Source organism: Corynebacterium silvaticum (genome assembly GCF_002162115.2).
Classification (GTDB): Bacteria; Actinomycetota; Actinomycetes; order Mycobacteriales; family Mycobacteriaceae; genus Corynebacterium; species Corynebacterium silvaticum.
This window is the reverse complement of sequence record NZ_CP021417.2, coordinates 286,761-344,431: the sequence shown is the minus strand read 5'-3', so window position 1 is coordinate 344,431 and position 57,671 is coordinate 286,761. Positions and strand designations below refer to the sequence as shown.

Genomic DNA, 57,671 nt, shown 5'->3' with positions numbered 1-57,671 from the left:
CTATTAAAGAAGCGGGCAAGGAAGCAAACGAAGATATTAAGAGCATCTTCACCAAGTACCGCAAGACCCACAACGAGGCAGTCTTTGACATTTACACGCCTCGTATCCGTGCAGCTCGTTCCGCTCACATCATCACCGGCCTGCCCGACGCATACGGTCGCGGCCGCATCATCGGCGATTATCGTCGTGTAGCACTCTACGGCGTTGATTTCCTCATCGAGGAAAAGAATCGCGCCAAGGACTCGGTGGCAACCGAGCACTTCTCCGAGCACTGGGCACGCTACCGTGAAGAGCACTCCGAGCAGATCAAAGCTCTGAAGAAGCTGAAGATCATGGCAGCTTCCTATGGCTTTGACATCTCTCGCCCGGCCAAGACCGCTCAAGAGGCTGTTCAGTGGACGTACTTTGCTTACCTAGCATCCGTTAAGTCCCAAGATGGTGCCGCAATGTCCATCGGCCGCCTCTCCGCATTCTTGGACATCTACTTTGAGCGCGATCTCGCCGCAGGCCTCATCACTGAGGAAGACGCTCAGGAAATGATCGACGCCCTCGTCATCAAACTGCGCATCGTCCGCTTCTTGCGCACCATCGATTACGATCAGATCTTCTCCGGCGATCCTTACTGGGCAACCTGGTCCGACGCTGGCTTTGCAGAAGACGGCCGTTCGATGGTCACCAAGACCTCCTTCCGCCTGCTGCAGACTCTTCGTAACCTGGGTCCTGCACCAGAGCCAAACATCACCATCTTCTGGGATCCCGAGCTACCCGAGGGCTACAAGGACTTCTGCGCCGCAATCTCCATCGAGACCTCGTCCATTCAGTACGAGTCCGACAAGCAGATTCGCGATCAGTGGGGCGACGACGCCGCCATCGCTTGCTGCGTGTCCCCGATGGCTATCGGCAAGCAGATGCAGTTCTTCGGCGCCCGCGTGAACAGCGCAAAGTCGCTGCTCTACGCTATTAACGGCGGCCGCGACGAGGTCTCCGGCAAGCAGATCACCGAGCCCGGACTGTTCGCTCCCATCGAGGGCGATGGCCCCTTGGACTTCGATGAGGTCTGGGAAAAGTACGAGAACATGCTCGACTGGGTCGTCGGCACCTACGTTGAGGCACTCAACATCATCCACTTCTGCCACGACCGCTACGCCTACGAGTCCATCGAGATGGCGCTGCATGACTCCAACATCATCCGCACCATGGGCTGTGGCATCGCAGGTCTGGCTATCGTCGCCGATTCTCTCTCTGCCATCAAGCACGCAACAGTCACTCCTGTGCGCGATGAGACCGGATTGATCGTTGATTACATCACCGAAGGCGACTTCCCTCGCTACGGTAACGACGACGACCGCGTCGACGACATCGCCGCAACCATCGTCCACACGGTGATGTCCAAGATCAAGGAAATCCCGCTCTACCGCGATGCCATCCCGACCCAGTCGGTGCTCACGATCACCTCAAACGTGGTCTACGGCAAGGCAACCGGCGCGTTCCCATCCGGCCACAAGGCTGGTACTCCGTTCAGCCCTGGTGCAAACCCAGAGAACGGTGCGGATACCCACGGTATGGTCGCTTCCATGCTCTCTGTGGGCAAGCTGGACTACCAGGATGCTCTCGACGGCATCTCCTTGACCAACACCATCACTCCTTCCGGCCTTGGCCGCACAGCTGATGAGCAGGTCAAGAACCTGGTCGGCATCCTCGATGCCGGATTCATCATGGACGAAGACTAAGCCTTCGCTCCATCCCTAACAATTCATTCCCACAAGAAATCGGAGAAACTTATGTCTTCTAAGACCTTTGAAGAGCGCCTCAACGACATGAAGACCCAGCGTGACCAGAACAACGCAAACGCAGGTCTGTACCACGCAAACATCAACGTCCTCGATCAGAAGACCCTTGAGGATGCCATGGAGAACCCTGACAAGTACCCGAACCTCACCGTTCGCGTCTCCGGCTACGCCGTGAACTTTGTCAAGCTCACCCGTGAGCAGCAGCTCGACGTTCTCTCGCGCACCTTCCACCACTCCGCATAAGGAGTAGCGCGCTCAGCGTGCATCTTTAGCTGCCACCGCCTCGAGTTCGCTTGAGACGGTGGCATACTTTTGCCCAGATTTTTGTTGTACTTCAGTGACAGCGACTGGCCTACCAACCACCCTTAGTTTTAGCCCCTCGCAGATCTACCGCCCCGCGTACGTCGCGATCGAAAGGAATCCTCATGGCCGATGGAATTAACTCCACCGTTACGGTCGAACGCTCAGATGACCCGCGTCTTCGCGGCACGGCCGCAGGCATCGGAACAGATCTTGAGCTTGAGGATGTTTCCCATAAGGAGCTGATCGAAGCCCGGCGCACCGGCGACATCGCCCTGGTGCATTCATGGGAGCTAGTCACCGCCGTCGACGGGCCCGGTACTCGCATGACCATGTTCATGGCGGGTTGTCCCCTGCGCTGCTTGTACTGCCATAATCCTGACACTATGCAGATGAAGGCGGGGACGCTCGAACGGGTGGAAGATATCGTTAAGAAGATCAAGCGCTATCGCAGGGTCTTCAAAGCTTCCGGCGGCGGGCTTACTATCTCCGGCGGCGAGCCCCTCTTCCAAATAGCCTTCACCCGCCGAGTGCTCAAAGAGACGCACGACGCAGGAATTCATACCACCATAGATACCTCGGGTTATCTGGGAGCTCGCCTCAGCGACGAAGACTTAACAAACATTGATCTTGTGCTTCTCGACGTCAAAGCAGGCGACGAGGAGACCTACCACCGAGTCACTGGCCGTGAGCTACAACCGACTATTGATTTTGGTAACCGCCTCCATGCAGTGGGCAAGCCCGTGTGGATTCGTTTTGTGCTTGTCCCAGGGCTTACCGACTCCCCGGAAAACATCAATAACGTGGCGGACATCGTTGAGCAGTGGAAAGACAACGTAGAACGAGTTGAGGTGCTTCCCTTCCATAATATGGGCGCAGACAAGTGGCACGAGCTTAACCTTCAGTATGACCTCGAGGACGTCAAGCCTCCGACAGAAGAATCGGTTGCGTTTACCAAGAACGTTTTCCGTTCTCGTGGTCTGCTGGTTCCTTAGCCAACCTCCGGCCCGGCTCCTCGCACAGGAGTCGGGCCTCAGCTTTTCCGTTAGTGGCGATACTGCGAAAAATAGGCGACACTGGAACCCGTGTCTAAAACTATTGGTTCTCGCATTAGTAAACTCATCCTCACAATCATCATTGCTCTTCTGGTTCTCTTGCTGCTGGCCGAATTCGGCTTGCGCTGGACTGTCAGTAAACAACTCAAAGATGCTGTGGGTTCCAATTCCACTGGTCAAGAGGCCAGTATCTCTTTCGGACCAACTCCCCTACTTTTTTCGGCTGTGACTCGCAACGTCCCCCACGTCACTATTGACTCGCCTTCAACGGTCAGCATTAAACACCCTGGCGATGCCAATGTTGTCCCAGAGGTCACCGGCACGCCGCAGTCTTTTATTAACGTTGATTCTTTAAATATTGCCGATCCCGATAACCCGGTTGCAGGTTCGCTCTCGCTTCGCACCACGCTTACCGACGACTACCTCCTGGCGGTACTGCAAAAGAGCATCGCTGAAAATCAGACGCGCCAGCCTGCCCCGGCTGAAGGAACCGGCAACGACCTGGGCGCACTTGCCGGAGCTTTCCTGCAACAGCTTATTCAGGTCACAGGGATCACTTCTAATCCCACAGATGGCACGGTAAAAGTCGATATCACAGGCGGAGCAGCCAACCTCACGCTTAAGCCGGAGGCTATCGACGGCCGCCTGTCCTTCACTGCCACCAATGCGAGCCTCCTCGGCGTTGAGCTGCCCTCCACGGTCTCTGACGCACTGACCAAGGGGCTTCGCGATCAAGCGAGTGCCATGGCAGGAAACCTCATGATTAAAAGCGTTGAGGTGGTAGACCATGGCGTCAAAATCGAGGTTGTCGGAGACAACATCAACCTCAATGAGCTCGGCAAGGAGAAAACCAGCAGTCCGTAGCTCCCGCGCGCTAGAGTCCGGTGACCAAGACTCCGTATGCCCCCGCTGCCTTGTGCACGGGGGCTTCGCTTATATCGCATATAACGTATAGGGGAATTCCATCTGTCTCATGCGCCCCCACGCTATAGGAGACCACGGCGTCCACGCCTATCTTTGCCAGCCACGCATGCGCACGGGCACGTAGCTCATCGTGGAGGATGGTATCGTCGACAAGCACTGCGAGCTGGGCAGGGTGCGGCACGGTCTCACGCGCCACCGCAATCTCGCCGATAAAAGCAGCGCCGGTGGCGTCGAGAAGCGAAGCTGGATCAGGAACATAAATCACCATCGTCGCGCCAGATTGCACCGCGAGCCGAGCCTCAGACGCCTTAATCAGCACGTGATGCTTACCCGTGGGGTATCCCGCCCAAGAGACCACAAGCTGCTCCCTCTGGCCGGCTGGGGCGTCGATTGCGTGCAGGAGTGAGGGCTCCACGCAGATCCCCATCCCCTGTTGCCTAGCGTTTGCCGTAAGTTGCTGCACATCAGTGGCGGTTGCCAGCGGGTCAAGGAGCGTGACCACCACCGTATTATCGCTCGTCATGCCCGTTTACCAGCCGTAATTGCCGTTAAGGATGTTCTTGATCTGAGGGCGAACATCGAACCAATACAATCCGATGATCACCAGACCAACCCAAGAAAGGAACTGGACTTTCAGATAAACCATGAGGGCCGCCAGTACAAGCAGGCCCACCCAGATCCACTTGTTCTGTCGGTCTCCGGCTTCAAAAGCATCGGCTCGCGTCGTAGCGGCTAATCCCGCGCCAACCAGAGCAGCAGCCACCGCGAGGTACACCGCAGCCACAACGATGTAACCGAAAATCAGGAAAACAAAGGTCATGAAGAGAATTCCTTGGATAGATGCATGAGGATGAGCGGTGTCTACAGCGTTTTAGGCCCCGCCTACACCCCAAAGAGTGAATATGAAACAGTGTAGATGGCCAAGCCTGCAAGAGCACCCACCACTGTTCCGTTAAGACGAATGTATTGCAGGTCTTTGCCCACCATCAACTCAATCTTGTCGCTGGCCTCGTCCGCGTCCCAGCGTTCGATGGTCTCTGAAATAATCGACGTCACCTGATCCGCATAATTGTCTGCAAGGAACGCTGCAGTCTTGGTGATGCGAGCGTCGAGATCTGCACGCAACGCATCATCGGCGTGAATTCGGTTTCCCCACTCCAACGCATACTCTTTGATTTTTTGCCGCAACAGGGAATCCGCGTCTTCCGCAGCAAGGATCACGTTCTTAGACACACTAGCCCAGATCGTCGACGCAGCATCCTGCACCGGCGCTGAACCCATCACATCGTGCTTGACGTCTTCCACCTTCTGAATCACAACCGGATCCGTCTGCAGATCATCAGCAAATTTCTCTAGGAAGCGTCTGATCGCCTGACGGGCCTCATGATTCTTATCGCGCTCCACCGCAGCCGTCCACTGAATGAGCTCGCGATACACCCGATCGCCCACCAGCTCATTAACAAACTTTGGTGCCCAGGAAGGCGCGCGCTCCCCCAGGATCTTGAGGACTAAGCTTTCCGACGTCAGCGCCTTCTTATGCAGCCAAGAAACCAGTTGATCCACTATTGGTTCCGTTTGGCCTCCCTGATTGAGCTGCTGCAACAGCCTGCCAAGAGGTGGGCCCCACTCCGGCTCCGCGAGCTTTTCCACGATCGCTTTTCGGATAACAGCCTCTGCGTCCTGAGGATCCAGCGCCTTGACAGCCTTCGCCGTAAAGGCACCGACCTCACGCGACACGGTCTCAGCGTTAGCTGGCTCCGACAACCAGTCGCCGATGCGACTCGCCACATTCGCCTGAGACACTTTCTCTGTGATTTGTTCTGCGTTAAGGAAGTTCTCGCTCACAAACCCGCTCAGTGCCACACCTACTTGATCCTTCTTCCGACGCACAATCGCCGTATGAGGAATCTTGATGCCCAAGGGGTATCGGAACAAGGCAGTCACTGCAAACCAATCGGCCAAGCCACCGACCATTCCGGCCTCAGCAGCAGCCCGAACAAAGCCCACCCATGCAGGGGTGGGGTCAGTCACCGAGGTATACCACTGACAGCTCAAAAAAATCGCTGCAGCAACAAAAAGTAATCCCGTCGCAATAGTCTTGTGCTTCCGTAGCGCACGCCGCTTTTCGGCCTCTGCTTCAGGCGAGGGGCCAGGAACCGCGAGTCCGCGTGGAGCTGCATGTTGTGCCATGTCACTCATTATCCCGTACTCCCCACACCAGTCGGTAGCCAGTTCGCCCAGAGCACGCCAAAGACACCCCAGGTATAGAGGCGAACTGTCTGGGCTACAGCCTCGGAGGATGCTCGCAGCTTAAGTCCGTAAGGCCGGACTTTGCTGGGAGACTACAGTGCATTCCACCCGGCCACTATGTAATTAATGCCGATCAGCGTCGCAGCCAGCGTCATAAGTATCCATAACACTTTCCCCTTTTGTCATTCATAGCCTTGATGCTAATCGTGGACGCACAAAGGCTCCGATTTCCCTTAGGAATATCGGAGCCTTGTGAGTGGAGGTGTCGCGAAACGATTAGTTCATGCGACCGGTTTCAGCGCGATACTGACGGTAGTTGCGACGCCCACGGTGGATCAGAACAAAACCACCGATGAGCAGAACAAAACCTATAACCGCGCCGATGATCACGTAGGTAGCCCAAGCTTCTTGGCTTCCTACAGAAGCAGCACCCAAGCCAAAGATCAGCGCACCGAATCCTGCGAGGGAAACAAGAATGGCACCCATGCCCACCCACGTACTCGTACGCTGTAGCGACGAATGCGGTGCCCAGAGGCTCGCGGGGTCGTAGCCATCGATGTAGTGCATGCGCCCCTCGAAAACTGGGTATCCCGCAGTCTCCTGCGTCGCAGGTGCTGAATGAGACATAATGTGCCTTTCTAAATTTTTCCCTGTGAGTGAGTCAGCTCGTTGCGTTAAACCTTAGCTTAGTCGTCCTTACCGCGGAAGAAAGCGCGGGCCCGCTCCTTGTTAATAGCCGCAACAGCGGACAGCGGAATGTCTGCCGGGCAGACATCGGCGCACTCGCCGTACAACGAGCAGTGACCAAAGTTGGTCTCAAGCTCATCGATCATATTGCGGGCGCGCTTGCCGCGCTCTTCACGGCCCAAAGGCATAAGAGCGAGGTGCACAAGCTTTGCTCCGGTGAACAGGTGTGCTGCGCCGTTGGGGCAAGCAGCCACGCAGGCGCCACAACCGATGCATGCAGCGTGGTCGAGAGCAAGCTCAGCCTTCTCGTGGTTCTGGTAAATGGTGTCTGCATCAGGGGCCGTGCCTGCGTTGATGGAAACGTAGCCACCCTTTTGCATCACGCGGTCAAGAGCCGAGCGGTCAACCGCAAGGTCCTTGATCACCGGGTAAGCAGCAGAACGGAAAGGCTCAATCTTGAGGGTCGAGCCATCTGCTACGTGGTCAAGACGCTGCTGGCAGGAAGGCTTGTTCTTATCCAGGCCATGTGGGCGGCCGTTAACTAGCAGACCACAGGTGCCACAGATGCCTTCACGACAGTCCGAAGCGAAGACGAAAGGCTCTTTGCCTTCCTCAACCAAGCCAGTGTTGACGTGGTCCAGAAGCTCAAGGATCGACATCTGTGCTACGGCGTCGTCGACGTCGATGGACTCGAAATGACCTTCGCTGTTAGGACCGGCCTGACGCCAAATTTCAAGATGGAGTTTCATTACTTGTAGTTCCTTGTCATCAGCGGGATCGATTCGAACGTGAGCGGCTCAGCATGGCGAATGAACTCATTTTCCTGTGCGCCTGGCTCCCATGCGGAAACGAAGCACCAGTTGTCGTCGTCACGCTCAGCTTCACCTTCAGGAGAGAGGTGATCGTCACGGAAGTGCGCACCACAGGACTCGTCGCGGTCGAGTGCGTCAACGCACATGAGCTCGCCGAGGTCGATGTAGTCCGCTACGCGACATGCGTACTCAAGAACCTGGTTCATTTCCTCTGCCTCGCCGGTAATGCGGAGGTTCGCCCAGAATTCCTTACGGAGCTTCCGGATGTTCTCAATACCGGTCTTCAGGTCTTCGATGTTGCGGGCAACGCCACAAGAGAAGTAGAGGATATCGCCTAGCTGGCGGTGGTAGTACTCAGGACCATGAGGGTCGTCGCCCTTGATGTTCATGAGCTTGTCGATACGAGCCTGAGCTCGTGCGACTGCCGTTACTGCCTCAGGAGCATCCTCAGCAAGCTTGGCCTCTCCAAGGTGGTTAGCCAAGTAGTTCGGAATAGTAAACGGCAAGGTGAACCAGCCGTCGACCGAAGCAGAGAGCAAGGAGTTAGCACCCAGACGGTTTGCACCGTGGTAGGTCCAGGAGCACTCACCGGCGGCAAAGAGGCCGTCGATGGAGGTCATCTCGTTGAAGTCCGTCCACAAGCCACCCATGGTGAAGTGGCAGGTCGGTGCAATACGCATCGGAGCCTTGAACGGGTTCTCGCCGATTGCCTCTTCATACATCTGGAAGAGGTTGGAGTAGCGCTCGCGGATCGTGTTCTCACCAAGACGCTCAATTGCATCACGGAAGTCGAGGTATGCGGAGTTGTGCAGAGGCCCAACGCCGAGTCCCTTGTTGATCTGCTGAGAAATAGCACGCGACGCCACGTCGCGAGGCACGAGGTTACCGAATGCCGGGTAACGGCGCTCAAGGAAGTAATCGCGCTCGTCTTCAGGGATCGTGTTGGGGTCGCGATCGTCTTTGGGCTCGATTGGGGACCAGATGCGGCCGTCGTTGCGCAAAGACTCGGACATCAGGATCGTCTTCGACTGCCATTCCGAGTTGACCGGAAGGCCGGTCGGGTGGAACTGAATGAAAGACGGAGAAGCGAGGTAAGCGCCGAGGTCATACGCACGCATCATTGCCGACGCGTTGGAGTTCTTAGCCAGCGTAGACATGTGGTAGACATTGCCGTAACCGCCAGTAGCCAAGATGACTGCGTGGCCCGTGTGAGGGGTGAGCTCACCGGTGATCAGGTTACGAGTGACGATACCGCGGCAGGCTTTCTTGCCGTTTTCCTCGGTGAGGATCAGGTCATGCATGTCTGCATGCGTGAAGATCTCTACCGTGCCGAGACCAATCTGACGCTGCAACGCAGCTGCTCCGGAGAGCTGAAGCTGCTGGCCTGTTTGACCACGCGTGTAGTACGTGCGAGAGACCTGCACACCACCGAAGGAACGGGTAGCCAGGGTTCCGCCGTACTCGCGGGCGAAGGGAGCGCCAATGGCGTTCATGTGATCAATAACGCGTACGGATTCGTATGCCAAGCGCCAACAATCGGACTCGCGACAACGGTAGTCGCCACCCTTCACGGTGTCCTTCACGTGGCGGTAAGCGCCATCGTTATCCACTTTCTTGCCACGAGCGGAGTTCACACCACCCTGCGCAGCAATGGAGTGCGCACGGCGAGGAGCGTCATGGTAGGTGAAAACCTTAACGTTGTAGCCCAGCTCGCCGAGGGCAGCAGCAGCGCCACCACCGGAAAGGCCGGTTCCCACAACAAGAACCGTGAACTTACGACGGTTCAGTGGGGAGACCAGGTTCATGTGGTCTTTTTGGTACTCCCACATGTCCTTGGTGGGAACGCCCTTAGGCTCGTTCGACTCAAGGATGCTGCCCAGTTTCACGCCATCGACGATGGAGGCTGGCTGGGTGAACTCAGGGCGAGTAGCGGTTTCAGAGTTAATGCTCATTGTTATTACCTTTTCGTCCTAGCTGATCCAGCCGCATGCGATAGACAGCGGAATTGCGATGTTGCCAATCATTACGATTGCGGGAACGAGGTAAGCGAGGAAGAGAATGATTGCACGCCAGCGCTTACCGGTGATGCCCAAATCGCTTGCGGCAAGCCAAATGCCGTGCGACAGATGCATGAAGAGTGTCAGCATCGCAATGATGTAGAAGATGGTGACGGGCCAACGGCTAAAGCTTGCCACCATGTTGGCGTAAATCTGACCGTGCTCGAACACCTCGGAGGCGGCTGGTGTGGCACCAACAGTCAGGTCCAAGATGTGGAAGACGATGAAGGCAAGCAAAATGATGCCGGTTACCAACATCGTGCGGGTGGTGAAGGAATTCATGCCCCCCATGAGGTTGGTGCGACGGAACTTACCGCGTGAACGGCTCGAACGGCCGATGAGTGCAAAAGCGCCGTAGATGTGCAAGACGATGCAGAGAAGCAGCGTGATGCGGAACAGCCACAGGAATGCACCGTGCGGGAAGAGCGGGTAAAGAAGGTTGCGCAACCACTCGCCATAGACGTCGATCGGATGCGTACCGTCCTCATAGAACGGCAAGAAAACCTTAAGGTTTCCGACCATGTGGAAGACCACAAAGAAGCAGAAGATCAGGCCAGTGACGGCCATAGTGAGCTTCAGTGCCCAGGTCGGGTACTTTGGCCGCTCACGTAGCGGCTTTTCAGTGATTTTGCCGTGCGCGATTGCGTCACGGTCGATGTTATTTACAGTCATGGCACCTCCAGTGTCGTATTAACTTTACGACCCACCGCCATGGATAAACCACTTACCACAACCTATGGTGACCCCCCTCACACAGCATAAAAATACCCACCTACCCGCAATTTAGGATAGCCTGACTTAAAATATCACCGCTTGAGACTTTCAAAAGGGCACCTCTACCGGCCCTTTCACCCGAGCGCAAGGCGACACCTATGAGATATATCGCATTGGTTTTTTAACTTTTTATCAACACACCCCCACACCTATTCGGCGTCATCCGAAATGCGTACTTTTATCAACCATGAGAGCACCCCTCCAGTACTCATTTAGCAAGGCCAGTGCCACATTACGACCATTGAAATTCCGCAAATTTAAACATAAGCATAGAACCCACAATTTGTTACCCGCGTAAACGCAAGTGTCTGCTGGTATCAAAAACCAACAAATACACCTCCCCGGTGAACTTGCTCACGTATCCTTGAAGTCCATGAGCAAGACATACGTTGGTTCGCGGCTGCGGCAGCTGCGTAAAGAGCGTGGCCTCAGCCAGGCTAATTTAGCCGGCACGCTTGAACTTTCGGCAAGCTATGTCAATCAAATCGAGCACGACGTCAGGCCACTTACTCTTCCCGTGCTCCACCGAATCACCGAAGTCTTTGGCGTCGACTCCACATTCTTTTCTAAAGATGACGACTCGCGACTCCTAGCAGAAGTCCACGACGTCATGCTGGACAAAGAACTCTGCCCTGAAGACATTGACCTACAGGAACTCTCTGACCTGGTAGATCATCATCCCGATATAGCTCGCGCCGTCGTGGAGATGCATCGTCGTTACCGCAATGTCCGCGACAAGCTCTCGGCAGCCACAGATGTCCGCCTGGTCAACAGTCTCGGCGAGACTCAAGCGATCTCGGAAGCCCTATCCATGCCGCACGATGAAGTTCGCGACTTCTTCTATGCACGCCAAAATTATCTCGACGATCTCGACCATTCCGCCGAGGCCATCTCCGCCGAGTTAGGTATCACCACTTTCAACATCCGCGCCAACGAAGCATCTCTTATAGACCGATTGGAATCGCGGCACGGGGTCACCATTAAAGCCGGGATAGACATCGGCAGTACCTTGCACCACTTTGACACGCAGACCAGGGTTCTCACCTTGTCCACCCGTCTTATCACTGGTCAACGCGCTTTCAGACTCGCCACAGAGCTCGCTTTTTTGGAGGCCAACGAGCGTATCGACGCCCTCCTCGCCGATGCCTACTTCACGTCCGTGGAGGCGCGCACCCTAGCACGGCGTGGCATCGCTTCTTATTTTGCGGCTGCCGTCATGCTGCCCTACCGGCTATTTCATTCCGAAGCAGAGCGCTCCGGCTATGACATCGAGTACTTATGCCAGATGTTTGGGGTGGGGTATGAAACGGTATGTCACAGGCTCTCAACATTGCAGCGCCCCAACCTGCGAGGCATCCCCTTCACCTTATGTCCGCGTCGATCGCGCCGGCAATATTTCCAAACGACAGTCGGCCACAGGATTCCACTTCACTCATGCTGGTGGCACCTGCCCGCTGTGGAATGTCTACGAGACCTTCACCAGTCCCGGCACCATCATGCGGCAATTGGCGCAAATGCCCGACGGGCGCAACTATCTCTGGGTCGCCCGAACAGTGCGGCATCACCAGGGACGTTTTGGGGAGACTGGAAAAATGTTTTCCATCGGCTTGGGGTGCGAGGCACGCCACGCAGCACGAACAGTCTATGCCCATGGTCTCGACGTAAAAACCTTTGCCAACGCCGTCCCTATCGGGGCAGGTTGTCGCGTATGCACTCGCGAGGACTGTGCACAACGAGCATTCCCCGCGGTCAATAAACTCATCGCTATCGACGCCCACACGTCCTCCGTGGCGCCATACTGATACAGATTCCATAGCTAAACCCCAGGTCGCAGATCGTTTTCCGCGAACCTGGGGTGATAAGCCACTAGCTTTACAGGTTAATCATGTGTCCCATGATGCCTTCTGCAGCTTCCTTCATTGCTTCAGACAGGGTCGGGTGAGTGTGAACGTTGCGTCCGATTTCCTCAGCCGTCAGGTCAAAGCGCTGAGCCAACGTGAGTTCTGGCAGCAGCTCAGAGACGTTTGCACCCACCATGTGAGCACCGAGGAGTTCCCCGAACTCAGCATCTGCGATGATCTTGACAAAGCCAGCGGACTCGCCGAGGCCCTGTGCCTTGCCGTTAGCAGAGAATGGGAACGTGGCGGACTTGATCTCGCGGCCCGCGAACTTCTCCTTGGCCTGCTCCTCGGTGTATCCGAAGGAAGCTACCTGCGGGTTGCAGAAGGTAGCGCGAGGCATCATCATGTAGTCGCCCAGCTCTTGGGTCTCCGCACCAGCGATGGTCTCGGCTGCCACAACGCCTTGTGCCTCAGCGACATGCGCCAGCTGAAGTTTCGCGGTTACATCGCCGATAGCGTAGATGTGGTCAACGTTTGTACGCATGAAATCGTCGATTTGAATAGCGCCACGGTCGGTAAGCTTTACGCCGGTGTTCTCCAGGCCATAGCCCTCCACGCGTGGTGCAAAACCGATGGATACCATGACGCGCTCCGCCTTGATGGTCTCCGACTTGGATCCATCCTTGGACTCCACGTCCACCTCTACACCATTGCCGTTATCACGGATGGCAGTAGTCTTGTGGCCGGTGAGGAGCTTCACGCCAAGCTTCTTGTACTGCTTAGCGATCTCCTTGGAAACATCTGCGTCCTCGTTAGGAAGCACGCGATCCATGAATTCTACGATGGTGATCTCTACACCGTAGTTGGCAAGAACGTACGCAAATTCCATACCGATGGCGCCTGCACCAACGATGACCATGGATTTAGGTGCTTCTTCCTTGAGGATCTGCTCCTCAAAGGAAACAATGTTGCCACCGATCTCTACGCCTGGCAGAGAACGAACGACGGATCCTGTCGCAATGATGCAGTCGTCAAATGTAACGGTCTTTCCTGCGTCTTTGCCCTCGGAGATTTCAATCGTTTTAGTGTCTTTGAAGCTACCGAGTCCGTCGATCTCAGTGATCTTGTTCTTCTTCATCAAATAGTGAACGCCCTTGACGATTCCCGAAGAAACCTTGCGGGAACGCTTGTGCGCGACACCGAAGTCAAAAGAAACATCACCGGAGATGCCAAAGGTCTTTGCCTCATGGTTAAAGATGTGCGCGACCTCAGCGTTCTTGAGCAAAGCTTTGGACGGGATACATCCAACGTTGAGGCAGACACCTCCCCAGTACTGCTTTTCAACCACGGCGACTTTCTTGCCGAGCTGGGCTGCACGGATGGCGGCGACATAGCCACCGGGGCCAGCGCCGAGTACTACAACGTCATAATGTTCAGTCACAAGTCTCTAGAATACGTGTCTCTATCCAAAATGTCGTGTAGTAGCTCACCTTTGCCCAATTGAACTCACTCCAGCGAATAAAAAAACCACATTTACCCGGCCACAATGACCCGATTCCCCTACCCAAAAATGTGAGCCTTCAAGCTTTCGCCTCCCCCGCGTTACCCCATCCGCACAAGAGTTGAGCAAGCAAAAGCAACTGCCTCACAGACAGAAAATAACGCAAGCCCCGGACGTTGCCACACAGTTCCCGGCTTGCGTTATTGCACGTGATTACGCGTGAGTTTTTTATTAAAGCAGCCCGATCAGGTGCCAGAAGTTGCTCAAACCCGCAGAGCCTGCCTGAACAGTGGCGCCGACAGCCTCATTGATAAAGGCCTGGATAGAGCCGAGTGGATTGCTGAAAAAAGCAGCGATCTTTTCCATAAAAGTTACATCCTTTTCGCTTGAAAAAGTCTGGAAGAACAAAAGTGACAATCAGAGTGTAAGCCTAAACGCCCGTTTCCGTCGCCTTCGAATGATTCAAAATAACATGAAGCAGCCCTACCTAGAGCAACCTTCTGACTAATATGACATATAATGAAACCTTGCTCAACGCTTAGAAAAATCTCACAAAATGTTGTGAGCGTCACGCATTTTTGCGCAAAAAACTGGTTTTATTTGGGGCTGGCTACTACCCCACACCATAGGAACCTGTTAACGTTCTACGTGAAGAAAACGATGTAAATGTTGACGCCAGCAGGCTTTCGGGCAATGGCGAGCGTCGAAAAGCATGTCCTTCCATTTGCCCACTAACTGGATAGAAAACAAGGAAGAAAAAGCAGTATGAAGTTCCTTCGGTCGATCGCGGCCTTCTCGGTTGCTACTGCAGCTACTGTTAGCCTTCTCGGCACAGCTGTCGCACCTACTGCCGGCGCAGCTGAAAAGACTCCCGCACAGATCAGCAACGGCACCGCTCTAGCAGACGTGCACTTTGGTGCAACGCCGGACATTAGCCCGGTATGGCGCGAGAAGCTCGACAACGATCGTGTGGTTGAGGCATGGGCGCACTCCCCATCCATGAATCGCAACATCCCGATGGTGGTCCTCAAAGCTTCGAGCCCCAACCGCCCAACTGTTTATCTCCTTAACGGTGGCGACGGTGGAGAAGGCCGCGCTAACTGGGTCATGCAGACCGACGCGATGAACTTCTACAAGGAGAAGGACGTCAACGTTGTCGTTCCTATGGCAGGTAAATTCTCCTACTACACCGACTGGGTATCAGAGAACGCTGCCCTAGGCGGCAAGCAAAAGTGGGAGACCTTCCTTACCAAGGAGCTTCCAGGACCGATGGAGTCCATGCTTAAGGCAAACAACAAGCGCGCTATCGTCGGCATGTCCATGTCCGCCACCAGCTCGCTGCTCCTCGCCGCGCATGCAAAGGGCTTCTACGACGCAGTAAGTTCTTTCTCTGGCTGCGCAGCCACCTCCACTCCTATGGCTTATCAGTTCCTGCGCCTGACGCTGCAGCGCGGCCAGGCAACCCCTGAGCAGATGTGGGGCCCCATGGGTTCTGACTACAACCGCTACAACGACGCAGTTGTCATGGCTGAGGACCTCCGCGGCACGGAGATCTACGTATCCAACGCCAGCGGCATTGCAGGTGGCCACGACACCTTGGCTAACCCTCGTTACGCTGGCCTGGACCCGGCAATCGCTTCCACTGGTCTTACCGCGGTAGTGGTAGAGGGTGGCCTCATCGAAGCTGGAACCAACATGTGCACCAACGACCTCAAGGTCCGCTTGAAGTCCTTGAACATCCCAGCCGACTTCAACATGCGCAACACAGGCACCCACTCCTGGAGCTACTGGCAGGATGACCTCCGCGCTTCTTGGCCGACATTCGAGCGCGCTTTTAACAAGTAAACCTGAGCTCTTCTTTCCCAGTTACACCGCCCGCCAGCGATCTTCCGCCGGCGGGCGGTCCCTTTAATGAGTAATCTCAGAGGCAATGACTACTACATCTTCCCCACGGCCAGAGCACCGTGAATTAGCTGATCTGCCCTTTGATGCTGCGTTGCTTGAAACCATCGACGCCCCGGAAGCACTTGACTGGGCCAAACGCTGGTCTGACTCCACGGAATCGGCACTTGATTTTTCCGTTCTCCAGCAGAGGATGCGCACTGCGCTGAACGTCGACACCAAAATTCCTTATGTGATTCGTCGTGGTGAATACCTCTATAACTTCTGGCAAGACGCAGATCACCCCAGGGGCCTTTGGCGTAGAACTACGCTAGACGCGTTTCTCTCAGGAGCAGACGAATGGCACATCCTGGTAGACGTGGACAAGCTTGCACATGAGGAAAAGGAAAGCTGGGTGTGGAAGGGCGCCCATGTTCGCCCCCATCACTTTGACCGAGCGCTTATCCAGCTGTCCCGAGGTGGCGCTGATGCCGTAGAAATTCGCGAGTTCGATTTATGCGCTAACTCCTTTGTCACCGATGACCCCTTTTATATTTCAGAGGCCAAGACACTCGTCAGTTGGGTGGATAGAGATACTCTCCTTATAGGGACAGATCTAGGCCCAGAAACGCTGACTGATTCTGGATACCCGGCGCGAGCCTATGTGTGGCAGCGCGGCACTCCCATACACTCTGCCCAAGAATTTTTTGCTGGTAAGACCAGCGATCTGGCAGTTTCAGCGTGGGCAGATTCTACGCCCGGTTTTGAACGAAAATTTGTCCGCCGATCCCTGGATTTCTACCGTTCGCGCACCTTTATCGAACGCGACAACGCGTTGCAAATAGTAGAGGTGCCCGAGGACTGCGAGCTCACGTTTCATCGGCAATGGATGTTTGTCTTTCCACGAGAAGATTATGCTGGGGTGCCCGCTGGCGGGGTCGGTGCCATTGATTTTCAGCGTTTCTTAGATGGGAGCCGAGACTTCCATACGGTGTTCACTCCTACCCCTACGACGAGTATCCAGGATATTTCTTTTACCAAGACCCGGATTATCTTGACGGTACTGGATAACGTTAGCTCCACGTTAGAGGTGTTAAGGCTCGATTCTCTAGAGTCCGAGCACGCGGACATTCAGTTGCCGCCCCTCACCACCGCACGAGTCGTTTCTACCTGTGATGATAGCGACGAGGCGTGGTTGGGTGCTTCCTCTTTCACGCAGCCCGATACGTTATTCCGCGTCAACGTGAGCGAGTCTCTTATTCCTGGTGAAGTCCGGCATGCCCCGGCGCTTTTCGACGCACACGGTATGGAAACTCGCCAACACTGGGCCACCTCTGCAGATGGGACAAAGATCCCGTATTTTATCGTCGGCGATTTCTCCCGTGGTCCTCGTCCCACGCTGGTAGGCGGTTATGGTGGATTTGAGGTCTCGTTGGTTCCTGGCTATTCAGCCACGCGGGGTTTGGGTTGGCTGGAGCAAGGCAACTTTTATGTTCAGCCTAATCTGCGTGGTGGTGGCGAGTTCGGTCCCACGTGGCACGAAAGCGTTATCAGGAAGAACAGACCTCTTATCTACCAAGATCATCAGGCTGTGCTTAACGACGTCGTCTCCCGCGGGTATGCCTCCTCCGTCTTCGTGCGGGGTGGCTCCAATGGTGGTTTGCTCACGTCTGTAGCTCTCACTTCTTATCCTGAACTGATTCAAGGTGCCGTTGTCCAGGTCCCACTGCCTGACATGTTGCGGTACCACGAATGGTCTGCCGGGGCATCGTGGATTGCTGAATATGGCGACCCCTCGGATCCCCAAGAACGCGAAGTCTTGGCGAGTTACTCCCCGCTGCACAACATCCGCGAGCATTCGGAAGTTTCCTATCCGCCAACGCTGGTTACCACTTCCACGAGAGACGATCGCGTCCACCCCGCACACGCCCGGTTATTCGCCGCCGCGCTCGCCGATTGTGGACAGCCGGTTGATTACTACGGAAACGTTGAGGGTGGGCACGCGGGAGCTGCCGATAACGGCCAAGTTGCGTTCATGGAAGCCCTGATTTTCACGTGGTTGCAGAACCGTGCAGCCACTGCATCTGATGGCTGCACAATCTCCACTGAGGGAGGTTCTCATCATGTCTAGGCCACGATTGCGTTCTACGCCTGTCCCGGGGACTCGGGATTCTTATACCGGAGTGGATTTTAACCTTGGATTCCACGTCCGTTGCTATGAACTCATCATGGATTATGCGGTGGGCCCCAATCGGCTGGCGGCAGAGGCGACCTTATACATGGACAACTACCTGCCGCTTTCGCATCTGACTCTTGACTTCGCCGACAGCCTCCGGGCCACGTCAGTGAATATCACGGTAGCTGGCGGCGTGCACACGGATGTGAAGCGATTCCGGCAGTCGGGCAATAAGCTGCGTGTCTCTTTTACTGAGCCGATCCCCGTGGATGCGGAGTTCGCGCTCAGCGTGCGTTACTCCGGAAACCCGCATCCTATCCGTACTTTGTGGGGTCTCATCGGCTGGGAGGAACTCAGCAATGGCTCACTTGTGGCTAGCCAGCCGTGCGGTTCGCGTTCCTGGTTGCCTTGCGACGACACCCCTGATGAGAAAGCAGTCTTTGACATCACGTTCACCTGCGATTCCGATTATTCTGTCATCGCCAACGGCGGACTCATAAGTAAAAACACAAGCGGAGCCCGCACTACCTGGCATTATCGCTCTGAGCATCCACTTGCCACGTATTTATCCACCATCCAGGTCGGCCAATATCGGGAAGAATCTCTCAATCAGAGCCCTCCGCTCACCACGGTGCCGGTTAAGGGTTTTGTTCCCTCCCATATGGTCTCCGGCTTCCGTCATGATTTTGCGCAGCAGGAAAAGATGCTCGCCATATTCAGTGAGCTTTTTGGCCGTTATCCCTTTGATTCCTATTCAGTAGTGATCACGGAAGATGAGTTGGAGATTCCGTTGGAGGCGCAGGGGTTGTCTATCTTCGGAGCAAACCATGCGCGCGGCCACAACCAGTGGGAACGCCTCGTCGCCCATGAGCTCTCGCATCAATGGTTTGGCAATTCTCTTGGTCTTGCTCAGTGGAACGATATCTGGTTGAACGAGGGTTTTGCGTGTTATGCGGAATGGCTGTGGTTTGAGTATTCCGGCCGTGGGCCACGTGCTCACGAGTCTGCGTGCTTCCATTATGATCAGCTCGCCGCACTGCCTCAGGATGTACTTCTTGCAGATCCCGGTCCAAAGGAGATGTTTGACGACCGCATTTATAAGCGCGGAGCTCTCACCGTCCATGCCCTGCGCTGTGAGCTTGGCGACGCCGCCTTCTTCCGCACCGTCCAACGCTATGTCGCGGCAGGCCGCCATTCGGTGGTAGAGCCGCATGACCTGCGCCGCGAAGTCCTCAAGGAAGCCTCCAACCCACAGCGCTGTGAAGAGCTCTGGACCAACTGGCTCTATCGGACGGAACTGCCAAAGTTCCCCAACCCATAAAACGCCCCGTAAGGTGTGATTCCGTGAGAAAGAATTTGCTTGTTACCGGCGGCGTCGGCTTTATCGGTTCTAATTTTGTTCGCTGCACCCTTGAAACCCGCGACGATTATCGCGTGAGGGTGCTCGACAAGCTCACCTACGCGGGGAATAGCGCCAACCTCGACGGCTGCGACGCGGAGCTGGTTGAGGGCGATATTTGCGATGCGACGCTCGTCGATAAGCTTATGCGCGACACAGATGTCGTGGTGCATTTTGCGGCGGAGTCCCACAACGACAACTCCCTTGAAGACCCTTCTCCGTTTATTCACACCAACGTAGTGGGCACGTTCACGCTGTTGGAAGCTACTCGACGCCACCACGTGCACTTTCATCACGTTTCCACCGATGAGGTCTTCGGTGATCTTGAGCTTGACGACCCAAACCGCTTCACCGAGCACACCCCCTACAATCCTTCCTCCCCTTATTCCGCGACCAAGGCCGGTTCTGACCACCTGGTTCGGGCATGGGTGCGGTCTTTTAACATCTCCGCCACGTTGTCTAATTGCTCAAACAACTACGGCCCGTATCAGCACATCGAAAAGTTCATCCCGCGGCAGATCACCAATATCCTGAGTGGGATTCCACCCAAGCTCTACGGAACCGGGGAACAAGTGCGGGACTGGATCCACGTAGATGACCACAACGATGCTATCCATGCGATTCTCGACCGCGGACGCATCGGAGAAACCTATATCATCGGCGCTGACAACGATCATGTGAATAATAAGCACGTCATCGAATTGATCTGCGAGCTCATGGGCGCAGATTCTTATGAACACGTCGCCGACCGCCCCGGCCATGACATGCGCTATGCCATGGATTCCACCAAGCTGCGCACAGAACTGGGCTGGCAGCCCCGCTTCACGGACACTGCGACCGGTATGCGCGAGGGATTGGCTCATACGATTCAGTGGTATCGCGACAACGAGCACTGGTGGCGACCGCTCAAAGAGACAGTAGAAAACAACTACGCCAAGCGGGGACAGTAGACGATGAAGATAGAAACCTGCTCTATTCAGGGCATGATGGTCATCCATCTCGATCTGCATGAGGACTCCCGCGGCTGGTTCAAAGAAAATTGGCAAGAGTCCAAACTCGCAGACTTAGGATTCTCCGGTTTCCGACCAGTACAAAACAATATTTCTTTCAACGCGGAAGTCGGCGTAACCCGAGGGCTGCACGCAGAGCCTTGGGATAAATACGTCTCCGTAGCAACTGGTTCGGTCTTTGGGGCCTGGTGTGACTTACGCGAAGGTTCCGCGACATTTGGCGCCACGTTTACCTTGACTATTACTCCCGAGATAGCTGTCTTTGTTCCGCGAGGGGTTGCCAACGGGTTCCAAGCCCTTGAATCCACTGCATATACCTATTTGGTCAACGACCACTGGTCGCCAGATGCTCACTATTCTTTTGTGAATCTCGCTGATCCCGCATTGAATATTTCTTGGCCGATCCCCCTCGATCACGCAACGCTCTCTGACAAAGACATGGCGCACCCTCCGCTGACCGAAGCTACACCCGTCCCTCCCAAGAAAATGCTTATTACCGGCGGGAACGGACAACTTGGACAAGCCTTAAAAAAGGTTTTTCCCCATGCCGAGGTCTGTTCTCGCGCCGAGTTAGACATCACCTCAGACATCACAGAGGCGCGTCGTTGGGCGGACTACAGCGTGATCATCAACGCCGCCGCCTATACAGCCGTCGATACCGCCGAAACTGATTCGGCCGCCGCGTGGCGTACAAACGCGGAAGCACCCGCACGCCTTGCTGCAATTGCGGCTCGTTATGGGATCACGTTGGTGCATATATCCAGCGACTACGTCTTCGATGGCACCTGCCCTATCCACGACGAGCACGAACCCTTCAGCCCACTGAGCGTTTATGGCCAGTCAAAAGCCGCAGGCGATACTGCGGTAAGCGTTGCCCCACAGCATTACGTAGTGCGCACCAGCTGGGTAGTGGGAGAAGGGAAAAACTTTGTGTCCACGATGGCTTCCCTTGCTGCACGTGGGGTTTCTCCGCAGGTGGTGGACGATCAGCTAGGCCGACTCACCTTCACCGATGATTTAGCTGCGGGTATTCAGTTCTTGCTCGATAATCACGCGCCCTATGGGGTGTATAACCTGAGCAATTCTGGTGAGGTTGTTTCTTGGGCGCAGGTGGCGCAGCGGGTGTTTGAGCTGGCGGGTCGTTCTGCTTCCGACGTGCAGCCGCTCAGTACAGCCGAATATTTTGCGGACACGGTAACCGCCGCCCCGCGCCCCCAGTACTCAGCCTTGGACTTGAGTAAAATCACTAAGCTCGGGTTTTCCCCACGTGATTGGCAAGATGTGCTCGCTCACTACTACGCGCGCTACTGCTCACAGTACTGCGCCACATCGGATGCAAAGGAGATCTAGGCTGTGAAGGGAATCATCTTGGCGGGCGGGTCGGGAACCCGGCTGCACCCCATAACGCTCGGCATTTCCAAGCAGCTTATGCCGATCTATGACAAGCCCATGGTCTACTATCCGCTGACCACGCTCATCCAGGCGGGTATCTCTGAAATCTTGGTGATCACCACCCCTGAAGACCAGCAAGCCTTTCAGCGTCTCCTAGGCACTGGCGAGCAATGGGGTATTTCCTTGTCTTACGCGGTGCAGCCATCCCCCGATGGACTTGCGCAAGCATTAGTGATCGGCCGTGACTTCATTGGCAACGACGACGTGGCGCTCGTCCTCGGCGATAATATCTTTGACGGCAGCGACCTCGACGCCTCGCTTCAACGTTGCTACACCCCAGGTAAAGCCACCGTTTTTGCCTACGAGGTCTCCGATCCGCAACGCTACGGCGTGGTTAACTTTGATGCTCGCGGAATGGCCACCGCGATCGAAGAAAAACCAGCCCACCCGACATCCAACTTTGCCATAGTCGGCCTCTATTTTTATCCTCACGACGCTGCCACAATCGCAGAAAACCTTATCCCCAGCGAGCGCGGCGAACTAGAAATCACTGCGCTGAACAGCGCCTACCTGGAGCAAGATAGGCTGCGTGTCCACAAACTAAAACGCGGAAGTGTGTGGCTGGATACCGGCACAATCGACTCTATGAGTGAGGCCTCTTCCTATGTTGAGGTCCTACAAAAACGCACCGGCTCCATCATCGGTTCCCCCGAGGTTGCCGCGTGGCGAGCAGGTTTTATCAACGATTCCCAGCTACGCGCGTTGGGCCACTCCCAACTGAAGCCTGGCTACGGCAGGTATCTGCTGCGTGCCTTAGGCGAAGGCTGGTGACCGACAGCGGGGGTTGAGTATCCCCGCTGGTCACAACCCATAAAACACATAAAGCACGGAGGTGCTCCCCACATTGTCGCGGAGAGCACCTCCGTGCTTTTAATCTCTTAAGGAAACTGTTTCGGGTCTAGCTGTTGGCGAGGATCTCGCTGATACGCTCATGACCTCGGGCGTTGATATGAAGCGGCATGTTGCCTTTGCCAGTGGTGAAATCAATAACACCGGAGAAGTAGCGGTCTGCATCAGGTGCGCACATCCCATTGTTGCGGGTATGCGGTTTGAGATCTAGGAATTCCACGCCGGTTGCGCGAGCAAGATCTATGTTCATCCCCTGTGCGAGATTCTCCCAGCGCTCCATTGCCCCAGCCGGCACTGGAAGGGTGATATTAGGAATAATGTGCAGAGGGCAGATACGACTACCAATAACCATGGTCGGATAACCGACAATCTGGATACGCGCATGTGGGGCGGCTGCGCGGATGCGATCAATTTGCGGGCGCATAGCCGCGACAAAACGCTCACGCGTTGTTCCCTCGGATTCGCTTCCGTTGAAGTAGGTGTCGTTGAATCCATGAGTGATCACCACTCGTGCGGTAGCAGCATTCAAAGCGCCGCTGTTAAGCGCTGAATCTACTTCTACGTTGAAAGGCCCACCGGCAAAGGAACCCGTGGAAACAGACTGAACACCGGGACATGAGAAATTGCGTACAGGAAGCCCCAAGCGACGCCCGGCTTGTTCGGCGTAGCTGTCGGGGGAACGTCGACAGTTCCTCGATGAGGTGAAACGATCTGCTAGCAACTGCGTCGCCGGGGAGTCCGCGATAATGGAGTCTCCGAGGACAACCATGTTGCGCTCAGCTGCGAGTGCTTGAGGAGCCGCGGTGAGGGAAGCCAGAATCGCCGCTGAGGTAAGTGCGGTAACGAGTTTACGAAGCATATTCTTCCTAACAGAGACTTAGTTTTGCTAAGGCAAATATTCAGGTATTAAGTTACAGATGCTACTGATGTGGCTAACGTTTTGGTAGTTCTTAACGATATTCATTAATAGATCTTCAGAATCCATAACTAAACCAACGTTCTCTTTTGACCATCGGTAAATAAACCTTTTTTATTACAATCTGCTCTTCTACAAGGAGTTTCCTTACAATGAAAGCACGACTTGGAGTTCCTTCCACGCTCAAAGCAATGGTTCAGCTTGCCCCAACGCTTATCTCTTCAGGGATTCTCAGCGTAGAGGGCAATCCCTCCGCTCTCTTCTCCATTCCACAGCTTCTTGCCCGTTATAGATTTACGACTGCGCGCGAAGTTGAACAGGCATACCGCATTTGTCCGCACCGCATAGCGCTTATCGACGACGACGGCACCCTGACCTTCACCCAGCTACGCAACGATTCGCTTACCCTCGCCCGACACTTCGCGTCCCTCGGCCTCGACGACCTCAGGATCGGCGTCATGGCGCGCAACGGCCGAGCGTCCATTTATCCGCTTACGGCTAAAGGCTACGTGGGGGCGTCGATCTACCTCCTCAACATCGGGTCTTCCCCCGAGCAGCTAGCCGGATGCATCAAACGCGATGGTATCAACGTCCTGGTTATCGACGAGGAATTCGTCGACCGCCTCCCCGCCGATCTCACCGGTCTACACGTCATTGTCGGATACCGCGAAGAAACCCCCGCCCAACGCACCGCAGACCTGATCACCCTGGACGATATTGTAAAAAAGCCATGGGAAACCGCGGGCGTTTCTTTGCCCATCTTCCCCAAACACGGCAGCATCGTGCTTATGTCCTCCGGCACCACAGGAATTCCTAAAGGTGTCATGCGCAAAGAGCTCACGGCCCCCACGGTGCTCGAAAGCGTGCTCGCTCAAGTTCCATGGCGCGCGAACATGACAATTCAGCTCACCGGTTCCATCTTCCACACATGGGGATGGGCCTGCCTCAACATTGCATTCGCGCTGCGTTGCACGGTTATCACCCGCCGCGTATTCAATCCCCAAGAGGCGCTTGCCGACGTCCAAAAGCATCAGATCGACGGGATGATTTCCTCCCCCATCTTCCTTAAACAATTCTTTGCGGTCGAAGGCCAAGAAAACTACGACTGCTCTAGCCTCAAATTCATTTTCTCCTCCGGCCACTCGCTCTCTCCATGGCTTGTCGACGCCGTCCACGAGCGCTTTGGCAAAATCCTGTGCAATCTCTACGGCAGCACCGAGATCTCTGCTGCCGCTATCGCAAGCATGGAAGAGATCGCAAAGAATCCTGCTGTGGCCGGAAAAATCTGCAAAGGCACCCAGCTGGTCATCCTCGATGACAATGACAACCCCGTAGGCCCCGGGGTTCCCGGTCGCATCTTCTGCCACAACAACATGTCACTCACCGGATACACCGACCCCACCATCCCCATCCCCCGCGTCGGAGACCTCATCCAAATCGGCGACCGCGGTTACATCGATGAGAACAACTACCTCTTTGTGCTCGGGCGTGCCGACGACATGATCATCGTCGGAGGAGAAAATGTCTATCCTCGCTCCGTCGAAGAAGTCCTCGAACCCATGCCAGGCATTGCCGATCTCTATGCGAGCGGCGTGGAAGACGACGACATGTTTGAGCGCATTGCCGTATGGATCGTTCGCGAAGATTCTCCCGAAGGCTCCGCCCTTAGCGAAGACTCGATTCGTGACTGGGTAAAAAACAACCTCGCAGAACACTCCATCCCTCGCGACGTCCACTTTGTGGACTCCCTCCCACGCAATGCCACGGGCAAAGTAATCCCCCGCATGCTCAAGCCCTAAAAAGAGCACAGTGCTCGGCTGTCACAGCTTTTCGCTGTACGCGGCTGAGCACTAGTGTGCGGCGTACGTCGAGAAGCCCAACCCTTTATGCATAGGAAACACCCTGTTCTAGTAAAGTTTTCCTCATGCCCTCGTCCCGCTCGCAACGTTCCTTGCCGCACAACAAAAAGACATATTCCACTGCATCCATAGTGGCCGGTGTTCTTCATGCCATTTCCTGGATCGCTCTTATCCTGGTGTGCATCTTTGCATTCAAAAATGGCCACTTCTCAGAGCATCTCATCGGGCTTAGCTTCATTGCCGTCGCCGCCACCGGAATCTGGGTGGCGATCTGCGGGGTTAACCGCCGACGGGACAACTAAATCTTCGACTAACGATCGCTTTTGTCGTTTTTGAGAACGCTAAAAAATCTCTCCTGCGGTTTTGTATCTGAGACACCCGCTACCGTTCTCAAAAACGACATTTTTGAGTTAGCCCCGCTATCGCGTGAGCTAGATGTTCGGGTTTTGTTCAGGACGAACTGCGGTAGCTTTCTGTGTTTTACCGGTGATAACCAACAGGGCTATGCACATACACAGCAAGAAACCCCAGCTAGAAACTATCTTCTAGCTGGGGTTTTATTGAACCTCCTGCGAGAATCGAACTCGCGACCTTTTCATTGCATAATAAAGTGATTCCTCCACCAGCAGGGTGACAGACCATTGACACACGTCTCCCGACATCCAAAAGAACGCCTTCACAGGTATCGCCTGCATATTTCCAGCGCACCCACATGCCTTTGCACGCTGCCAGTTCCTCAGACGTGAGGGTGGAGAGATTCACCGGGGTCACTTCCCTCGCGTCTTTCAACTTCTTCGCTGCTTCCCTAAACTGCACGGCGAGTTTGTCCAAGCGCTTTTCCACGTCCGTGAATCTCCTTAGATCCTCGCGGGAAATGAAGATCTCTGTCTCCTTGTAGATTCACAAGCTCTTCAAGATTTTCTCTGCTTCCTGAATTCTTGTGCTCATGTTTACTGTTTCCTTTGTCTCCCCGGCGCGCTTAGGTAGCTGAGGGTAGTTTTATGGTGGCTTCATGAATATTTGTTATGCCTGCTAGATCCATCAGTTTTATGGCAGTACCAAGTTTCACGTCGTGGCCTCGACGCATTCTACCGATGGTGCCGAGGGAAAATCCTGCTTTTACTGCGCTTGCCTCGTCTGAGCTGAGTCAAATTTTTCTCGGATCAGATCAAGCACTTTTGGCCTGATTCGGTATTCCATACTTAACCTCCGTGTGCATTTTGCATTCTTATCCCATTAAGCACATACAGCGCATAATGCACAACTCATTTTGCGAAATATAATAAAATTGCACGTTGAAAACCTTTCGCATACTGCACACGAGTAACACGTTGTGCATAATGGGATATATGAGGAATCACACTGATTGGTACCGTTCAATAGTTGGAACGGACACGGAGAAGGCCGCAGCAGAGAAAGCCCGCATAACAACTAGCACTCTGAATCGTCAGCTCGCCAAAGGTATCCTGTCAGAAGGCAATGTGATCGCCATAGCCCGTGGATACGGCAAAAATCCTGTTGATGCCCTCCTTCGTGTTGGGTATCTGACAGATGCCGAGGTACGAGGAAAAGATGATGAACTCGCAGCGAGACTCACAGACCAAGAGCTAATCCATGAACTTGCAATGCGTATCAATAGTGAAGAAGCAGCATGGGAAGAAACCTTTCCCACTCGATAGGCAACGAGCTCGCAGCTCGTAGAAAAGCCAACACCCATAGTTCCTCCCCTGATTCACCCCCGTGTGTCAGAACCATTAGCGATGATGAAGCAGCCGCGGCAATCCGCGAAGCCCACTAACTCCGTAAAGCAGCGCACCCCGCATCGGAAGAATTAGTTGAACCTGATTCGCCTTAGGAGACGCGAAAATTGGACCTCGAAGCATTCATCGAAAGCCTTGGTGTGAGCATTCTCGACACTCATGACCTTCCCTCAGGCATCGATGGCATGTATCTCCACCACCGGAAAATAATCCTTATCCGTTCCGGTCCTTGCACATGGAGCCACCGCTCCACACTTGCTCAGCTTGGATATGCTTGGTATGGCGACGCGCAGCACGGAGACCCAAGGCTTGAGCGGCGAGCTGACCAATTCGCCGCTCAAATCCTCATCACCCCCGATAATTACCGGCTCGCCGAAAGCGCACATAACGGCTGCTTAGGGGCAATAGCATATGAGCTAGGAGTGACCCCTCGGATTCTTGATGTTTGGAAACGCCTCTACCAACAAGGGCGAATCCAACCCGAGAGTTGCCTTTCACCCGCTTAAAGGAGAGCATGTTGAAGTATTACGACTTACTTTCGTCGCAACGCCCCACCGTTGCAGCTGTAGGCGTGTTTGCTTATAAAGATACGCTTCGAAGGTTGCCATCTGGAGTTCAGTATTTTGAGCTCGTTCCTGAGCCAGACAACCCCCATACGACGATCATGCAATCAGTATTAGAAGCCGCGGCAACGTCGTGGGGTACATCCCACGGGAACGGACCTCAACCTATTGGCCAATTATTGCCAGGATCACCGCATCCGGCATGATGGCTCGCGTTAAAGGCAAACTACACAAAAACGGTAATTACTTTGATATTTCCGTCTATCTTCTTAGCGGCGATAAGGCATTAACTACGGAATCTGGGCTAGTCACCAAATCGCATTCCTATACCGTACCGCCCGCCTATGGACATACAGGAGATAGCACCTTAAAAACTCCATCCGCGAAGTTCAACCACGTAAAACCTGTCGCGCTTACAGAACAAGAAAAGGCCGAAGAATCCGCCCGCAGACGACGGGAGTGGGAGGAATCGTATGCACAAAGTGGAAAGAAATCTCATTCGAGCAATCTCACACTGCTACTAGTTATTGCAGGTGTTGTTCTCTTAGTAATCATACTTATGTAAAAACCATGCAAAACCCTCCGCCTACGAGCCGCCAAGCACAACAAGTAAAGGGTTTGCCCTCACAGTCCCGAAGACAAGGACAAAAGTCATGAACAGCAACATTATTTCTATGGAACAGCACCGCTCCCGAAAAGAAGTGCCTATTTATTTGCAGGTGCCTGGGGAAATTGCGGATACTGGGACAAGGCTTTCCAGCTCGTGCAAGTGACGGAAATGTTTACTGGTGCAAGCGGCTTATTAATGATCATGGGCGGGAATCAACGATCAATGAGGTCGTTGCTAGTGAGATTGGCAAACGTATTGGTGCGTGTGTTCGTGAATGGGCGGGAATCCATGTTCCGGATACGTTTGTTGGATACCGTGTTGGAGATAGTACTCGCAGGTATTCTCTAGATGGCACGCCATTGTTCGGTTCCCTTGATCTCGAAGGGGCGGTTCTTGAGACTGAGCCGGCGGCTATTCATCATGTTCTCGATGACAGCAATCACAATGAGATTCCTAAGCTCATTGCGCTATGGGCGCTGTGCAATGTTCAGGAGGATCTTCAGTTTCTCTACGAGACTAATAATGACTACGAGATCTGGTCTATCGACCATGGCTTTTGGTTCGATTCTCTTCCGTTCCCTTGGCAGCTAAGCCCCGTAGAGCAACTAGCTGGTCGTATTCAGGTTCCACGACTTACAGCGCGCATACCAGCAGAATCTTGGGACAAGGCTATCGCGGCAATCGATAAACTAGATAATTCTCTTATTGATGAAATCTGCGGAAAACTACCCGAGGAGTGAGAGGTCACTCGTGCTGAAATAGCTACACTCGTTAACTACACTATCGGAAGAATAGACTATGCCCGTGACATACTGAATTCTCATAAACAGGTAGCAGGAAGGAGATGACATGCGCTTTGATGTCTGGACTATCCGCGTAGTTCCCCGCCCTTTGAGCGTGACCTCAATTGGTGTCGGCGTAATCGTCTACGATCCGCTCACTGCACGATTCAAAACTCACTTCTGTAATGTGAAATCTGTTTTCAACGCTCACGACAACGTAGGAGCCATCGAGCGTTCACTAAAGGTCCTCATGCAGGAAGTGGAAGATCACGTCGTTGCACAGCCCTCGTTGGAAATCAGTGAATCATTTCACCTGCCGAACCGTCTTTCCTTGCTCAACCAGCACTGGAATAACCTCATACGAGTCGATCGAGCCCGAGTTATAGCCGCTGATAATCTCGACCATGCTACGGAATTAGCGTTCGAAGTGTTCATTGGAGTCGAACCTGTCCGAGAAAGCCGCACCACGGTTTCACAAATCAGGAAAAGGATCCGAACCGCATACACCAATGACCCGGTACTGTCGGAAATCACAAAAATTGATCCACGCGTAGAAACCTCTGCTTATTCCTTTGGTCTCAACGTTGCTGTCCTCAATAACGAAGAAGTTTACGAGCTTAACCAAGCCTTCAATATCACTGATCAGCAATCCTTCGAGCGTGCCGAAGCCTGGGAACTCAAAGTTGCTCGTTTAAGGGAAAAAGGAGGCCATCTGCTATTCAATGAAGAAGCCGTGAGCATCAACGAGAATGTCGATGTTGTTGCAGTCCTTCGGAATAGCCCCCAGAACAAGAACAAAGAACAATTCCGTGTACTTACGCAACGCAAAGAAGCCGACATCGAGTCCCATGCCGACTTCTTACACAGGAGAATTGCATAACCTCGTAAATCGCCCCAGTTCTATCGAACGGGGGGTTTGTTCGGAATTTCCGAAAAGTAAAACAATTCCCTTCCACGGTCATCTTGGCGGAGGACGTGAAAGGGAGCCAACTCAGGTGAACTCTTCTCTATATGAGACGAGTCCGCCCTGACAAGGAAGAAGTGTACCTCATGGCATACGTCCGTGATCTCTGGATGAAGAAAAACCCAGATCAAACCTCACGTATTAAAAAGGTGCGATCAGCACGATGAGGCAAGGGGAAACGCTGGCAAGCCGTCTGGGTTGAAAATGGCGATGAAACAACCAGATCTTTTTATAACAAAGACGCAGCGGAGCTCCATGCTGCCCGCGCAGAAGTCGGACAAGCTGACGGCACCTGGATCACTAAAGATAAACTCGAGATCACTCTGGAAGATATGTGAGATGTATGGATAGCATCAAAAGAGGGACGCGCATCCAGCACGAAAGCTGGCTATGAGACAGCCTGGAAGCACATCAAATCCGTTTTGGCAGCGTCCCTTGTTGGAAAATTGAACGAGTTAAAGTCGCGGCGTGGATCCCAATTGTCACAACGTAAAGTGGCAAAGATAAAGAACCTCGTATCATTGGATCAGGATCGCAGCGCAAAATCGGCATCGTTATTAGAGCTCTCCTTGATCAAGCAGAAGATTTAGAAATTATTGGAAAAACAAGATCCGGTCTAATGACATACCCCACCAAGGCAAAGCAGAGCATCGTTATCTCACGGTCCGTGAGATAGACTGTCTTCTAGCAGCTGCACGTGCTATGCCCGAAGTCTCGCTCATGATTAACGTTTTGTTTTCCACAGGGCTTCGTCCGGGGGAATCAAAAGGCCTCCTCAAAGTAAAGGACTTCGATCTACTACGCGGTCGCCTATATATCCGTCGAGATGTCGATGATCTTGGGTGCCCAGATGAAACCAAGACCAGGAACCATCGAGATGTACCCATTGGTGGTGATCTTCTCTTTGACCTTGAAGACGCTGCCGAGAATAAGGACCCCAACGACTGGCTGCTCGCTGACGAAATAGGTCATGTATGGACCTCGACAAAATGGCGGCGACGTTAGCATACCGTTTGCAACAATGCACATATCTCGAAATTAAAGACATACGAGCTTAGACATACAGCGGCTTCCCTTGCCATCGCCGCTGACGCTGATGTGAAAACCGTCCAGCTAATGTTGGGACACGCTAGCGCAGCAATGACCTTAGATGTTTAGCTCACCTCTGGGAAACTGGTCTTGGCTATGTGCCCGGCGCGATGAGCACCCATATGCAGCGTGAACGGGAAAGGCTGGCAGAGAGAGCGTAGACGTAGTGAGCGTGGGCTTCGGGCCGTTTAATCTGTTCGGGTTTTGTTCAGGACGAGAAGCAATCACCTGCAACAATACGCAACACGCTATTGAAGACTTACAAGCAAAACCCCAGCTAGAAACTATCTTCTAGCTGGGGTTTTATTGAGCCGCCTGCGAGAATCGAACTCGCGACCTTTTCATTACGAGTGAAGCGCTCTACCGACTGAGCTAAGGCGGCTGGGCTTAACGCAACAGCGTCATGTCCGCGGATAAGCTTACAACATAGCGGTCAAAACTTTAAAACGAGGTGCGTAGGTGCCACAAAATCGCTTTACATTGCCAACCTAACCAATGATCCGCGCCCCCAGGCATTGCAAGGGGCACAGATCATATCGTTTCTAACCACGCAATTCCTCTAAAACATTCTCAATATAGCCCTCCTCCAAAACGTACCCCTTTTCCGTCGGATTCAGCACACCCTCCGCAACTCGAATATTCCACCACGCTTCAACAGCTGCAGGGGTGTAAATAAAACCGTACTTTTGCGTAGGCATTTTAAACGACCCACTAAGAAGATTCCCCAGAAAGATCTCCTGTTCATTCCTATTTACATTGACATACGTCACAGAATCCGGCTGCGGCTGAACATGCTGCGCTATCCAGTACAAGACATCAAAAAAGCGCCTCCCCTCCACAGAGTTATACAAGATTGCGGGGTTCATATCGTTGGCAACCGGCTCTGCTGCTTTGCGTAGGAATCGTTCAATATCAGGAGTCGGCGTAGCACGGATTGCATGCTGCAAGGTTTCTGACAATGCCCCATGCTGAATACCTTTAATCCCCATACCGTACTGATCAGAGCTATCAGTACTACTTTCATACGGGTCAGGACCAAGCTTTTCCAGAAAATCAGTCACAGAATCTGCGACAAGAGTCATTTGTCCATCTGGATCAGTATCACAATGAAGAATAGCCCCTACAGGAAAACCTTCCACACCATAATTGATGACAAAGCACTGATGCATACCATCCTTAGTATCTGCTAAGAGCAGGACTTCGTCTGATATTTCCCACTCCTGCATAAGGAACATCGCATAGTCAACTAAATCAATATTCGTTCCATTGCGAGTTGCCCCATTGCCATAGATAGTTTCCACACCAATGTCTAGTTCTTCTCCGGAGGCCAGGGTGATACCAGTAATGAAGCTGCAATCAGTTTTTAACGTGCCAACTCCAGTTTTCTGGAGTAACTGTTTGTAGTCCTCGGGTAACGTCTTGCCAAGAGCTGCTTCGATTTCTGATAGCCGCTTTGCACTGGCACGTTTTCCTTTTTGGGCAAAAATCCGTGTGAGCTTAGCCATTGTTGTGTCCTTAGGTTGCTAACGTTTTACTCCCCAGTGCCTACCCTCAAGCCCCTCTACTTAGCGGGCTCCGCAGGCCAGACGAATGCGTCCGATCATTGCATCGAAAGCTACTTCTGGGCGAACGTTGTGGTTAATGTGCTCCCTGCATAGATTTATCGCGTCGACGCAGGCAACCAGCCCTTCAGTGCTTACCTGTTGCGCTAATTCCTCTGCCAGGCCGACCATATCTGGATGCGTCCGAGCTACGTCTGCGCGCGAGCTAACCATGATGGCGTCACGGTATAGCCCTGCTAGGTCGACAAGGGACAGATCCAGGCTATCGCGAATTGCTCGCGTCCTCCGCTTTTTCTGCCGTTCCTCTAGTTCACGCACAGAAGCCTCATACCCCCGCAAAGCCTTATGCACGCCTTTGCCACGGGCTCCCATTCCCAGTGAGTTACGTAGCTTATCCAGCTCTGCGTCGTTTTCTTGTGATAATTGTTCCTCCACTTGTTTTGTCACGGTTTTCACGATTCCGGTCACTGCTTGGAATGCCTGGTCACCATGAAAAACAAGTTCAGCCATGTTCAGTATGCTTGCGCGACGGCGCTGTGCCTCAACATCGCGGGCCAGCCACCGTGCCCGTCCGATGTGCCCGCCAGAGGAGGCCGCTGCCAGCTGCGCGTCTTGTTCTGTGATTGAGCCGTCGCGAGTAAGCACCGCCACCACTTGTTCCGTGGTGGGCTGCGGTACATACACGTGGCGACTTCTAGACAGCAGCGTCGGGATAATGTCTGTGGGATCCGTCGAGGGGGCGCACAGCATAATCACGGTGTGCACGGGGGGCTCTTCTACCGTTTTAAGTAGGGCGTTGGCGGCTCCGTCGGTAAGCCTGTCTGCATTATCCAGTATCACCACACGCCATCGCCCTACCGTCGGGCGCTTTGCGGCTGGTTCGACGACTTCCGCGCGCATCGTCTCAACGGAGATAGATAGCTCACGGGGAACGATGTGGACTACGTCAGCATGCGCATTAGCAATCACCGAACGACACTGAGGGCACCGGCCGCAACCGGCCACATGGGGGTCCTCGCATTCCAGTGCCGCCGCGAAGGCTACTGCAGCCACTGAACGCCCCGACCCAGGGGGGCCTGTGAACAGCCACGCGTGGGTCATTGCGCTGCTGTCCTCATGCGTTCGCGCCGCATACGCCGCAGCTCGGAGGGCTGGTGCAATGTGCTCGCTCACGCCCATATGCGAGAAGATGTCGTTGGTGCTCATCACTAACAAGAGTATCGCTAGTTTTGTATGACCGTTAAAGTAGTGGCATGACCAAAATGTGGCGCGCCTTTAAATGGCTCTTTGGCACATCGTGGCCGCTATACGCCACCACTGTCCTCGGCTCTAATGTGCTGGGGGCAGTTGGCGTCATGCTGTTTTTGCGATACCTCGTCCCCATGCCGGAGTTTGCGGCTTTTACCAAGGGAACCAGCTATCTTCCCACCTTAGGGATTAGCTACTTGGTGGTCGCGGTTGCTTTTGGCATCGTGGTGACGTTCAGGTTGTTTCGCCCTGTCTTGGATTGGCAGCGCCACCCAGATACTCACGACCCCAACATGGTGCGCAACCTCGTCATGCGCATCCCTTTTTATCAGTCAGCTCTGTGTGCTTTGGTGTGGCTTATCGGCATCGTGATTCTGGCGGTGGCTTCCGCACAGACTTCGCCGCGCTTAGCTCTGGCTATTGTCGTCGCCACTACGTTGAGCGGGTCTGTTGTCATTGTGTTGACGTATCTTGAAGCCGAGCGCCTCGTACGTCCTGTGGCAGCCACTGCCCTAGCCCGCAGGTTTGAGGAATCGACCCTTGAGCCTCCCATTGCTTCTCGTCTACGACTCACCTGGCTGTTGACGTCGGCGGTCCCCATCTTCGGCGTGATCCTTACGATCGTGGGCTACCATGAGGGTTTCTTTGGCCATAACATCCGCGACATTATCCCGGCTGTTCTCACGCTCTCGCTTGTTTCACTTGTCACGGGGTTCCTGGGCACGACCTTATCCATTATGAGTGTTGTAGACCCCATCCTGGAGCTGCAGGGGGCCATTAACAGGGTGCGCCGGGGAGAAAGCGACGTCCAGGTGGACATCTACGATGGTTCCGAGCTGGGCGTACTGCAGGCGGGTTTCAACGAGATGATGCGTGGGCTAAAAGAGCGCCAACGTGTCCGCGATATTTTTGGCCGTTATGTGGGCGCTGAGGTCGCGCGTCGGGCACTCGAAGAAAAACCTCAGTTGGGCGGCGAGGACAGAGAAGTCGCTGTGATCTTTGTCGATGTCATTGGCTCCACTACCTTCGCTGTCAATCATGGCCCAGAAGAGGTTGTGGCAGAGCTGAACAAGTTTTTCGAGCATGTAGTCGGCGTGGTTCACCGAAATAAGGGCATCATCAACAAATTCCAGGGCGATGCCGCCCTTGCGGTTTTCGGTGCACCTATTACGCTTTCCGACGCCACCGGGCATGCACTCGCCGCCGCGCGTGAACTGCGGCAAGAGCTCAGCGGGCTACGGTTGGAAGCCGGTATTGGTGTTGCCTCAGGGCACGTGGTTGCAGGGCATATTGGTGGTCTTGATCGTTTTGAGTACACAGTCATCGGAGACGCTGTGAATACCGCAGCGCGTCTCACTGAGATTGCCAAAGACACTCCTGGCCGTGTTCTTACTAACGCCGCAACCCTCAAGAAGGCTAACGAGGCGGAACAGGGCCGCTGGACGCGCATGAAGTCCGTGGAACTGCGTGGCCGCAGCATGATGACGCAGCTTGCACGCCCCATCCGCCCGACGCTTGCAGACCGTTCTTAGCGAGAAAACGCTAACTCCAATTCTTTCTTTCGGCGCAGGAATATTTCCCCAGAGAGCACGGCAGTACGCGTAGCTTATCTGTCGACCGAATGGACTTTTACCGGGCCTCAGTTCTACGCTAAATCCGATCTTTTTGTGATTCTTGCGCGTTTGCTGGCCCTCTGTGAACCGCGCATCTTTCCCCACATACTAGGAAGGAAATGTCGTGTCTGACACCGACATTGCGAAACCAGCCACGGGTTCCAGTATCCGCGAACTCACTCTGCGCGCCGTCATCATCGGCGGCCTGATCACCCTCGTGTTCACGGCCGCCAATGTTTATCTGGGGCTTAAAGTTGGCATTACTTTTGCCACGTCCATCCCCGCTGCGGTTATCTCGATGGCGATCCTGCGTCGTTTCGCAGGCCACACCATCCAAGAGAACAACATCGTTCAAACGATTGCATCTGCAGCTGGCACACTATCCGCCATCATCTTCGTCCTCCCCGGCCTCATTATGGTCGGATGGTGGAGCGGATTCCCCTATTGGACCACGGCTTTTGTCTGCGCAATTGGCGGCATCCTCGGCGTGATGTATTCCATCCCGCTACGTCGTGCCCTGGTTACTAGCTCTGATCTCCCTTATCCCGAAGGTGTGGCAGCAGCTGAGGTCCTGAAGGTCGGCAACGACGCAGGCAATGCCCAAGAGCACGAAGGTAATAAAAAAGGCCTGGCCGTTATCATCTGGGGCGGAATTGCATCTGCAGGTTACTCGCTGCTCGCTGCAATGAAGGGTGCCGCAGGATCAGTTTCCGCCACGTTCAAAGTCGGTGCCGGCGGAACTATGTTTGGTTCCAGCTTGTCCCTCGCCCTCATTGGCGTAGGCCACCTGGTTGGCCCTGCCGTCGGCATCTCTATGATCGTCGGACTCCTGATCTCCTATGGTGTTCTGCTTCCCTACTTCTCCGCAGCTCCTCTAGCGGCAGGCGGCGAGCTTTCGAGCGTCGTCAGTTCTACCTTCGTCGGCGAGGTTCGCTTTGTCGGTGCCGGCGCAATGGCAGTCGCAGCAGTATGGACGCTTATCAAAATCATCGGCCCCATTGTCAAGGGCATCAGGGAATCCCTTGCGTCCTCCCGAGCACGTGCCGCTGGTAGCGACGTAGAGCTCACCGAACGAGACATCCCATTCAAGCTGGTCGTCGGAACGATCTTAGCCGCCATGCTGCCCGTGGGCGCCCTGCTGTATCTCTTCATTCACGCATCTGAAATTTCCCACCACACAGCAACGCTCGTGATCCTCAGCATCGTGTTCGTGCTGCTCATTGGTCTCATCGTTGCCTCTGTGTGCGGTTATATGGCTGGCCTCATCGGCGCATCCAACTCCCCCATCTCCGGCGTGGGCATCATCGTTGTTCTCACTTCGGCCCTGCTGATCAAGGTAGTTACCGGTTCCGAGTCCGACTCCAACGCTCCTGCCCTGGTTGCCTACACGCTGTTCACCTCCGCTGTGGTCTTTGGTATCGCCACGATTTCAAACGACAACCTGCAGGACCTCAAGACCGGCCAGCTTGTCAACGCCACCCCATGGAAACAGCAGGGCGCCCTCATCATCGGCGTGCTCTTCGGCTCGATTATTATTCCTCCCGTCCTCCAGCTCATGCTCGACGGCTTCGGCTTTGTAGGAATGGAAGGCGCTGGCGACAACGCTCTCGCGGCCCCGCAGGCAGCACTGCTCTCCTCGGTAGCAAACGGCATCTTCGGTGGCTCTCTCAACTGGAGCCGCATTGGCCTCGGCGCCATCATCGGCGTCATTGTCATCATCATCGACGAGGTCCTCAAGCGCACCAAGGGCTGGAGCCTCCCTGCGCTCTCCGTAGGCATGGGCATCTACCTCCCTATTGCCCTCACGGTCATCATTCCGGTCGGCGCATTCATCGGCTACTTCTACGACAAGTGGGCAAAGAAGCAAAGCAATCCGGAGTTCTCCAAGCGCATGGGCATTCTGCTTGCCACCGGCGTAATCGTGGGCGAATCCCTCTTTGGTGTATTCAACGCCGCTATCGTTGGCGGAACAGGTGTTGAAGAACCACTTGCTGTCTTTGGTTACGGCGAAAATGTCGCCACCTGGGTAGGACTCATAGTGTTTACTCTCCTCGTGGTATCGCTCTACCGCTGGGTTCGTAGCAAAGCCTCTGCCTAAAGCAGACGCAATCCCCTCTGACTGAACTTCTGCGAGTTCTAACAGAGGGGATTGTTGCGTTTAGGGCCCCAAGCCCCAAAGCACCCCCAGAACCTGCATTACCGTAGATACTAGAGGCTTCAAGGGCCCAAAAACTGCTCAATGTCTATGGTAATGCAGGCTCGAAGCGGGAATTCATACCCAGACACAAAATTAGGCCCCTTTAAAGGGGCCTAATTTCAGTAGATCATTTCTTGCGTCCAGCTTTGACCACTCGTTTTGTGGTCTTCGCAGGCTTTTTCACAGCCTTTTTCGCTGTGGTCTTCTTGGTCGCTTTCTTCGCAGCCTTCTTTGCCGTCTTCTTCGTAGCTTTCGCCGTGCCGCCATCCGCGGCTTCCTTCGCGCGACGCTCTGAAAGAAGCTCGTTAGCGCGCGCATCCGTAAGCGCCGTGGGGTCGTCGCCTCGTCGCAAAGAAGCGTTGGTGGCGCCGTCGGTTACGTAAGGGCCAAAGCGTCCATCGCGCACGGACATGGGATTGCCGGAGACGTCGTTATCGCCAAGTTCTTTGATCACGGATTGGGAGGTGGCACCTCGGCCGCGTCGTTTAGGCTCAGCGTAGATTCGGCGGGCCTCGTCGAGAGTGATAGTAAAGATTTGCTCTTCTTTGGCCAGCGACCGCGAATCATTGCCCTTTTTCAGGTAAGGACCATAGCGACCGTTCTGCGCAGTAATGGGCTCATTATCGCTAGGGTCAACACCGACCTCGCGCGGAAGGGCCAGAAGCTGCAGGGCTTCCTCAAGCGTGACGGTAGCAGGCTCCATGGCCTTGAACAGCGACGCGGTGCCTGGTTTCAGGGTCTCGTCGACGATCTCAGCGATCCGCTTTTCTTTCTGCTTAACTGCAGTCTTGGTCTCCCAGTTCTTGGCGCGTTTACCCTCGGCGGCACGCTGCTCATCTTCGGCTTTGCGCTCAGCGGCAACGATCTCTTCTGCCTTAGTCTCCACTTGGGTGCGCTCATCGTCGTTGACCAGCTCGGTGACGTAAGGGCCAAAACGCCCTTCCTTGGCCACGATCATGCGATCGTTCTTGGGGTTCCTGCCCAGCTCACGGCCAGATTGAGGAGTCGCAAACAGTTTCTCCGCCACATCGAGGGTCAGCTCGTCTGGGGTGGTGGTGTCTGACAAGTTGGCGCGCTGATATTCGGCCTCGCCATCAGCGGTCACACCGATCTGCCGTTCGATATAGGGGCCGTACCGCCCAACACGGACGTTAACGGCGCGGCCTTCTGCGTCCTGGAAAAGTTCTAAGGAGTTGACCAAACGCGCGTCAATGTGTTCGAGGTTGTCGCCAACCAGCGCCTTAAGTCCGCCGTGGCGTGCGATGGATTCTGCAGTAGCGTCGGAGGCTTGGGCATCGCCAAAATAGAAACCGGTGAGCCATGCAGTGCCGTCTTCCCGTCCTGCGGCGATGTCGTCTAGCTCATCTTCCATCGAGGAGGTGAAATCGTAATCGACGAGAGCGGAGAAGCTCTTCTCCAAAAGGCCAACGACCGCAAAAGCCACCCAGCTGGGGACGAGCGCGTTACCGCGGGAATAAACGTATCCGCGATCTTGAATGGTCTTGATGATCGAGGCATACGTCGATGGGCGTCCAATGCCCAGCTCTTCCATTTTCTTCACCAGAGACGCCTCTGTGTAGCGCGCAGGCGGGTTGGTGGAGTGCTCGTCGACTTCCAGCTTGTTCACGTCCAGTGCGTCGCCCTCAGCGAGACGAGGCAGATGGCGTTCGGCGTTATCGGCGAGATCGCGGCCGTCGGAAAGCTTGGTGATTTCCACGTATGCGCGCAGGAAGCCCGGGAACGTGATCGTTCGTCCAGTAGCTGAGAACTCAGCGTTCTTTCCTGCGATGGTCACCTTCATGGAGGTGCCTTTGGCATCTGCCATCTGGGAAGCGACGGTGCGCTGCCAGATGAGCTCGTAGAGTTTAAATTCCTCGGCATCGAGCTGGGAGTGAAGTTCTCCGGGGGTCGCAAAACGCTCGCCCGCCGGACGGATAGCCTCGTGAGCTTCCTGCGAGTTCTTCACCTTGCGGTCGTAACGACGCGGCCCATCCGCCACATAATCATTCCCATAAAGGGAAATCGCTTGTTCACGAGCAGCCTTGAGGCCCTGCTCCGACAGTGTCGTGGAGTCTGTACGCATATACGTGATGTGGCCGTTTTCATACAGTCGCTGCGCGATACGCATGGTGCGCTCGGAAGTAAAGTGCAGCTTGCGGCCGGCCTCTTGCTGCAGAGTTGAGGTCATAAACGGCGCATAAGGGCGGCGGGTATAAGGCTTTTCTTCCACCTTGGCCACGCTCATAGGAGCGCCTGTCAGCTCCGCAACCAATGCCTCGGCACGCTGCTTATCGACGACCACAACGTCGCCTTTAAGCTCACCGCGATCATTGAAGTCGCGGCCCGTAGCTACGCGCTTGCCATCGACAGAGGTAAGACGGCCAGTGAATTGATGTGGATTGCCATCCGTATCAGGCTTGCCCGTATCGAATTCCGCCTCGATGTCCCAGTACTCAGCGGAAACAAAAGCCATACGCTCGCGTTCTCGTTCAACGATCACACGAGTAGCCACCGACTGAACACGGCCCGCAGAAAGCCTCGGCATGACTTTCTTCCACAGCACCGGGGAGACCTCGTAGCCATAGAGGCGATCGAGGATACGGCGAGTTTCCTGCGCATCGACCAAGTTTGCGTCCAGCTCGCGGGTGTTCTCGGCAGCCGCCAGAATCGCTGGTTTAGTGATCTCATTGAACACCATGCGCTTCACGGGCACTTTAGGCTTGAGAACCTCAAGCAAGTGCCATGCGATGGCTTCCCCTTCGCGGTCGGGGTCTGTGGCCAGTAGGAGTTCGTCGACAAGCTTAAGCTTTTGCTTGAGATCGGCGACTTTCTTCTTCTTGTCCGGGCTGACCACATACAAAGGCGCGAAGCCGTTCTCTGTGTTCACGCCAAGCCGAGCCCACGGCTCCTTTTTGTACTTAGTTGGAACATCTGCAGCGCCTCGCGGGAGATCGCGAATATGTCCCACGGAAGCCTCGACGATGTAGTCATCACCTAAGTAAGGGGCAATTTTCTTAGCCTTCGTCGCAGACTCGACGATCACAAGGCGCTTAGGTCCGCTCTTTTCAGCCATAAAAGGTGAAAACCTCAATTCACAAAAAGCACGATAAAAATGCGTTGGCACCTTATAGTACGGGTCTACTACGCACCTTTGTCCAACGCAGGAATCCCAAAACACTAATAGGGCAGGAAAAAGGGCGTTTCTCACTCCCCTTATCGGATGGCTCAACTATAAAAAAGTACCCCCGACGGTCATCATATGACCGCCAGAGGCACTAAAGCTTGTAGGTGCTACGCACTTCCGCTTACGAGGAATTACAGAGCGTGAACCTGCTGAGCCTGAGGACCCTTAGCTCCCTCGCCGATCTCGAACTCAACCTTCCGGTTCTCTTCGAGAGTGCGGAAGCCATTGCCCTGAATCTCAGAGTAATGAACGAAAACATCAGCGGAGCCATCGTCCGGTGCGATGAAGCCGAAACCTTTTTCAGCGTTGAACCACTTCACAGTTCCCTGTGCCATATTTAAAACCTTACTTCTAGAATTTTCGGTGAATACCGAATTGCAGTGGAGCCGTTCATCCTCACACCTCGGAAACACCACGAACTTTCATGTTGGAAAGCCCGCAGATCACCTCTGTAAAAATGCCACCAACCGTTAGCTGGATTCGGCGACCACTGCCCAGTGTGTCATGTTTAAGCGCTCAGCGATAGGTCATTCAAAAAAATGCTAGATTGTTGCAGGTCGCACTAAAATAATTAAGGATTCCCCATGGCTGGAACTAACCCCGATATGGGGTATCAATTGGGCCAAGAGCTCGCTTCCATCGTGGCAGACAGGTACCCCAACTCCACGTGTACGCACCTGGAAACCACCCCAGCCAAGCCAGCACGCTACGCAGAATGGCCAGAATGGGTCTATCCCCCTATCAAAGAAGCCCTTGTGAACCGAGGCATCCAACAGCTGTACGCCCACCAGCAAGAAGTCGCACACAATGCGTGGGAAAAAATAGACACCGTCATTGCAACGGGCACCTCCTCCGGCAAATCACTGGGTTATCAGCTCCCCATACTTTCCTGTCTTGCATACGACTCCACCGCATGCGCGATCTATCTCACGCCCACAAAGGCACTCGGATCAGATCAGCTCAATGCAGTCACGCAACTAGTGCAAGAAGCGCAAACCATGGGAGGCGATACGGTACGCTCTGTCCATCCTGCGCCTTACGACGGCGACACCCCCTCCGATGCGCGCTCCGGAATCCGCGAACAGTCCCGCTTCATCTTCACCAATCCCGACATGCTCCACGCCGGAATTCTTCCCAACCATCAGCGCTGGGCACGGCTATTACGACACCTGCGGTTTATCGTGATCGACGAATGTCACTCCTACCGAGGAGTCTTCGGCGCTGGGGTCTCCCTTGTTTTACGTCGGCTTCTCCGGATAGCGGCCCGCTATGGAAGCACCCCCACGGTGATCTTGGCATCAGCCACAAGCAACAATCCCTCCGAACACGCCGAATTACTCCTAGGCCGTCCCGTACATGCGGTTACCACGGATTCAGCCCCCACCGGCGCACGCACCGTCATGTTGTGGGAACCAGGCTTTCTCGACGGCGTGGAGGGCGAGCATGGTGCTCCTGTACGGCGCGCAGCGTCATCGGAGGCAGCCAGCATCATGGCTACTCTCATCGCAGAAGGCGCACGAACCCTTACTTTTGTCCGCTCTCGACGCCAAGCCGAACTCACCGCTTTACGTTGCGCAGAAGAGCTGTCCTATCATGGCCGCCCTGATCTGGCCCGCCGAATTTCAGCTTATCGAGCCGGCTATCTGGCCGAAGATCGCCGAAAAATCGAAGAACAGCTAGACAACGGCGAACTCCTCGGCGTCGCCAGCACCAATGCCCTGGAACTCGGTATAGACGTCGGCGGACTCGACGCAGTAGTGACCGCAGGTTTCCCCGGAACTGTCGCTAGCTTTTGGCAGCAGGCAGGTCGAGTTGGCCGACGCGGCCAAGGTTCCTTAGTCACCCTCGTCGCCCGCGATGAACCCATGGACACGTATTTAGTCCATCACCCGGAAGCACTTCTTGGTAGACCCATCGAGCGCACCGTTTTCAACCCACATAACCCACACATTCTGGCCGGACATCTCTGTTGTGCAGCATCAGAGGCTCCCCTCTCCGACGCAGAGATTAACGCCTTGGGGGCGCAACAAGTAGCTGAGCAGCTAGAGCGCGAAGGATTGCTGAGACACCGCCGCCACGGGTGGTTTGCTGTTGAGAAACCCGGCGAACCACCCGCGCATGAGCTAGTGAGCCTACGAGGATCCGGATCCGCCATCACCATTGTCGATGAGACTGACGGTCGAGTCTTGGGCACCATCGAACAGACTCGGGCGGTCTCCCAAGTCCATCCTGGCGCGGTGTATCTCCACCGGAGCGAGACTTTTGTTATTAACAGCCTCGATCTTGACCAACGCCTTGCACTAGCCCGTCCTGATGCTCCCGACTACAGCACCTACGCCCGAAGCACCACAGACATCCGCATCCTAGGCGACGTAGACAAAGTTGCTAACCCCGCACCTGGCCTGTGGGTTTCCAACTTACATGTGGAAGTCACCGACAGGGTCACAGGTTATGTGGTGAAGGCACCAGACGGATCGGTTCTAGACGTGGTTCCTCTCCAACTACCACCGCAAACGCTCGTCACGCGTGCGGTTGCGTACACAATTGATCCGCTTGTCCTGACCCAACTAGGGATCACCGATATCCCCGGCGCGCTGCATGCCGCCGAGCATGCGGCTATCGGCATCCTTCCGCTGATTGCTACATGCGATCGCTGGGATATTGGCGGTGTGTCCACAGAGCTTCACCCAGACACTGGGCTACCCACAGTCTTTGTCTACGACGGACACCCTGGTGGTGCTGGGTTTGCCGATTGCGGTTACGATCGCTTCCCCGAATGGATTGCCACGACCTTTGATGCGATCCGCTCATGCTCGTGCGAGTCGGGGTGTCCGTCCTGTGTTCAATCGCCTAAGTGCGGCAACGGGAACAGCCCTCTGGATAAGGGCGGCGCGCTAACATTGCTTGGCACCATGTGTGCGATGCTCGGTGTCACGCCTTAGCCGGAGGTCTCTGCGTTCATAGAGGTTACGGTGTATAAAGGTCCCATTTTATAAGGGTCCCGCTCGTGCTTTCGCCGTTTGCCTGTCCACCTTGGCTTCGGCGATGACATCCTCGTAGACATTCGTGCAGTCGATGAGTACTGCACCATTGAGTGCCGCTATTCTTTGAGATTCTTCACAGGCGTTCAAGCCTTGCGCTGCGGCGGTCGCTCCTGCTATCATAGAAAGATATGCCGCGTTTTGGGTGGTGTGCTGATCTAAAACAGAGTTGGCTATTACCACACAACACAACAACACAGCAGAGAATGCCGCCATTATTCCGGCTCCCAAAACTGTTGCGTTTCCGTCCTGGTTGCGTATAAGCAATTGAAGATTTTCATGGCTGTTCCTTGGGAAAAATCGCAGTAGCTGTTCGCGTCCCTAGTGGACTCGGAACGCGCGCTGTAGCGGTAACTAATCCACCGGATTCTGTGAAATCAATCGTTCCTCGTGATGCCACGAACTCCACACCTATGGCACGAGCCGTGCGGCGGCACCAGCATTATCAATCGCGGCTAATTGCGCAGCGACGCTGACAATCCCGCCACACATCGCCGCAGCAACGATAATGAGTGCCGCCGACACAATTGCCGTCTCTATCGTGCTCATGAGCGCTTATTAACCTGGCGTTTTATTCAAAGCATTCGTGATTATGCCTTCCAAAGCAGTTGATACTGAACCACTCGTAGCCACTAAATACAGCGCGCCTGCTAGAGCTGCGGCTGCTAGTGCCCCCATGGCGTACTCGATGGTGGTCATCCCATCTTCATTATCAATGAGTTTGTGACATTTATGGATGAATGCAGTAAGCATGACTTTTGTTCCTTTTCGTTGTTATGTCGGTTATGTCGTTGTCTCGTTTTTCTGTTTTCAATCGCGTGGGTAAATCAAGAAAAAATCCCAATCCCCAAGCTGATGACCACTGGCGCAAGCCCGAGTAAGAAGAATGCGGGAAGAAAACATACGGTCAACGGCAGTGCAATGAGCACTCCCGCACGTTCTGCTCGTGCAAGGCTTAGGTCTGATGCCCGTGCGCGCAATTGTCGGGCTAACCTCTCACACGCCTCAACCAACGTCGCTCCTGATCTCTCCGAAGCTCGCGCCACCGTTACCAGTTCTCCTAGCGCAGGGTGCCCGGCGAGGGGCTGCCATGCGCGCTCAGCGGGCATCCCCATTTCGAGCAGGATTGCCACATCCGACCATTCACTCCTGGTTCGAGTTCTCCCACGTGACGTTTCTTCCGTCAAAGCCACGGCATATGCCGCCTGCGAAGGCGTCAAACCCGATTGCGCGCAAGCAGCAAAAAGATCCAGTTGGGAGGCGCTTTTACGTAGAAAATCCCCCGATAGCTGGGTTGTAAAAAGCTTGTGCGTTAGAGCGTCCCAATGCTTTTTCACTCCAGCGGACTTTCTCTGAGGTCCATCGCGAGCGCGATGGATTCGGTATACAACATCAGGCCGTGTGATGCTGACCGCTAATGCTACTAATGCCACCGCAATAACCGGCATCATCGCGCTTTCTCCATTATCGCTTGGCTCCACAGGTTCCCCACGCAGACCAATAGTGTCCCCAGTATTAAAAGCACTGCTCCTATATGTGTGTGGAGCAAAAAACCCAAAGCATTCACACCCATTCCTCGCCCCAGAAGAATCCCTGCAAAAGGTAGTGCGGTGAGGATATATGCCGTGGCTTTAGCTCCTTGCATGGCAGCTTGGATGCGTTCTGCATGGCGCAGATCTTCATCCAATGAGGCCCTGTTTCTCTCCAATAATGGCGCCAGCGCAATTCCGTACCGTTCACTCAGGCGCCAGGCATGGGTTATTTTCTCTATGCCATGGATAGCAACAGCACGTTGCTGCCAATATGCGGACGCTGATCCTCCAAGGCGCGAGCTTCTCGACGCCGCCATGAGCGTATCTCTGAGCGCTGATTCAGGAAGGTTCTGAGCCACGTTTTCTAAAGCCCGGGAAGCTTCAACTCCCGCCCGTAAATCCCCAGAGAGACTTCCCAATACAGCTGATATTTCCTCTTGTTGCTTGCGTTGAGATACCTCTGATCTCCTCTTATTCCAAGCGTTCACGATTGTAGCGACGATGAGCGCTGCTGAAACCACGAGGGGAATGTGATGCCGAAGGGGAAAAAGTATGACCACTATAAGGACCACGCTTATGGCTTTCTTCCGCCATTGTCGTGCGACTTTCTTCCCTGCAACCCGCTGTTTCGGAGACGGAGATGCTGAAACCCAGGTGGCAGCTGCAAGCATTATGAAGGATTCCACGAGGGCGCTCCTTGCATTGTGTCGTCCCACACTGAATGCACTTCAAGAGGGTGTCCCTGAAGAACACCGATTTGCTGAAGCCGTCTCCCCTGCTGGGTTCTCTTCATAGCCAAAACCACAGGTGAAGCAGCTGCGAGTTGGGAATGCAAAGCTTGTCGATCAAGCCCGCCAAGAGCTGCTAGAGCTTCAATCCGGGCTGGTACTTCTTGCAGCGAATTGGCGTGCAGGGTTCCTGCGCATCCCTCGTGTCTGGTATTGAGGGCCGCAAGCAAATCGACCACCTCTGGACCGCGTATTTCTCCGAGAACAATGCGATCTGGCCTCATCCGGAGAGCCTGAGGCAACAAAGTGGTCATTGTTATCTCGCCACTACCTTCAGTGTTTTTAGCCCTAGAGACAAGCGATACCACGTGAGGATGCGCGGGTCGGAGTTCCGCAGTATCTTCAATGCACACTATGCGTTCTCCTGGTTCCACTTGAGCAAGCAGTGCACTCAGCAGTGTCGTTTTCCCACTTCCCGTCCCACCAACGACCAAAAAGGGTTTGCGCAGCGCAATCATCTCTTGCAGCCCACCAGCTACTTCTGGGCTAAAAATGCCCGTTGCGGTGAGTTGTTTTATCGTTGTCGTTGCTTGTCTGAGTACCCGGAGGGAAAGGCAGGTACCGCTTTCCGACGGCGGGCTCAGTACCGCATGAACGCGGATACTTGTGCCATCATCCCTGGTGATTCGCCCGTCGCCAAAGCAATGTGAATGATCAAGCCTGCTGCCGGATGCCACTAAGAATCTGGTAGCTAATCGCCTGACTTCATCATCTGAGGCAAAAGCCACGTCAGCGCGTTCCAATCCCTGTCCGCGATCAAACCACACCCCCATGGTTCCATTGACCACGATATCGATCACTCCGGGGATAACCAGAAGCCTCTCTAGCTGGCCGATCCCAACGGAGTCGTATCTCAGTTGCCTAAGCAGCGCGATCATGTCTACGTCGCTTATTACTCCGTGTGCTTCTTGTCTGACCAGACTCGCAAGCGATGCAGAATCCGCCAACCCTGGGTCTTCAGCGATTCTTCGTTGAACACGTGCTACCACGTCTTGATGGTTGATGGTTCATCATGCTGCCTGCGCTTCTTCCAGCACTGCTGTCGCTGCAGCCTTGAGACTGCGTGGCAAAGGCGACGAAAGACCCGTGTATTCGGTGGTTTTTGTCAGCCGCGACAGATTTCCTATTTCCGCTACAACATCGAGGTGCGCTGCTCGTTCAACATCAGTGGCATCCACCGATGACCATAAGCGGTGCCGCAGCACGCCGACGACTTTGATGTTGCGGGCGCGCATCTGTTGGACCAATTTTTCTGCTGCTGCGACCGTGCGAATTTCGGCGGGGATGCACAGCACTACGCAATCGGCGGCGTCGAGAGCGGAATCGGCAATACTCGTTCCACGTAAAAGGTCGACAACCACGTTGGTGTGCCCACGCAGGCTCCGAATAACCGCATTCAATGTTGTGTCATCAATAGTGTGTGCATCATTGCCACGGGCCACCGTGAGGACAGAAAGCCCCTGAGCCGTCTTAGGAAACGCCGCAATGAGGTCGTCAGAACGCACGTCACCTTGGCGTAACACCAGATCATTCCACCTCATACCCGGTGATTCCTCGATGCCCAGGAGAAGATCTACGCCACCAGAAGAAGGATCTGCATCAATGAGCACAGCGTTCTCGCAACTGAGCGCTATAGAGCTGGCAAGAGTTGATGTCCCCGCCCTGCCGACGGCACCCATAACCGCTATCACGATGCCTTCCGCTGGTGGCGGATCATCGTCTCTACCAAGTGCTTTGAGTAATTCTGGGGCTTGCGCCGGCACAATGTATACTGCCTCTGCATGGCACGCCATGGCCAGTTTCCAATCGATGGGGCCAGGTTCTGCAGCGAGAAGAAAACGCCCGAGTGCCAGCGGGAAGCGTTGCTGCGTGCGGAGCCGTTGTTGCGTCGACAAGCACTGCAGCAGCTCGATGAGCATGGCGAGTAATTTCCCGGGGGTCAGTGCTATCGATCATGGGTCGCCCCGTAGCTGCAACTATATGCACGGCTTCGGGGTGAACAATGGGATCCGTTACCGCTATAAGTACTGGTGCTGGCTTCATAGCTGACAGCTTTCACGCAACGCCGGCTTATGACGAGTGTGTAAAGAGCTTCTGTGGATAACACGATTCTCGTCTCGATTTTTCTAATGTCTGTGGATAACTCCCCGACCTGGTTGTGTAATGGGGATGAACTCACTATTGGGCACACGAGGCCACTGGTTTGTCGTTTTTGAGAACGCTAGCCACTGAAGCAGACACACAACCAGGCAAAACCCCAGGGTAAGTTTTCTAGCGTTCTCAAAAACGACATCGCACACTCTAAAAAGCCCACGTTTAAATATCTAAAAGAGCGTGTAGACGCAGGAGCATTGTCATCTGAAAAGACTTGCCCCATGCGTCTGCGTAGACCAAATCAATCAGCTAGATAAACTGGCCTTTCCTATTAATTGGGTCCACCCCTACCCGCGCAGGAGCAATGCGAAGGAACATAGACTGGAAAATACTTTGATGGGACAGAACTGAACTATTAGCCATGGTCGGTTAATGGAAGAAAAACTTCTGTCCCCATCCTTCTCAATTCTGAAAAATGTTGAGGAACATTGTCGCTAACTTTCCCAAGCCACTGAATCCTATCTTCAGCCTCGTAGTCTAAATCACCAGCAAACGGACTTCCGGCAAGTTGAGCCACCCATCCTTTAACAGCGGTGTCTTCCTCTGACGTAACATTGCCGCTCGCCGGAATTGGGTCCATTTCAAGACCAACATACGCAAGCCCCCTTGTCGACATAACGGTAAATACAGCATAAACAAACGAAGGCGGTCGCCACGCTGCCCGAAGTTCAACAGCCCCAGAAGAAACAAGATTTTCTTGAGCAAAATGCCTCTTCAAAAGAGAATTCATATAAAACCCAAAGGACGATAGACTCCAGTTAGCTGTCATGTTTTACGCTCCGTATTTCAATACACAGAAAACTTTCGCTTTAGCTCACATCACTTCACTTATTTTATATCCACTACCGCAAGTGCTAGAGCGACCCAATAGGTAGGGAATAGGTAGGGGTGGGCATTGCGTCCGTTGGCACAGCAAACGGTAGAAGAACCTGACAGAAATAGAAGCAAACCGATAACCAGCAAGTCCCACTTCCAACTCAAAGGCAAACCACAGTAAAGCTGCTGCTAAAGGATCCTACGACTCAAAATCGGCAGTGATTAAGTGATTAAAGGCAGTGAAGCTGTTCAATATGCAGTCTCGGTACTGAGGGGCAAGAGTTAACCGAAGACTAGAACCGCCACCACTTAACCAGCAACGGTCGCTTAAACATACAAAAGGGCGGCTCGCGCTAGGGGGGTAAGCGCGAGCCGCCACCCGGCCACAGGGGGGCGGGCCGGGGCAGGCCGCACTGTATATCGGGGCCTTGCACTTGCCATTATTGCACAAACCACAGCAACAGGCAATACTCCGCGAGACATCGAGCACATTTTTTCTTTTCAATACACCTTCAGTACACCTCTCGTCCGCTGCTAAAGCGTCGTCGCCGCACCACACGCCTGACATTTTTGCTCGTAACGGCATAAAAACAGCTACAATCGCTAGGCACTATGGCATATTCATCCGAGCACCCCCGCCCCGGAGCATCACACGATGGTTCCGCCCCTGCTTCCGGCATGATATTTCCCGCCGATTTTTCCAAAGTTGTCGCTTTTTTTGACTTAGATAAGACGATCATCGCGACATCCTCCGTCTATGTATATGGCCGAGAGTTTCTCCATTCCGGTTTGATCTCCCCCGCCACTGCTTTGCAGATTTCCATAGCTAAAGCCACCTATATGATCGCCGGCCATAGTAGCGAGCAAATGGATACCACTCGGGATCAATTGGCTCAGATGATTGTTGGCTGGAGCGAGGAACAGGTAAAAACCATCGCCACGGAGACGATGCACTCGCTGGTCACGCCCACCATTTATGAAGAAGCCCGTGAGCTCATCCGCATGCATCAGGAGGCAGGCCACGATGTGGTGATCATCTCCGCGTCAGCTCGTATTTTGGTGGAGCCGATCGCTCAGGAGCTGGGAGTGGAAACGGTCGTTGCCACAGAATTGGTAGTGAAAGACGGCAAATTTACTGGTGAGATTCCCTTTTATTGCAAGGGGGAGATGAAGGCTCAGGCGATTGCAGAAATCACGCAACAGCGGGGATACGCACTGGAGTCCAGCTTTGCGTATTCAGATTCGGTCACGGATCTTCCTATGCTCGAAGCCGTCGGCCACCCGGTTGTGGTGAACCCGGATCGGGCGCTGCGTCGAATAGCTACGGAAAAGGGCTGGGAAATCCGCACGTTTAAAAACCCTGTTCCCCTTTTTCCAAAGCCCACGATGCGGGAAGTCCAAATCGGCACGGGTGTCGCTGCGGGAGTCGCCGCGATGCTGGGAGGCGTGGTGTGGTGGAATAAGCGGACCGATAAGCGCACTTAGCTTGCCGACGCCCCGCTCCTTCCCACAGAGCCATCACCGAGCCGCAGCTGCGATGGATTCCGCCTCTTCCGCGCCGGCTATCATCGCTTTGAGATACAGCTCTATGAATGTCACCGCCTGCTCCTGACCTGCCGTGAAGTGCGCTGCGCTCGCTTGATACTCGGATCGGTGCCTGCGCAGATAGGTTTCTGGCACGCATAATCCACGCGGATCACTGCCAAAGGTGACCGCTGCACTACGAGCAGCAACGCGTGCCACGAGCGCGCTTCTAGGGCCAAAAGCTGCACGCCCGATGATCTCCCCATGCACAACAGCCGGTATCAGAGCCGGATTGGGGTCCGATGTGATCACGTGGGCTAGGACTTCAAGTTCCGCGGATGCAGAGGTAGGCCTGCCGGGTCCTCCCGCCAAAGCATCTATGCGGGCAAGGACTTGGAGTGGCGCACGGAGAAAGGTCCTCGATGTTTGTTCGATCACAGCTGGCGCGAGCATGCTGTACCCACTGATGTGGTACTTTTCCCCCAGTTCGGGATCAAGAGCGGCGCTGGTTCGTGCGCCTCGCAACAGCGATTCTGAGGAGGTAACTTCATACTTGCGCAGGTTGACTGGCCTGCGATGAACTGCGGCGATGCCATCTGTAGCACGTTGAGCGAGTGTTTTAATTTCACCGGATGCGAGTAGATGGTCCAAGGTTGCCATGAGTTTTAATACTACAAATACACAACAATCTATCCAGTAAATTCACCTTCACGCGCGTTTCGTGGCACGATTGAAGATAACTGTTTTAAATGAATTCGATCTGAAGGGATCAACCTGTGAGCAAGGACAACGGCTTTTTCACTGATGGCGCGGATCAATTCGACGCAAAGGTTAATGGAATCCCCCTGACTGATGTCGATGCCACCAACAAAGGCTCCATCGGTTCCCTCGTAAGTGACGCTACCGCGCAGATGTCCTCATTGTTCCGCGCAGAGGTCGAGCTTGCTAAGACCGAGCTTGCTGCAGAAGCTAAAAAAGGCGTGATCGGCGGCGGCCTGTTTAGTGTCGCTGGCACTATCGCCCTCTACAGCTCCTTCTTCTTTTTCTTCTTCCTTGCAGAGCTGCTCAGTGTCTGGCTGGATCGTTGGGCTGCATTCCTCATCGTCTTCCTCATCATGATCGTCCTCGCGGCCCTTCTTGCCTTTGTGGGCTTTAAGAAAGTCAAGAAGATCGGCAAGCCCAAGCAGACTATTCAGTCCGTCACAGAGCTTAAGAATCTCGTTCCGGGAAAGGCACAGGCCAGCTTGGAGGCTAAGCAGCACGGAATGTACAGCTAACGCTTAATAGCGGAAACACTAGTGCGCCCCTCACACGTCGTTGTGCGGGGGCGTTTTGCGTCCTACTAGCCTACTAGCGTCCACAAGAAAGCTTAAGAGATTGAAGAAACACCGGCAGCCGCTGTCCCCCTCTGTAGTTGCATTGGAGGGCCCATTCCACCACCAGATGCTGCATACGCGTGGGCTGCGCCTGCACGCTGCGACAGCGGGCGACCCGCAGAATCCCGCTATTGTGCTTCTGCACGACTCTTTTGGAGGCTGGTTTGATTTCCGCCACGTCATCGGGCCTTTAGCAGAAGCTGGTTTTCACGTCGCAGCGCTGGACATGCGCGGCTACGGGCTCTCGGACAAACCCCCAAGCGGCTACGAACACCGCTTTGCCGCGGGCGACATCGCAGGTTCTATCCGGACGCTCGGGCATAATTCTGCCCACGTCATCGGGGTGGGCTCCGGGGCTTCTATCGCGTGGTTGCTGGCCGCTAATTATCCCGATCACGTGGATTCTTTGCTAGCCGTTGGGGCGCTTCACCCCGCCGACATGCGCCGAGCGATTGGGCTTCGCCCCTGGCTTTTTTCTCACATTCTTCCGATGACCATGATGTTCCGGCTCCCCCATCTGCTACGCTCCTGGTGCTGGTCCCGGCGCGACCGTCTCATTGAACGCGATCTGCGACTCACCACAGGCCTTAGCTTTCACGTCAGCGAGCGTTTTGAGCAGGAGCTTCGTTTGCGTCGTAGAGCGATGTCGATCGATTCCACGTTCCTCCCGGTAACAAAAACCTCTCGCTATAGCGTTAATGTTCCTCCCGTGAAGTGGACGCTGTCTAAGGTCCAGGTGCCTGTGCACATGCTTGTCGACGCCTCCGCCACGTCCGCATGGCTCGCCCGCCGCGCGCACTCACGGTCGGCAGCGGGGCTCAGCACCTCCACAGTCGGTGGCACAGGCCAACGCCCGCACCTGGAAAACCCTGAGGGTTTTATTTCCGAGGTGCTGCGTTTTATCCGGACTATCTAGCTGGCCACACATTTCTGAGTATCCACAGGGCTCTCCAGCGCTGCGATATCGCCCACGATGTTTTGTACTTCTTGGGAGGTAAGCACATAGCCGATGTCGCTGCTGTCTACAGATGCCCCAAAGACCACCCCCAGCACGTTTCCTTCAGTATCCACCATGGGCCCGCCGGAATTTCCTTTTCGGATGCTGCCGCGCACGGTATAGGCCTCACGTTCAACCCTGCCGTTGGAATAGATGTCTGCGCCAGAGATTTTAATGCGATCGCTCACACGCGCAGGGGCTGCCTCAAAGGGGCCTGATTCCGGGAATCCCATGACAATGGCATCCGCGCCAGATTCAGCCGGTTCTTGAGCCCATGCAAGCGCAGGGAGACTGATCTTGTCGGACTTCAGCACTGCTACGTCCAGTTGTGCGTTGTAGTACACGACTTCAGCGGCAAAGACGCCCTCGACGGTATCCAAGCTAACCTTATCGGTACCTGCCACCACGTGCGCATTAGTGATCACGTGGGATTCGTCTATGACAAAGCCAGACCCCATGAGTCGTCGACTACATTTTTCAGATTCGCCCAGCACATGGATAACCGAAGGACGTAGGCGCTCCACAAGAGCTGTATCCGCAACTTTAATTGCGGGTGCTTCTACCTGCTTTGATTGCGTTCCTTCCACAAAGGGAGAAATCAAAGGCGGTAGCCCGGACTCATTGAGCATCGCGGAGATCCTAGAGGGCAACGTCGACAAGGCAGCTGGAATGTTGCGATCAACGAATCCCAAAATCGTGGAGTTCTTAATACCTTGCGATACCGAACCACTCAGGCTCGTGGCCAGTGGAATGGCAACCAGCCACGCAACGATCAATGTGGCAAGCGCCTGAAATAACGCCCCCACCATCGAGTCTATCGCCAAAGTTTTGCGCCACTGGGCCCGATCTCGCAACGACGAGCCGATAAGCCCGCCGACGAGATTGCCTATTCCGACGAGAAGAATCACCGTGCCCAAAGCAAGCAGGAAGCGCAATGCCGTGGATTCTGTCTGTTCCATCACCACCGGGGCAAGGGCAGCCCCGCAGATCAGGCCAGCTATCACACCCAAGGTCGAGAGCACCGAGGCGAACGCGCCTTGTCGCCATCCGGAAAAGATAGCCAAGATGAGCGCCAGACCGATGATTATGTCCACGACTGTTCCTGGAGTCACGTCTGTGGGATACCTTCCTATGAGCGTGTGTACTAAAGCGCACTAGGCGCGATATCTGAGAACCTGGCCGCAGGCGGTGGTCTACCTACGCGGGTACAACTGGCCAAGCCGCTCATTATTTCGCGATTCAGACAGTGTCTTGTGCAAATCGTAGTGGGTGGTTTTATCCCACGGATGCTCCCATCCCGCATGAGCGATAAGAGCATCCAGCAATCCCCCGGTGAAACCCCAGATCACATAATCGTTCACCCGGAATGCCGGCCCAGACCAGTCCTGGTGCTGCACCATAAACCGGTTAGCGGGATCCGTGAGAGACAACACGGGGATATTAGCCACCGAGTCGGCTTCTTGTGGGCTGACCACGCCGATGGGCCCGACGCTGTGACAATGAGCCAACACAGGAAGCACCGGGTAGCCTGTGGCACGAATATGCACCTCCGGAAGCTGCGCCAGGGGCGTCACCGTCCGACGATCCAGCCCGGTTTCTTCCCACGCTTCCCTAAGCGCACAGTCCACCGCGTTCGCGTCAGTCTTATCAAGACGACCACCAGGGAAAGCTACCTGCCCGGAGTGCGCTCTCATGCTTGGCGACCGGTGCGTGAGAAGCACAGAGGCGTCGTTAGGCATCTCGGCTGAGGTTTCCGCTCCAGCAAGAAGAACCAGCACCGCAGCGCGCTTAGTGGAATCGGGAGAGGACTCCGGGCGTAGTGCCCGCCGGATCCTTCCGTTGATAGCACCACCAGTCACATCCCCGACCAGGCGCCTCATCCATACGGGAGCGCGTTCTGGGCGCAGCGTGATGTTTTCTCCTGGCATATCTGGTTGCGGGAAATCGCCAAGTCGCCCCTCGTTGCTGTCCATCAGGAGGCCTCCGTAGGAGTAACAGTTGCGGGGAGATTTTTTAGCACTGCAGACTCAAGATCTTCATAGTGTTCAAAGGGCTTCGGGATCGTCGAGATGAGCTTTCCGTTCTGATCAAAAACAAGGGTGATGGGCACTACCTTAGGCAAACCGAGTGAGGCTGCGAAACTATTGTTATTGTCTTGCAACGATGGCATCTGAATACCGAGGTCGTTGAGCAACGCAGCGCCGTTAGCGGCATGAGTGTCTGCATGGACTCCTACCACGGAAAACTCTGGGTGTTTGGCCGCGAGCTCGTCGAAAAGCGGTAATTCCTTGCGACACGGCTCACACCACCAAGCCCACAGCGATACCACCGTAACAGCAGGCTTAGGATGGGCGCGGTGCTGAGCACCCAAGCACGGAAGCGAGACCCCACCCACGTCCGCAACGGGACATTCCGGACGGTTCTGAACGTTCTGGGCCACGATGTCAGCCCCCTCAGCCCCGGCACTTTCTTTCTGGTCGCCCGAGCCGCCACGCAGGAGATGCGGAACGACCGCAATGAGAAGCACAAGCATCACGACAAAAACGCCAAAAGAAGCAGCGATTGTCTTTTTCATACTTAAGCTCCTGCCAACTCCACTAACGCCTCACGATTATCCCCTACCACTAAAGCAGATGCCAGCTCGGGATCCACCGGCCCCTCAACCCCAAAACTTGGGCACTCCGCAGCCAGAAAACAAGCTCCACAGGCAGCTTTACGTGAATGGCACACACGGCGACCATGAAAGATGATGCGATGGGAAAACATCGTCCATTCTTTCTTCTCTATGAGTTCTGCGAGTTCAGACTCCACTTTCAGAGGGTCAGTGTGCGAGCTTAGGCCCATGCGACGCACTAGCCGACCAAAATGCGTATCCACGGTGAGCCCCGGAATGCCAAAAGCGTTTCCGCGAACCACATTGGCAGTTTTTCTCCCCACGCCCGGCAGGCTCACCAGATCCTCGATACTCTGCGGGATTTCACCGCCGAAGTCAGCCACCAGCTTCTGCCCCAACCCGATAAGATGCGCGGCCTTTGCCTTATAAAATCCGGTAGGTCGGATGATTTCTTGCAGCTCAAGCTCATTCGCGTTGGCGTAGTCCCATGCTGTTGGATACTTGGAGAAAAGCCGAGGAGTCACCTGGTTAACGCGCACGTCAGTGCATTGCGCGCTCAGTACTGTGGCCACGGTGAGTTCTAATGGATTTTTAAAATCCAGCTCACAATGGGCCTCTGGGTATCCCACGCTCAGAAGCCTGTTAATCCTGCGCGCTCGGCGCTTCTTCCCCAGGGGAGTCTCCTGCCCACGCGCAGCCTTATGCGCCCCCACTTTGACCCGGGTAACTGGCGGAGAGGTTGGCAACTCTAACGGATACTGACTCGACATGGCACCCACCTTATTCCAGGCCTGTGACATTGACCCGAAACTGCGCTGCATGCCGCTTGATGCAAGGCTAAAGTGGCAGCATGAGCTTCCTGTTGGTATTTTTCGTCCCCTTTGCTCTGGCACTGTTTCTCTTATGGATGGATCGTCTAGAGATCAAGGTACTCCACCCACACGGAATTCCTGAGGAAAACAACGCCGCAGCCGAGATCACTGACCTCCCACTCACCAGCGCAGACGCAGAGACACCAGACCCTGCCGGCGATGCTAAGAATTTTTATCTAAGGACGAAAAATAATCCCACCTTTTTGGTACCCCCGCAGCGGACACCGAACCCCACGATGAAGCGGATTACTCGCGATAATTCAAAAATTTCACCCCCATTCAGTACCCAAACCCCTCACTTTGTGACCAATCCATTTTGAGGGTGCAAAAGTGACCCAGTACATAGTATGGTGATCTAGGAAACATTAACTAAACCGATCAAGGCAATGCGAACGTGATCTCCACAATCGCACCAGGATCCGGTTATAACGCCGCACTAGCTATAGCTCAGACTCGGAGACATTCCTAGCGCGGCCTACTAGAGGAGTATTGACGTGGATGGTGTGCAGGATATTCTCTCCCGCGCCGGAATTTTTCAAGGTGTAGATCCAGTTGCGGTCAGCAATCTGATTCAGGAGCTTGAAAGCGTCCGATTCCCGCGTGGGGCAACAATCTTTGAAGAGGGTGAGCCTGGCGACCGTTTGTACATCATCACTTCCGGAAAAGTGAAGCTGGCCCGCCACTCACTCGACGGTCGCGAAAACCTCTTAACAGTCATGGGCCCCTCCGACATGTTCGGCGAGCTGTCCATCTTCGACCCAGGCCCACGTACGTCTTCCGCTGTCTGCGTCACCGAGGTTCATGCCGCAACCATGAATTCGGAGATGCTGCGCCAGTGGATCAGTGATCACC

The 57,671-nt window shown here is 54.6% G+C and carries 48 protein-coding genes, 1 tRNA gene and 7 pseudogenes (2 of these 56 cut by a window edge); 27 read left to right on the top strand and 29 right to left on the bottom strand.

What is annotated here, in order from left to right:
- The 4 genes and pseudogenes from CBE74_RS14000 to CBE74_RS13985 all read left to right on the top strand — a co-directional run.
- A pseudogene (locus CBE74_RS14000) lies at positions 1–1,460 on the top strand (pyruvate formate lyase family protein); its annotated part reaches 442 nt to the left of the window's first position; the annotation flags it as partial.
- A pseudogene (grcA2, locus tag CBE74_RS24735) lies at positions 1,440–2,033 on the top strand (autonomous glycyl radical cofactor GrcA2). The pseudogenes CBE74_RS14000 and grcA2, both read left to right, overlap by 21 nt.
- A 182-nt stretch (positions 2,034–2,215) precedes the next feature.
- On the top strand, positions 2,216–3,085 hold the full coding sequence (gene pflA, locus CBE74_RS13990) for a pyruvate formate-lyase-activating protein (protein ID WP_087453314.1): 870 nt from the start codon (positions 2,216–2,218) through the stop codon (positions 3,083–3,085).
- A 90-nt stretch (positions 3,086–3,175) separates the two neighbouring features.
- Positions 3,176–4,023 (top strand): annotated as a pseudogene (locus CBE74_RS13985) (LmeA family phospholipid-binding protein).
- Here CBE74_RS13985 and CBE74_RS13980 read toward each other — a convergent pair.
- The 7 genes from CBE74_RS13980 to CBE74_RS13950 form a co-directional block, all read right to left on the bottom strand.
- The gene (locus CBE74_RS13980; protein ID WP_087453312.1) at positions 4,020–4,592 is read right to left on the bottom strand and encodes a beta/alpha barrel domain-containing protein; all 573 of its coding nucleotides are present in this window, start codon (positions 4,590–4,592) and stop codon (positions 4,020–4,022) included. The pseudogene CBE74_RS13985 and the gene CBE74_RS13980 overlap by 4 nt on opposite strands.
- A gap of 6 nt (positions 4,593–4,598) precedes the next feature.
- Complete coding sequence (locus CBE74_RS13975) at positions 4,599–4,889, bottom strand: DUF2516 family protein (RefSeq protein ID WP_087453311.1); 291 nt, start codon at positions 4,887–4,889, stop codon at positions 4,599–4,601.
- Between the two features lie 62 nt (positions 4,890–4,951).
- A complete protein-coding gene (locus tag CBE74_RS13970) occupies positions 4,952–6,259 on the bottom strand; it encodes a DUF445 domain-containing protein (RefSeq protein ID WP_087453310.1) in 1,308 nt (435 codons plus the stop codon).
- A 336-nt stretch (positions 6,260–6,595) separates the two neighbouring features.
- On the bottom strand, positions 6,596–6,946 hold the full coding sequence (locus tag CBE74_RS13965; RefSeq protein WP_087453309.1) for a hypothetical protein: 351 nt from the start codon (positions 6,944–6,946) through the stop codon (positions 6,596–6,598).
- A 59-nt stretch (positions 6,947–7,005) separates the two neighbouring features.
- Positions 7,006–7,755, bottom strand: coding sequence for a succinate dehydrogenase/fumarate reductase iron-sulfur subunit (locus tag CBE74_RS13960; protein WP_087453308.1), 750 nt, complete (start codon positions 7,753–7,755; stop codon positions 7,006–7,008).
- Positions 7,755–9,770, bottom strand: a complete 2,016-nt coding sequence (locus CBE74_RS13955; protein ID WP_087453307.1) for a fumarate reductase/succinate dehydrogenase flavoprotein subunit — start codon at positions 9,768–9,770, stop codon at positions 7,755–7,757. The genes CBE74_RS13960 and CBE74_RS13955 overlap by 1 nt, the downstream gene beginning before the upstream one ends.
- A gap of 18 nt (positions 9,771–9,788) precedes the next feature.
- Positions 9,789–10,547, bottom strand: coding sequence for a succinate dehydrogenase cytochrome b subunit (locus tag CBE74_RS13950; RefSeq protein WP_087453306.1), 759 nt, complete (start codon positions 10,545–10,547; stop codon positions 9,789–9,791).
- A gap of 475 nt (positions 10,548–11,022) precedes the next feature.
- Here CBE74_RS13950 and ramB point away from each other — a divergent pair.
- Positions 11,023–12,451 (top strand): annotated as a pseudogene (gene ramB, locus CBE74_RS13945) (acetate metabolism transcriptional regulator RamB).
- Between the two features lie 70 nt (positions 12,452–12,521).
- On the opposite strand, the gene lpdA reads toward ramB, so the two are convergent.
- On the bottom strand, positions 12,522–13,931 hold the full coding sequence (gene lpdA / locus CBE74_RS13940; protein ID WP_087453305.1) for a dihydrolipoyl dehydrogenase: 1,410 nt from the start codon (positions 13,929–13,931) through the stop codon (positions 12,522–12,524).
- A gap of 291 nt (positions 13,932–14,222) precedes the next feature.
- Positions 14,223–14,357, bottom strand: a complete 135-nt coding sequence (locus CBE74_RS13935) for a hypothetical protein (RefSeq protein ID WP_259484390.1) — start codon at positions 14,355–14,357, stop codon at positions 14,223–14,225.
- 399 nt (positions 14,358–14,756) lie between these two features.
- On the opposite strand from CBE74_RS13935, the gene CBE74_RS13930 reads away from it, so the two are divergent.
- From CBE74_RS13930 to rfbA, 6 genes are all read left to right on the top strand, one after another.
- Positions 14,757–15,836: an alpha/beta hydrolase gene (locus tag CBE74_RS13930; protein WP_087453304.1), complete on the top strand. Its 1,080-nt coding sequence runs from the start codon at positions 14,757–14,759 to the stop codon at positions 15,834–15,836.
- An 85-nt stretch (positions 15,837–15,921) separates the two neighbouring features.
- A complete protein-coding gene (locus CBE74_RS13925; RefSeq protein ID WP_087453303.1) occupies positions 15,922–18,003 on the top strand; it encodes a prolyl oligopeptidase family serine peptidase in 2,082 nt (693 codons plus the stop codon).
- The gene (locus tag CBE74_RS13920) at positions 17,996–19,369 is read left to right on the top strand and encodes a M1 family metallopeptidase (RefSeq protein WP_087453302.1); all 1,374 of its coding nucleotides are present in this window, start codon (positions 17,996–17,998) and stop codon (positions 19,367–19,369) included. Before CBE74_RS13925 ends, CBE74_RS13920 begins: the two co-directional genes overlap by 8 nt.
- Positions 19,370–19,392: 23 nt before the next feature.
- Positions 19,393–20,397: a dTDP-glucose 4,6-dehydratase gene (rfbB, locus tag CBE74_RS13915; protein WP_087453301.1), complete on the top strand. Its 1,005-nt coding sequence runs from the start codon at positions 19,393–19,395 to the stop codon at positions 20,395–20,397.
- A 3-nt stretch (positions 20,398–20,400) separates the two neighbouring features.
- Complete coding sequence (gene rfbD, locus CBE74_RS13910) at positions 20,401–21,807, top strand: dTDP-4-dehydrorhamnose reductase (protein WP_087453300.1); 1,407 nt, start codon at positions 20,401–20,403, stop codon at positions 21,805–21,807.
- Positions 21,808–21,810: 3 nt separating this feature from the next.
- Entirely contained in the window at positions 21,811–22,680 is an 870-nt protein-coding gene (gene rfbA, locus CBE74_RS13905) for a glucose-1-phosphate thymidylyltransferase RfbA (protein WP_087453299.1), read from the top strand.
- 127 nt (positions 22,681–22,807) lie between these two features.
- On the opposite strand, the gene CBE74_RS13900 is transcribed toward rfbA, so the two are convergent.
- Complete coding sequence (locus CBE74_RS13900; protein ID WP_087453298.1) at positions 22,808–23,617, bottom strand: GDSL-type esterase/lipase family protein; 810 nt, start codon at positions 23,615–23,617, stop codon at positions 22,808–22,810.
- A gap of 209 nt (positions 23,618–23,826) precedes the next feature.
- Here CBE74_RS13900 and CBE74_RS13895 point away from each other — a divergent pair, with 209 nt between their 5' ends.
- Positions 23,827–25,473 carry an acyl-CoA synthetase gene (locus tag CBE74_RS13895; RefSeq protein ID WP_087453297.1) on the top strand — a complete coding sequence of 549 codons (1,647 nt, stop codon included), beginning with the start codon at positions 23,827–23,829 and terminating at the stop codon, positions 25,471–25,473.
- A gap of 125 nt (positions 25,474–25,598) precedes the next feature.
- Entirely contained in the window at positions 25,599–25,835 is a 237-nt protein-coding gene (locus tag CBE74_RS13890; RefSeq protein WP_087453296.1) for a hypothetical protein, read from the top strand.
- A 229-nt stretch (positions 25,836–26,064) separates the two neighbouring features.
- Here the strand turns inward: CBE74_RS13890 and CBE74_RS13885 are convergent, their stop codons facing one another.
- Positions 26,065–26,376, bottom strand: coding sequence for a hypothetical protein (locus tag CBE74_RS13885; protein ID WP_087453295.1), 312 nt, complete (start codon positions 26,374–26,376; stop codon positions 26,065–26,067).
- Between the two features lie 506 nt (positions 26,377–26,882).
- Here CBE74_RS13885 and CBE74_RS13880 point away from each other — a divergent pair.
- The 6 genes and pseudogenes from CBE74_RS13880 (at position 26,883) to CBE74_RS13855 (ending at position 31,370) form a co-directional block, all read left to right on the top strand.
- On the top strand, positions 26,883–27,212 hold the full coding sequence (locus CBE74_RS13880) for a hypothetical protein (RefSeq protein ID WP_087453294.1): 330 nt from the start codon (positions 26,883–26,885) through the stop codon (positions 27,210–27,212).
- Between the two features lie 188 nt (positions 27,213–27,400).
- Positions 27,401–27,799 carry an ImmA/IrrE family metallo-endopeptidase gene (locus CBE74_RS13875; protein ID WP_087453293.1) on the top strand — a complete coding sequence of 133 codons (399 nt, stop codon included), beginning with the start codon at positions 27,401–27,403 and terminating at the stop codon, positions 27,797–27,799.
- Positions 27,800–27,989: 190 nt separating this feature from the next.
- A complete protein-coding gene (locus CBE74_RS13870; RefSeq protein WP_225870234.1) occupies positions 27,990–28,421 on the top strand; it encodes a hypothetical protein in 432 nt (143 codons plus the stop codon).
- A 167-nt stretch (positions 28,422–28,588) separates the two neighbouring features.
- Positions 28,589–29,206, top strand: coding sequence for a HipA family kinase (locus CBE74_RS13865; RefSeq protein WP_233426074.1), 618 nt, complete (start codon positions 28,589–28,591; stop codon positions 29,204–29,206).
- Between the two features lie 109 nt (positions 29,207–29,315).
- Positions 29,316–30,128, top strand: coding sequence for a DUF3037 domain-containing protein (locus CBE74_RS13860; protein ID WP_087453290.1), 813 nt, complete (start codon positions 29,316–29,318; stop codon positions 30,126–30,128).
- A gap of 786 nt (positions 30,129–30,914) precedes the next feature.
- Positions 30,915–31,370, top strand: a pseudogene (locus CBE74_RS13855) (tyrosine-type recombinase/integrase).
- A gap of 240 nt (positions 31,371–31,610) precedes the next feature.
- Here the strand turns inward: CBE74_RS13855 and CBE74_RS13850 are convergent.
- The 3 genes from CBE74_RS13850 to CBE74_RS13840 all read right to left on the bottom strand — a co-directional run bounded on the left by CBE74_RS13850 (position 31,611) and on the right by CBE74_RS13840 (position 34,069).
- Positions 31,611–31,683, bottom strand: a tRNA-Thr gene (locus CBE74_RS13850).
- Positions 31,684–31,843: 160 nt separating this feature from the next.
- Positions 31,844–32,806 (bottom strand): SMI1/KNR4 family protein, encoded by a 963-nt coding sequence (locus CBE74_RS13845; RefSeq protein WP_087453289.1) that lies wholly within the window; start codon positions 32,804–32,806, stop codon positions 31,844–31,846.
- Positions 32,807–32,866: 60 nt separating this feature from the next.
- Complete coding sequence (locus tag CBE74_RS13840; RefSeq protein ID WP_134316146.1) at positions 32,867–34,069, bottom strand: DNA polymerase III subunit delta'; 1,203 nt, start codon at positions 34,067–34,069, stop codon at positions 32,867–32,869.
- Positions 34,070–34,116: 47 nt separating this feature from the next.
- On the opposite strand from CBE74_RS13840, the gene CBE74_RS13835 reads away from it, so the two are divergent.
- A complete protein-coding gene (locus CBE74_RS13835; protein ID WP_087453288.1) occupies positions 34,117–35,643 on the top strand; it encodes an adenylate/guanylate cyclase domain-containing protein in 1,527 nt (508 codons plus the stop codon).
- Positions 35,644–35,848: 205 nt separating this feature from the next.
- A complete protein-coding gene (locus CBE74_RS13830; protein WP_087453287.1) occupies positions 35,849–37,822 on the top strand; it encodes an OPT family oligopeptide transporter in 1,974 nt (657 codons plus the stop codon).
- A gap of 226 nt (positions 37,823–38,048) precedes the next feature.
- Here CBE74_RS13830 and topA read toward each other — a convergent pair whose 3' ends face one another.
- The gene (topA, locus tag CBE74_RS13825) at positions 38,049–40,994 is read right to left on the bottom strand and encodes a type I DNA topoisomerase (RefSeq protein WP_087453286.1); all 2,946 of its coding nucleotides are present in this window, start codon (positions 40,992–40,994) and stop codon (positions 38,049–38,051) included.
- A gap of 242 nt (positions 40,995–41,236) precedes the next feature.
- Positions 41,237–41,440, bottom strand: coding sequence for a cold-shock protein (locus tag CBE74_RS13820; RefSeq protein WP_087453285.1), 204 nt, complete (start codon positions 41,438–41,440; stop codon positions 41,237–41,239).
- 249 nt (positions 41,441–41,689) lie between these two features.
- Here CBE74_RS13820 and CBE74_RS13815 point away from each other — a divergent pair, with 249 nt between their 5' ends.
- The gene (locus CBE74_RS13815) at positions 41,690–44,047 is read left to right on the top strand and encodes a DEAD/DEAH box helicase (protein WP_087453284.1); all 2,358 of its coding nucleotides are present in this window, start codon (positions 41,690–41,692) and stop codon (positions 44,045–44,047) included.
- Positions 44,048–44,095: 48 nt separating this feature from the next.
- Here the strand turns inward: CBE74_RS13815 and CBE74_RS13810 are convergent, their stop codons facing one another.
- From CBE74_RS13810 to CBE74_RS13775, 8 genes and pseudogenes are all read right to left on the bottom strand, one after another.
- A complete protein-coding gene (locus tag CBE74_RS13810) occupies positions 44,096–44,413 on the bottom strand; it encodes an Rv3654c family TadE-like protein (RefSeq protein WP_225870236.1) in 318 nt (105 codons plus the stop codon).
- A 10-nt stretch (positions 44,414–44,423) separates the two neighbouring features.
- A pseudogene (locus CBE74_RS13805) lies at positions 44,424–44,695 on the bottom strand (hypothetical protein).
- Positions 44,696–44,704: 9 nt separating this feature from the next.
- Positions 44,705–44,899, bottom strand: a complete 195-nt coding sequence (locus tag CBE74_RS13800) for a DUF4244 domain-containing protein (protein WP_087453282.1) — start codon at positions 44,897–44,899, stop codon at positions 44,705–44,707.
- Positions 44,900–44,973: 74 nt separating this feature from the next.
- A complete protein-coding gene (locus CBE74_RS13795) occupies positions 44,974–45,594 on the bottom strand; it encodes a type II secretion system F family protein (protein ID WP_225870250.1) in 621 nt (206 codons plus the stop codon).
- Positions 45,594–46,349 carry a type II secretion system F family protein gene (locus CBE74_RS13790; protein WP_087454820.1) on the bottom strand — a complete coding sequence of 252 codons (756 nt, stop codon included), beginning with the start codon at positions 46,347–46,349 and terminating at the stop codon, positions 45,594–45,596. Before CBE74_RS13790 ends, CBE74_RS13795 begins: the two co-directional genes overlap by 1 nt.
- A complete protein-coding gene (locus CBE74_RS13785) occupies positions 46,349–47,470 on the bottom strand; it encodes a TadA family conjugal transfer-associated ATPase (RefSeq protein ID WP_087453280.1) in 1,122 nt (373 codons plus the stop codon). Before CBE74_RS13785 ends, CBE74_RS13790 begins: the two co-directional genes overlap by 1 nt.
- Positions 47,471–47,476: 6 nt before the next feature.
- Positions 47,477–48,509: pseudogene (gene ssd, locus CBE74_RS13780) on the bottom strand (septum site-determining protein Ssd).
- Positions 48,510–48,975: 466 nt separating this feature from the next.
- Positions 48,976–49,389, bottom strand: a complete 414-nt coding sequence (locus tag CBE74_RS13775) for a hypothetical protein (protein WP_087453278.1) — start codon at positions 49,387–49,389, stop codon at positions 48,976–48,978.
- Positions 49,390–50,048: 659 nt separating this feature from the next.
- Here CBE74_RS13775 and CBE74_RS13770 point away from each other — a divergent pair.
- Positions 50,049–50,921, top strand: a complete 873-nt coding sequence (locus CBE74_RS13770) for an HAD family hydrolase (protein ID WP_087453277.1) — start codon at positions 50,049–50,051, stop codon at positions 50,919–50,921.
- Positions 50,922–50,954: 33 nt separating this feature from the next.
- Here the strand turns inward: CBE74_RS13770 and CBE74_RS13765 are convergent, their stop codons facing one another.
- The gene (locus CBE74_RS13765; RefSeq protein WP_087453276.1) at positions 50,955–51,620 is read right to left on the bottom strand and encodes a hypothetical protein; all 666 of its coding nucleotides are present in this window, start codon (positions 51,618–51,620) and stop codon (positions 50,955–50,957) included.
- Positions 51,621–51,736: 116 nt separating this feature from the next.
- Between CBE74_RS13765 and CBE74_RS13760 the strand changes: the two genes are divergently transcribed.
- Both CBE74_RS13760 and CBE74_RS13755 read left to right on the top strand, forming a co-directional pair.
- Positions 51,737–52,237: a phage holin family protein gene (locus tag CBE74_RS13760; protein ID WP_087453275.1), complete on the top strand. Its 501-nt coding sequence runs from the start codon at positions 51,737–51,739 to the stop codon at positions 52,235–52,237.
- Positions 52,238–52,337: 100 nt separating this feature from the next.
- Complete coding sequence (locus CBE74_RS13755) at positions 52,338–53,252, top strand: alpha/beta fold hydrolase (protein WP_087453274.1); 915 nt, start codon at positions 52,338–52,340, stop codon at positions 53,250–53,252.
- On the opposite strand, the gene CBE74_RS13750 is transcribed toward CBE74_RS13755, so the two are convergent.
- The 4 genes from CBE74_RS13750 to nth form a co-directional block, all read right to left on the bottom strand.
- Complete coding sequence (locus CBE74_RS13750) at positions 53,249–54,445, bottom strand: MarP family serine protease (protein WP_087453273.1); 1,197 nt, start codon at positions 54,443–54,445, stop codon at positions 53,249–53,251. The genes CBE74_RS13755 and CBE74_RS13750 overlap by 4 nt on opposite strands.
- Before the next feature lie 81 nt (positions 54,446–54,526).
- Positions 54,527–55,306, bottom strand: coding sequence for an NUDIX hydrolase (locus CBE74_RS13745; RefSeq protein ID WP_087453272.1), 780 nt, complete (start codon positions 55,304–55,306; stop codon positions 54,527–54,529).
- Complete coding sequence (locus CBE74_RS13740; protein ID WP_087453271.1) at positions 55,306–55,908, bottom strand: TlpA family protein disulfide reductase; 603 nt, start codon at positions 55,906–55,908, stop codon at positions 55,306–55,308. The genes CBE74_RS13745 and CBE74_RS13740 overlap by 1 nt, the downstream gene beginning before the upstream one ends.
- A gap of 2 nt (positions 55,909–55,910) precedes the next feature.
- The gene (gene nth, locus CBE74_RS13735; RefSeq protein ID WP_087453270.1) at positions 55,911–56,717 is read right to left on the bottom strand and encodes an endonuclease III; all 807 of its coding nucleotides are present in this window, start codon (positions 56,715–56,717) and stop codon (positions 55,911–55,913) included.
- Between the two features lie 80 nt (positions 56,718–56,797).
- On the opposite strand from nth, the gene CBE74_RS13730 reads away from it, so the two are divergent.
- Together CBE74_RS13730 and glxR are read left to right on the top strand one after the other, a co-directional pair.
- Positions 56,798–57,139 carry a hypothetical protein gene (locus CBE74_RS13730; RefSeq protein WP_087453269.1) on the top strand — a complete coding sequence of 114 codons (342 nt, stop codon included), beginning with the start codon at positions 56,798–56,800 and terminating at the stop codon, positions 57,137–57,139.
- Between the two features lie 174 nt (positions 57,140–57,313).
- Positions 57,314–57,671: the 5' portion of a CRP-like cAMP-activated global transcriptional regulator GlxR gene (gene glxR / locus CBE74_RS13725; RefSeq protein WP_087453268.1), read on the top strand. Its footprint extends 326 nt past the window's final position; 358 of the gene's 684 nt are visible here — the first part of the coding sequence; the start codon lies at positions 57,314–57,316; the stop codon falls past the right edge of the window.

Excerpts from the sequence above, each read along its gene's own strand:
- pflA (WP_087453314.1), top strand. The coding sequence starts at position 2,216 with ATGGCCGATGGAATTAACTCCACCGTTACGGTCGAACGCTCAGATGAC.
- CBE74_RS13980 (WP_087453312.1), bottom strand. The coding sequence starts at position 4,592 with ATGACGAGCGATAATACGGTGGTGGTCACGCTCCTTGACCCGCTGGCA.
- CBE74_RS13975 (WP_087453311.1), bottom strand. The coding sequence starts at position 4,889 with ATGACCTTTGTTTTCCTGATTTTCGGTTACATCGTTGTGGCTGCGGTG.
- CBE74_RS13970 (WP_087453310.1), bottom strand. The coding sequence starts at position 6,259 with ATGGCACAACATGCAGCTCCACGCGGACTCGCGGTTCCTGGCCCCTCG.
- CBE74_RS13965 (WP_087453309.1), bottom strand. The coding sequence starts at position 6,946 with ATGTCTCATTCAGCACCTGCGACGCAGGAGACTGCGGGATACCCAGTT.
- CBE74_RS13960 (WP_087453308.1), bottom strand. The coding sequence starts at position 7,755 with ATGAAACTCCATCTTGAAATTTGGCGTCAGGCCGGTCCTAACAGCGAA.
- CBE74_RS13955 (WP_087453307.1), bottom strand. The coding sequence starts at position 9,770 with ATGAGCATTAACTCTGAAACCGCTACTCGCCCTGAGTTCACCCAGCCA.
- CBE74_RS13950 (WP_087453306.1), bottom strand. The coding sequence starts at position 10,547 with ATGACTGTAAATAACATCGACCGTGACGCAATCGCGCACGGCAAAATC.
- CBE74_RS13935 (WP_259484390.1), bottom strand. The coding sequence starts at position 14,357 with ATGGAAAAGATCGCTGCTTTTTTCAGCAATCCACTCGGCTCTATCCAG.
- CBE74_RS13930 (WP_087453304.1), top strand. The coding sequence starts at position 14,757 with ATGAAGTTCCTTCGGTCGATCGCGGCCTTCTCGGTTGCTACTGCAGCT.
- CBE74_RS13925 (WP_087453303.1), top strand. The coding sequence starts at position 15,922 with ATGACTACTACATCTTCCCCACGGCCAGAGCACCGTGAATTAGCTGAT.
- CBE74_RS13920 (WP_087453302.1), top strand. The coding sequence starts at position 17,996 with ATGTCTAGGCCACGATTGCGTTCTACGCCTGTCCCGGGGACTCGGGAT.
- rfbD (WP_087453300.1), top strand. The coding sequence starts at position 20,401 with ATGAAGATAGAAACCTGCTCTATTCAGGGCATGATGGTCATCCATCTC.
- CBE74_RS13900 (WP_087453298.1), bottom strand. The coding sequence starts at position 23,617 with ATGCTTCGTAAACTCGTTACCGCACTTACCTCAGCGGCGATTCTGGCT.
- CBE74_RS13895 (WP_087453297.1), top strand. The coding sequence starts at position 23,827 with ATGAAAGCACGACTTGGAGTTCCTTCCACGCTCAAAGCAATGGTTCAG.
- CBE74_RS13890 (WP_087453296.1), top strand. The coding sequence starts at position 25,599 with ATGCCCTCGTCCCGCTCGCAACGTTCCTTGCCGCACAACAAAAAGACA.
- CBE74_RS13880 (WP_087453294.1), top strand. The coding sequence starts at position 26,883 with ATGAGGAATCACACTGATTGGTACCGTTCAATAGTTGGAACGGACACG.
- CBE74_RS13860 (WP_087453290.1), top strand. The coding sequence starts at position 29,316 with ATGCGCTTTGATGTCTGGACTATCCGCGTAGTTCCCCGCCCTTTGAGC.
- CBE74_RS13845 (WP_087453289.1), bottom strand. The coding sequence starts at position 32,806 with ATGGCTAAGCTCACACGGATTTTTGCCCAAAAAGGAAAACGTGCCAGT.
- CBE74_RS13840 (WP_134316146.1), bottom strand. The coding sequence starts at position 34,069 with ATGAGCACCAACGACATCTTCTCGCATATGGGCGTGAGCGAGCACATT.
- CBE74_RS13835 (WP_087453288.1), top strand. The coding sequence starts at position 34,117 with ATGACCAAAATGTGGCGCGCCTTTAAATGGCTCTTTGGCACATCGTGG.
- topA (WP_087453286.1), bottom strand. The coding sequence starts at position 40,994 with ATGGCTGAAAAGAGCGGACCTAAGCGCCTTGTGATCGTCGAGTCTGCG.
- CBE74_RS13820 (WP_087453285.1), bottom strand. The coding sequence starts at position 41,440 with ATGGCACAGGGAACTGTGAAGTGGTTCAACGCTGAAAAAGGTTTCGGC.
- CBE74_RS13815 (WP_087453284.1), top strand. The coding sequence starts at position 41,690 with ATGGCTGGAACTAACCCCGATATGGGGTATCAATTGGGCCAAGAGCTC.
- CBE74_RS13800 (WP_087453282.1), bottom strand. The coding sequence starts at position 44,899 with ATGCTTACTGCATTCATCCATAAATGTCACAAACTCATTGATAATGAA.
- CBE74_RS13795 (WP_225870250.1), bottom strand. The coding sequence starts at position 45,594 with ATGCCGGTTATTGCGGTGGCATTAGTAGCATTAGCGGTCAGCATCACA.
- CBE74_RS13790 (WP_087454820.1), bottom strand. The coding sequence starts at position 46,349 with ATGCTTGCAGCTGCCACCTGGGTTTCAGCATCTCCGTCTCCGAAACAG.
- CBE74_RS13775 (WP_087453278.1), bottom strand. The coding sequence starts at position 49,389 with ATGACAGCTAACTGGAGTCTATCGTCCTTTGGGTTTTATATGAATTCT.
- CBE74_RS13770 (WP_087453277.1), top strand. The coding sequence starts at position 50,049 with ATGGCATATTCATCCGAGCACCCCCGCCCCGGAGCATCACACGATGGT.
- CBE74_RS13765 (WP_087453276.1), bottom strand. The coding sequence starts at position 51,620 with ATGGCAACCTTGGACCATCTACTCGCATCCGGTGAAATTAAAACACTC.
- CBE74_RS13745 (WP_087453272.1), bottom strand. The coding sequence starts at position 55,306 with ATGGACAGCAACGAGGGGCGACTTGGCGATTTCCCGCAACCAGATATG.
- CBE74_RS13740 (WP_087453271.1), bottom strand. The coding sequence starts at position 55,908 with ATGAAAAAGACAATCGCTGCTTCTTTTGGCGTTTTTGTCGTGATGCTT.
- nth (WP_087453270.1), bottom strand. The coding sequence starts at position 56,717 with ATGTCGAGTCAGTATCCGTTAGAGTTGCCAACCTCTCCGCCAGTTACC.
- CBE74_RS13730 (WP_087453269.1), top strand. The coding sequence starts at position 56,798 with ATGAGCTTCCTGTTGGTATTTTTCGTCCCCTTTGCTCTGGCACTGTTT.